The 57,671-nt window shown below is 62.3% G+C and carries 49 protein-coding genes (2 of these 49 running past the window's edge); 17 read left to right on the plus strand and 32 right to left on the minus strand.

What is annotated here, in order from left to right; all coding sequences use genetic code 11:
• Together ACK28C_RS09835 and ACK28C_RS09840 are read right to left on the minus strand one after the other, a co-directional pair.
• On the minus strand, positions 1-1,234 hold the 5' portion of the coding sequence (locus ACK28C_RS09835) for a CDC48 family AAA ATPase (RefSeq protein ID WP_208873797.1). The gene continues 863 nt to the left of window position 1, outside the view; 1,234 of the gene's 2,097 nt are visible here — the first part of the coding sequence; the start codon lies at positions 1,232-1,234; its stop codon lies off the left edge, out of view.
• Between the two features lie 38 nt (positions 1,235-1,272).
• Positions 1,273-1,938: a polysaccharide deacetylase family protein gene (locus ACK28C_RS09840; protein WP_015557050.1), complete on the minus strand. Its 666-nt coding sequence runs from the start codon at positions 1,936-1,938 to the stop codon at positions 1,273-1,275.
• 252 nt (positions 1,939-2,190) lie between these two features.
• Between ACK28C_RS09840 and ACK28C_RS09845 the strand changes: the two genes are divergently transcribed.
• The 16 genes from ACK28C_RS09845 to ACK28C_RS09920 all read left to right on the plus strand — a co-directional run bounded on the left by ACK28C_RS09845 (position 2,191) and on the right by ACK28C_RS09920 (position 18,135).
• The gene (locus tag ACK28C_RS09845) at positions 2,191-2,763 is read left to right on the plus strand and encodes an HDIG domain-containing metalloprotein (RefSeq protein WP_409152105.1); all 573 of its coding nucleotides are present in this window, start codon (positions 2,191-2,193) and stop codon (positions 2,761-2,763) included.
• Positions 2,764-2,856: 93 nt separating this feature from the next.
• The gene (locus ACK28C_RS09850; protein ID WP_409152106.1) at positions 2,857-3,504 is read left to right on the plus strand and encodes a response regulator; all 648 of its coding nucleotides are present in this window, start codon (positions 2,857-2,859) and stop codon (positions 3,502-3,504) included.
• Positions 3,505-3,522: 18 nt separating this feature from the next.
• Positions 3,523-4,983, plus strand: coding sequence for a sensor histidine kinase (locus tag ACK28C_RS09855; protein ID WP_409152107.1), 1,461 nt, complete (start codon positions 3,523-3,525; stop codon positions 4,981-4,983).
• Entirely contained in the window at positions 4,980-6,569 is a 1,590-nt protein-coding gene (locus tag ACK28C_RS09860; RefSeq protein ID WP_208873795.1) for an MBL fold metallo-hydrolase, read from the plus strand. The genes ACK28C_RS09855 and ACK28C_RS09860 overlap by 4 nt, the downstream gene beginning before the upstream one ends.
• A 191-nt stretch (positions 6,570-6,760) precedes the next feature.
• Positions 6,761-8,044, plus strand: a complete 1,284-nt coding sequence (gene tyrS, locus ACK28C_RS09865; RefSeq protein WP_015557049.1) for a tyrosine--tRNA ligase — start codon at positions 6,761-6,763, stop codon at positions 8,042-8,044.
• Between the two features lie 200 nt (positions 8,045-8,244).
• Complete coding sequence (locus tag ACK28C_RS09870) at positions 8,245-9,090, plus strand: hypothetical protein (protein WP_015557048.1); 846 nt, start codon at positions 8,245-8,247, stop codon at positions 9,088-9,090.
• The gene (locus tag ACK28C_RS09875) at positions 9,087-10,016 is read left to right on the plus strand and encodes a lysophospholipid acyltransferase family protein (RefSeq protein ID WP_015557047.1); all 930 of its coding nucleotides are present in this window, start codon (positions 9,087-9,089) and stop codon (positions 10,014-10,016) included. Before ACK28C_RS09870 ends, ACK28C_RS09875 begins: the two co-directional genes overlap by 4 nt.
• Positions 10,017-10,124: 108 nt before the next feature.
• Positions 10,125-10,517 carry a 6-carboxytetrahydropterin synthase QueD gene (gene queD / locus ACK28C_RS09880; RefSeq protein ID WP_208873794.1) on the plus strand — a complete coding sequence of 131 codons (393 nt, stop codon included), beginning with the start codon at positions 10,125-10,127 and terminating at the stop codon, positions 10,515-10,517.
• Entirely contained in the window at positions 10,514-11,323 is an 810-nt protein-coding gene (gene folE2 / locus ACK28C_RS09885; RefSeq protein ID WP_015557046.1) for a GTP cyclohydrolase FolE2, read from the plus strand. The genes queD and folE2 overlap by 4 nt, the downstream gene beginning before the upstream one ends.
• Entirely contained in the window at positions 11,320-12,243 is a 924-nt protein-coding gene (locus ACK28C_RS09890) for a hypothetical protein (protein ID WP_015557045.1), read from the plus strand. Before folE2 ends, ACK28C_RS09890 begins: the two co-directional genes overlap by 4 nt.
• A gap of 13 nt (positions 12,244-12,256) precedes the next feature.
• Positions 12,257-12,952: a YggS family pyridoxal phosphate-dependent enzyme gene (locus tag ACK28C_RS09895; protein WP_015557044.1), complete on the plus strand. Its 696-nt coding sequence runs from the start codon at positions 12,257-12,259 to the stop codon at positions 12,950-12,952.
• Between the two features lie 57 nt (positions 12,953-13,009).
• Entirely contained in the window at positions 13,010-13,453 is a 444-nt protein-coding gene (gene sepF, locus ACK28C_RS09900; RefSeq protein ID WP_208873793.1) for a cell division protein SepF, read from the plus strand.
• A complete protein-coding gene (locus ACK28C_RS09905; RefSeq protein WP_015557043.1) occupies positions 13,422-14,480 on the plus strand; it encodes a DivIVA domain-containing protein in 1,059 nt (352 codons plus the stop codon). Before sepF ends, ACK28C_RS09905 begins: the two co-directional genes overlap by 32 nt.
• Positions 14,481-14,690: 210 nt before the next feature.
• The gene (gene recG, locus ACK28C_RS09910; protein WP_243440677.1) at positions 14,691-16,766 is read left to right on the plus strand and encodes an ATP-dependent DNA helicase RecG; all 2,076 of its coding nucleotides are present in this window, start codon (positions 14,691-14,693) and stop codon (positions 16,764-16,766) included.
• Positions 16,767-16,793: 27 nt separating this feature from the next.
• Positions 16,794-17,240 carry a regulatory protein RecX gene (locus ACK28C_RS09915; protein ID WP_015557042.1) on the plus strand — a complete coding sequence of 149 codons (447 nt, stop codon included), beginning with the start codon at positions 16,794-16,796 and terminating at the stop codon, positions 17,238-17,240.
• Positions 17,241-17,286: 46 nt separating this feature from the next.
• Positions 17,287-18,135 carry an amidohydrolase family protein gene (locus ACK28C_RS09920; protein WP_208873792.1) on the plus strand — a complete coding sequence of 283 codons (849 nt, stop codon included), beginning with the start codon at positions 17,287-17,289 and terminating at the stop codon, positions 18,133-18,135.
• Between the two features lie 131 nt (positions 18,136-18,266).
• Here ACK28C_RS09920 and ACK28C_RS09925 read toward each other — a convergent pair whose 3' ends face one another.
• From ACK28C_RS09925 to rapZ, 10 genes are all read right to left on the minus strand, one after another.
• Positions 18,267-19,112 carry a methyl-accepting chemotaxis protein gene (locus ACK28C_RS09925; RefSeq protein WP_015557041.1) on the minus strand — a complete coding sequence of 282 codons (846 nt, stop codon included), beginning with the start codon at positions 19,110-19,112 and terminating at the stop codon, positions 18,267-18,269.
• 18 nt (positions 19,113-19,130) lie between these two features.
• Positions 19,131-19,904: an MBL fold metallo-hydrolase gene (locus tag ACK28C_RS09930; protein ID WP_015557040.1), complete on the minus strand. Its 774-nt coding sequence runs from the start codon at positions 19,902-19,904 to the stop codon at positions 19,131-19,133.
• 77 nt (positions 19,905-19,981) lie between these two features.
• Positions 19,982-21,064, minus strand: a complete 1,083-nt coding sequence (locus tag ACK28C_RS09935; RefSeq protein WP_208873791.1) for a nitronate monooxygenase family protein — start codon at positions 21,062-21,064, stop codon at positions 19,982-19,984.
• Between the two features lie 109 nt (positions 21,065-21,173).
• On the minus strand, positions 21,174-23,780 hold the full coding sequence (locus tag ACK28C_RS09940) for an adenosylcobalamin-dependent ribonucleoside-diphosphate reductase (protein ID WP_243440676.1): 2,607 nt from the start codon (positions 23,778-23,780) through the stop codon (positions 21,174-21,176).
• A 123-nt stretch (positions 23,781-23,903) separates the two neighbouring features.
• On the minus strand, positions 23,904-25,874 hold the full coding sequence (locus tag ACK28C_RS09945; RefSeq protein ID WP_015557038.1) for a hypothetical protein: 1,971 nt from the start codon (positions 25,872-25,874) through the stop codon (positions 23,904-23,906).
• 43 nt (positions 25,875-25,917) lie between these two features.
• Complete coding sequence (gene tpiA / locus ACK28C_RS09950) at positions 25,918-26,697, minus strand: triose-phosphate isomerase (RefSeq protein WP_015557037.1); 780 nt, start codon at positions 26,695-26,697, stop codon at positions 25,918-25,920.
• A 35-nt stretch (positions 26,698-26,732) separates the two neighbouring features.
• Complete coding sequence (locus ACK28C_RS09955; RefSeq protein ID WP_208873790.1) at positions 26,733-27,917, minus strand: phosphoglycerate kinase; 1,185 nt, start codon at positions 27,915-27,917, stop codon at positions 26,733-26,735.
• Between the two features lie 8 nt (positions 27,918-27,925).
• Positions 27,926-28,867 carry a DNA-binding protein WhiA gene (gene whiA / locus ACK28C_RS09960; protein ID WP_243440733.1) on the minus strand — a complete coding sequence of 314 codons (942 nt, stop codon included), beginning with the start codon at positions 28,865-28,867 and terminating at the stop codon, positions 27,926-27,928.
• Between the two features lie 13 nt (positions 28,868-28,880).
• Positions 28,881-29,984 (minus strand): gluconeogenesis factor YvcK family protein, encoded by a 1,104-nt coding sequence (yvcK, locus tag ACK28C_RS09965; protein ID WP_015557035.1) that lies wholly within the window; start codon positions 29,982-29,984, stop codon positions 28,881-28,883.
• Positions 29,981-30,868, minus strand: a complete 888-nt coding sequence (gene rapZ, locus ACK28C_RS09970; RefSeq protein ID WP_243440675.1) for an RNase adapter RapZ — start codon at positions 30,866-30,868, stop codon at positions 29,981-29,983. The genes yvcK and rapZ overlap by 4 nt, the downstream gene beginning before the upstream one ends.
• 276 nt (positions 30,869-31,144) lie before the next feature.
• Here rapZ and ACK28C_RS09975 point away from each other — a divergent pair, with 276 nt between their 5' ends.
• The gene (locus ACK28C_RS09975) at positions 31,145-36,484 is read left to right on the plus strand and encodes an alpha-2-macroglobulin (protein ID WP_015557034.1); all 5,340 of its coding nucleotides are present in this window, start codon (positions 31,145-31,147) and stop codon (positions 36,482-36,484) included.
• Positions 36,485-36,574: 90 nt separating this feature from the next.
• Here the strand turns inward: ACK28C_RS09975 and ACK28C_RS09980 are convergent, their stop codons facing one another.
• The 20 genes from ACK28C_RS09980 to ACK28C_RS10075 form a co-directional block, all read right to left on the minus strand.
• Positions 36,575-37,513: a GDP-L-fucose synthase gene (locus ACK28C_RS09980; protein ID WP_015557033.1), complete on the minus strand. Its 939-nt coding sequence runs from the start codon at positions 37,511-37,513 to the stop codon at positions 36,575-36,577.
• Entirely contained in the window at positions 37,513-38,604 is a 1,092-nt protein-coding gene (gene gmd, locus ACK28C_RS09985) for a GDP-mannose 4,6-dehydratase (protein ID WP_015557032.1), read from the minus strand. The genes ACK28C_RS09980 and gmd overlap by 1 nt, the downstream gene beginning before the upstream one ends.
• Complete coding sequence (locus ACK28C_RS09990) at positions 38,605-39,615, minus strand: glycosyltransferase family 2 protein (RefSeq protein WP_409152108.1); 1,011 nt, start codon at positions 39,613-39,615, stop codon at positions 38,605-38,607.
• A gap of 1 nt (position 39,616) precedes the next feature.
• Positions 39,617-40,549, minus strand: a complete 933-nt coding sequence (locus tag ACK28C_RS09995) for a glycosyltransferase family 2 protein (RefSeq protein WP_015557030.1) — start codon at positions 40,547-40,549, stop codon at positions 39,617-39,619.
• The gene (locus ACK28C_RS10000; protein ID WP_409152109.1) at positions 40,542-41,750 is read right to left on the minus strand and encodes a glycosyltransferase; all 1,209 of its coding nucleotides are present in this window, start codon (positions 41,748-41,750) and stop codon (positions 40,542-40,544) included. The genes ACK28C_RS09995 and ACK28C_RS10000 overlap by 8 nt, the downstream gene beginning before the upstream one ends.
• Positions 41,747-42,748, minus strand: a complete 1,002-nt coding sequence (locus tag ACK28C_RS10005) for a polysaccharide deacetylase family protein (protein ID WP_208873784.1) — start codon at positions 42,746-42,748, stop codon at positions 41,747-41,749. The genes ACK28C_RS10000 and ACK28C_RS10005 overlap by 4 nt, the downstream gene beginning before the upstream one ends.
• Positions 42,745-42,939: a hypothetical protein gene (locus tag ACK28C_RS10010; protein WP_208873783.1), complete on the minus strand. Its 195-nt coding sequence runs from the start codon at positions 42,937-42,939 to the stop codon at positions 42,745-42,747. The genes ACK28C_RS10005 and ACK28C_RS10010 overlap by 4 nt, the downstream gene beginning before the upstream one ends.
• Positions 42,940-42,958: 19 nt before the next feature.
• Positions 42,959-43,672, minus strand: coding sequence for an FkbM family methyltransferase (locus ACK28C_RS10015; RefSeq protein WP_409152110.1), 714 nt, complete (start codon positions 43,670-43,672; stop codon positions 42,959-42,961).
• A gap of 178 nt (positions 43,673-43,850) precedes the next feature.
• Entirely contained in the window at positions 43,851-44,483 is a 633-nt protein-coding gene (locus tag ACK28C_RS10020; RefSeq protein WP_409152111.1) for a methyltransferase domain-containing protein, read from the minus strand.
• Positions 44,484-44,542: 59 nt separating this feature from the next.
• Positions 44,543-45,487, minus strand: coding sequence for a hypothetical protein (locus tag ACK28C_RS10025; protein WP_409152112.1), 945 nt, complete (start codon positions 45,485-45,487; stop codon positions 44,543-44,545).
• Positions 45,488-45,511: 24 nt separating this feature from the next.
• A complete protein-coding gene (locus ACK28C_RS10030; RefSeq protein WP_409152113.1) occupies positions 45,512-46,198 on the minus strand; it encodes a DUF4276 family protein in 687 nt (228 codons plus the stop codon).
• Positions 46,195-47,376 (minus strand): AAA family ATPase, encoded by a 1,182-nt coding sequence (locus ACK28C_RS10035; RefSeq protein WP_409152115.1) that lies wholly within the window; start codon positions 47,374-47,376, stop codon positions 46,195-46,197. Before ACK28C_RS10035 ends, ACK28C_RS10030 begins: the two co-directional genes overlap by 4 nt.
• 175 nt (positions 47,377-47,551) lie before the next feature.
• Complete coding sequence (locus ACK28C_RS10040; protein ID WP_409152116.1) at positions 47,552-50,476, minus strand: YidC/Oxa1 family membrane protein insertase; 2,925 nt, start codon at positions 50,474-50,476, stop codon at positions 47,552-47,554.
• A gap of 4 nt (positions 50,477-50,480) precedes the next feature.
• Positions 50,481-51,857, minus strand: a complete 1,377-nt coding sequence (locus ACK28C_RS10045; RefSeq protein WP_409152117.1) for a CDP-glycerol glycerophosphotransferase family protein — start codon at positions 51,855-51,857, stop codon at positions 50,481-50,483.
• Positions 51,854-52,993 carry a phosphonoacetaldehyde reductase gene (locus ACK28C_RS10050; RefSeq protein ID WP_409152118.1) on the minus strand — a complete coding sequence of 380 codons (1,140 nt, stop codon included), beginning with the start codon at positions 52,991-52,993 and terminating at the stop codon, positions 51,854-51,856. The genes ACK28C_RS10045 and ACK28C_RS10050 overlap by 4 nt, the downstream gene beginning before the upstream one ends.
• A complete protein-coding gene (gene aepY / locus ACK28C_RS10055; protein ID WP_409152119.1) occupies positions 52,968-54,164 on the minus strand; it encodes a phosphonopyruvate decarboxylase in 1,197 nt (398 codons plus the stop codon). Before aepY ends, ACK28C_RS10050 begins: the two co-directional genes overlap by 26 nt.
• A 12-nt stretch (positions 54,165-54,176) precedes the next feature.
• On the minus strand, positions 54,177-55,484 hold the full coding sequence (gene aepX, locus ACK28C_RS10060; protein ID WP_409152120.1) for a phosphoenolpyruvate mutase: 1,308 nt from the start codon (positions 55,482-55,484) through the stop codon (positions 54,177-54,179).
• A gap of 40 nt (positions 55,485-55,524) precedes the next feature.
• Positions 55,525-56,808: an asparagine synthase-related protein gene (locus ACK28C_RS10065; protein ID WP_208873775.1), complete on the minus strand. Its 1,284-nt coding sequence runs from the start codon at positions 56,806-56,808 to the stop codon at positions 55,525-55,527.
• 237 nt (positions 56,809-57,045) lie between these two features.
• The gene (locus ACK28C_RS10070) at positions 57,046-57,558 is read right to left on the minus strand and encodes an FkbM family methyltransferase (RefSeq protein ID WP_409152654.1); all 513 of its coding nucleotides are present in this window, start codon (positions 57,556-57,558) and stop codon (positions 57,046-57,048) included.
• Positions 57,453-57,671: the end of a hypothetical protein gene (locus ACK28C_RS10075; protein WP_409152122.1), read on the minus strand. 318 nt of this gene lie beyond the right edge of the window; the window shows 219 of its 537 coding nt (coding positions 319-537); the start codon falls outside the window, past its right edge; it ends in the stop codon at positions 57,453-57,455. The genes ACK28C_RS10070 and ACK28C_RS10075 overlap by 106 nt, the downstream gene beginning before the upstream one ends.

The following is a 57,671-nucleotide window of genomic DNA, read 5'->3' on the forward strand; positions in this document are numbered from 1 at the left end:
TCGTCTGGGTCCTGAGATCGACGTAGGGCAGGACGTCGCGCACGCAGGCCATCGCGGCCTCCTTCGCCAGCGCTTCGAGGTCGGCGCCCACGAAGCCGTGGGAGAGCGCGGCCACCCTCTTCAGGTCCACGTCCTTCGCCAGGGGCATACCGCGCGTGTGTATCTGAAGGATCTCAAGTCGTCCCGCGCTGTTGGGGATCGGGACCGATATCTCCCGGTCGAAGCGCCCCGGACGCCGAAGGGCGGGGTCCAGCGCGTTCGGGATGTTGGTCGCCGCGATCACGACGACCTGCCCGCGCGACTCGAGGCCGTCCATCAGCGCGAGGAGCTGGGCCACGACCCGGCGCTCCACCTGCTTCTCGCTGCCCATGTCCTCGCGCTTCGGAGCGATGGCGTCGATCTCGTCGATGAAGATGATGGAGGGAGCCCGCTCCTGTGCCTCCTCGAAGATGTTGCGGAGCCGTTCCTCGCTCTCCCCGTAGAACTTCCCTATGATCTCGGGCCCGGAGATGTGGGTGAACCAGGCGTCCGTCTCCCCGGCCACCGCCCTGGCGATGACGGTCTTCCCCGTCCCCGGAGGGCCGTAGAGCAGGACCCCCTTGGGAGGCTGGATGCCGAGGCGCTCAAAGACCTGCGGAAAGCGCAGGGGGAGCTCGATCATCTCCCGCACCTTGCGGATCTGCGCCCCGAGGCCGCCGATGTCCTCGTAGGAGACCCTGTGCGGTCGGACCGTCTTCGCGGGCTTCAGCAGGTTCAGGCAGGTGGCCCTGTTGAGCACCACCGTCCCCGCGGGCGTCGTCGCCGTGACGCGGAAGTCGCAGACGCGGGTTCCGAAGAGGTTGACCCGCACGCGGTCTCCCGTGCGGACGGCCGTGTCCTCCAGGGACGATAACAGGTACTCCTGGTCCTGCTCCTTGTCCGACAGCTTCGTCTCCGTCAGGGGCTCCAGGGTGGCATTGCCCGCAAAGCGCCGCTCCACGGCCCCCTCGACGCTGACCGTCTCGTCCAGGGAGGTCGAGGCGTTCTCGCGGAGCAGGCCGTCGATTTGAAGGATGCCGCGCCCCGCCTCCGGGTCCCCCGCCCTGGCGCGGGCCGCCGTCGTCCTCTTTCCCGTGATTTCGATGAGCGCGCCCTCCGAGAGCCCCAGTTGCTCCATGTCCTTCGGGTGCATTCTGGCAATGCCCTTCAGGGCGTCTCCTGGGTACGACTCCTGCACCTTGAAATCCTTTCGCATCTCCTCACCGCTTCCCGGGGTCAGGCCCTCTGCCGCCCCTAGACAAGTCCTCCGTCCCACAGCTCGCTCAGGCGGACGAAACGATAGCCCCTCAGCCGAAGCGTCTCGACGATCTGCGGGAGCGCGGCCACCGTGTTGGGGACCCCCGAATGCATCAGGACGATCGCTCCGGGCTTTGCGTTCTCCGTCACCAGCCTCACGATGTCCTGGGCGGGCTTTCCCGTGTAGTCCGCAGTGTTCACGTTCCAGAGGCCAAGCCTCAGGTTCATGCGCCGCATGGCGTTGAACACCTTGAGGTTGAAGGCGCCGCCGGGCGGCCTCAGAAAGCGCGATCTCGGCAGGTTCAGGTTCTCAAAGACCTCGTCGCAGCGCTCCGCCTCCCGCATGATCTTTTCGATCCAAAGGGTGTAGAGCCGCGGATGGGTGTAGCTGTGGTTTTCCAGCTCGTGCCCCGCGCGGCTCAGGGAAAGCGTTATCCCGCTGTAGCGTTCCGCGAACTTCCCCACGAGGAAGAAGGTCGCGTGAACGTCCTGCTCCTTCAGCGCGGCCATCAGCTCCTGCATTCCGTGCTCTCTTGGGCCGTCGTCAAAGGTCAGGGCGATCTCCTTCACGAAGGGGTCCCCCGAGGCGATGCCCCACCTTCGCCGCTCCATGGACAAGGGGCCCCACTCGATGCAGAGGAACAGCGTCAGGGCACACAGCATAAACTTTCGACACAAACGGCCTCATTCCTTTATCTTCAGGATTCCTCTCGGACTTCTCTCAGGGCGCCGCGCCCGCGCCTGAACCACGACATTTTCCCAATCTCAATATCAGCCTAACATGAGAGGGAAGTCGGGAAAAGACGCTATATAATACAAGAGATTTATTTTAGATGAAAGCATACCCTTTTTCGTCCGCAATTTTGTTGAGGCGGTTACGCTTCCGGATTCGGTCGAGCTTAGGAGGAGAGACACTTGAGACCTGACAGGGACGAGGCCCTGGCGCTCCTGAAGAAGTACAACACCGAGGAGTCCCACCTGCGCCACGCGCTGGCCGTCGAGGGCGCCATGCGCCACTTCGCGAGGCTGGCGGGGGAGGACGAGGACCTTTGGGGCGTCGTGGGCATCCTGCACGACATCGACTGGGAGCGCACCATGCAGACGCCGGAAAGGCATTGTCACCTGGCACGGGATTTCCTGAGCGAGGCCGGCGTGGACGAGGAGATCATCCACGCCGTCGAGTCCCACGGCTACGGGATATGCATCGACGTGGAGCCCTCGAACGCGATGGAGCGCACGCTCTTTGCCGTCGACGAGCTGACGGGGATCGTCATCACCGCAGGCCTCGTGCGTCCGTCGCGCTCTCTGGCCGACCTGGAGCTGAAGTCGGTGAAGAAGAAGTGGAAGGACAAGGCCTTCGCCCGCGGGGTGAACCGGGAGCTCATCAAGGAGGGGGCCGAGAGGATGGGGATGCCCCTGGACCAGGTCATCGAGGAGACCATCCTCGCGCTCCGTCCCATCGAGGCCCAGATCGGGTTCCAGGCCTGAGGCCGGCGGCCCTGGACTTAATTTTCAACTCAAAACGTTTTGAACTAAAAACGCGCCCGTAATCGGGCGCAGACCGGGAGAGAAGAATCCATTATGACGATCAAAATTTTGCTGGCAGACGATCACCCCCTGACCCGCGCGGGCATCGCGGAGTTCCTTCGAAGGGAGATCTCCTTTTCGCTCGTGGCGGAGGCGGAGGACGGCGTGAAGGCGTGGGACCTGATTCAGGAGCTGAAGCCCGACGTCGCGCTCCTCGACATTCGGATGCCGGGGCTGGACGGCGTCTCCGTCGCCCAGAAGGTCAAGACCGCGGGGCTGGCCACCGCGACGATCATGCTGACCTCCTACGACGCGCAGCAGTACGTCATGGCCTCGCTTCGCGCCGGCGCCCGCGGCTTCGTGCTGAAGACGGTGAGCCCGCGGGAGCTCACCACAGCGATCAACACCGTGGCCAAGGGCGGCCTTTACCTCGACCCGGAGGTGGCCTCGGTGATGGGGGAGCGCGACTTCATTCCAGAACAGCTCTCCGCGCGCGAGAGGGAGGTCCTGCTCCTTGCGGCGAAGGGGCTCTCCAGCAAGGAGGTGGCCAAGCGCCTCTTCATCAGCGAGCGCACCGTGCAGACGCACCTGGCCTCGATCTACGACAAACTGGGGTCCAAGAACAAGACGGAGGCGCTGCTCCTGGCCCTGAAGTACGGGGTGGTCACCCTCGAGGAGCTCTTGGCGGATGACGAGGAATAGCGGCGTACGGGCCCTGCCATGCTGAGGGAGAGGCTCGCCCGATTCCGCGGGACGAAGCACCACTTCCTCGCCTTTCTCCTGTGCGCGCTGCTCCTTCCCTCCATCGCGGTGGTCCTCGTGGCCGTGCTGGGGATGGTGAGCCAGGAGAGGGCCATGGAGGCCGCGGTCCGCTCCTACGTTCAGGACCTGGCCTACCACCTGAGCTCGGACGCGCGGGTCTGGTCCTTTCCCTACAGCCTGATGGGTGACGCCTCGCGCTATCCCTTCTTCTCGTGGGGGCCCTCGATCCCTGGATGGGTGGCGCTCCTCAGCCTGGACGGGAAGGTCATCATGGCCTCCCCTGGGGCGATGAACATTGCGGCCATCTGGCGCAACGACCTGCCCATCGGGACGGCGACGCGGGTGACGGACAAGCAGGGGGCCCAGTACACCCTTGCGATCTACCCCCTCAGCAAGGGAGACGGGCTCGTCGTCGCCGCCGTCTCATGGGATCAACTCCTGGGCGGTCTGGTGAGGGTCGTGCGCATGTGGCCCGCGCTCATCGTCCTGATGACGCTGGGGAGCTTCTGTGCCATCCGCCTCCTCTGGAGCCGGCTGGTGCTGCCCCTCCAGTCCCTGGTGGCGGAGATCGACAGCCTGAGCCTGGGGAAGGGCATCTCCCCCGAGCTGGAGCGCGGCGCCGTCAGGGAGATCGAGAGCGTCCACCGCGCCCTGATGCGCTTCTCCAAGGCGGCGGTGGAGAGGGACAACCTCCGCAATCGCTACGTTCGCGACATCGTCAGAGTGCAGGAGAAGGAGCGGCTGGACATGGCCAGGGAGATCCACGACGGCCCGCTTCAGGACATCACCGCCCTCCTTCAGCAGATCCACATGCTGTTGGAGGACGACTCCCCGCAGCCCCGCATCGAGAGGACGGAATCCCTGGCAAAGACGGTCGTGCGCGAGCTGCGCGGCCTCTGCGACGAGCTGGCCCCGCCATGGATGGACCTGGGGCTGGCGAGGACCCTCACGGAGCTTGCGGAACGCCAGTCGCAGAACTACGACGTTCAGGTGGGAGTGGACGTCGAAGACGACCTGGACGTGGGGCCGGAGACGACCCTCTCCTTCATGCGCATCTTCCAGGAGGCGATCTCCAACGCCGTGCGGCACGGGGGCGCGACGGAGGTCCATGCGCAGGTCCACGCCGAAAGCGGAAAACTCTTCCTCGACATCCGGGACAACGGGGGGGGCTTCGACGCCCGCGTCGATCACGAGACGCTGCGCCTTCAGGGGCATCGCGGCCTGGCCAACATGACGGAGCGGATGTCCCTGATGGGGGGCAGCCTCCAGGTGACCTCGGAGCCGGGGAGGGGGACGCGGATCCTCGCCGCCCTGCCCCTGAGCGTAGCCCTGAACGCGGAGGGGGCGGAGGGCGAAAACGGGGAGAAGATTGGGCCGGCCCCCGCAGGGGGGCGGGCGATTAAGGGGGAATCCCATTGAACGTCAGCTTTTGGGGCGCGGCCGGCGAGGTGACGGGCTCGTGCTATTGCCTTGAGACGGCCGGCCGTCGCATCCTTGTGGATTGCGGCATCCATCAGGGGGAGGACGAGGACCTCAAGAACGCGGAGCCCCTCCCCGTCGCCCCGGGGGAAATCGAGGCGATCCTCCTGACCCACGCGCACATGGACCACTCCGGGCGCATCCCCTGGCTGGTGAAGAACGGCTTCAAGGGGCCGATCTACACCACCGGCGCCACGGCTCAACTGGTGGATATCCTGTGGCACGACTCGGCGCGCCTGATGGCGGAAGAGGCGGAGTGGAAGACCCGCAAGGCCCTGCGCCGCGGACTGCCCGCCGTCCTTCCCCTCTACGGGGACGACGAGGCGGAGGCTGCCCTGAAGTGCCTGCGGCCGCTGGAGTGGGAGGAGACGCTGGAGGTGCTTCCCGGAGTCTCCGCCACCTTCAGGGACGCGGGGCACATCCTGGGCAGTTCGTCCATTCTGCTGGACCTGAGCGAGGAGGGGAAGTCCGCGCGCGTCGTCTTCAGCGGGGACCTGGGGCAGCAGCGGGCGGCTATCGACGGCACGCCCTCCATCTTCAGGGAGGCGGATTACGTCCTGATCGAATCGACCTACGGCGACCGTCTCCACAAGGACGACCAGGCGTCGCGGGCGGAGTTCCGCGAGGCCGTCCTGACGGCGCTCAGGGACAGGGGGAAGGTGCTGATCCCCAGCTTCGTCGTCGATCGCGCACAGCGGATCCTCTTCGAGCTCTCCCTGATGCAGATCGAGGGGGTGCTGCCCGAGGTCCCCATCTTCCTGGACTCCCCCATGGGCGTGCGGGCGACGGACCTCTACCGGTCCCACGTCGGGACCCTGTCCGACGAGGTGCGGAGGTACGCGGCCTCCGGGGTGGACGTCTTCGCCCCCAGGGGCTTTCAGAGCGTCTCCACCCCGGACGAGTCCCGAAGCATCAACAACGTCCCCTTTTGCATCGTGATCGCGGGCAGCGGGATGTGTTCGGGCGGGCGCATCATCCACCACATCAAGCACAGCGCATGGAACCCCAAAAACCACATCATCTTCGTCGGGTATCAGGCCTACGGCACGCTGGGTCGCCGCATCGTGGAGGGAGAGCCCCAGGTGCGCATCGGCGGGGAGGACGTCGCCGTGCGGGCCAGGGTCCACACCATCGGAGGCTTCTCCGCGCACGCGGACCGCGACGACCTCCTGGCCTGGGCCGGCAACTTCAGGACGAACCCGCTCTTCTTCGTGACCCACGGCGAGGCGAAGTCCTCCCGGGCCCTTTCCGTCTCCCTGCAGGAGGCGGGGCGGCGCGCCATCGTCCCCGGCCTGGGGCAGGAGTTCGCCCTCGAGCCGAACGCCCTGGCGCGGAAGGTGGCGCAGCCCTCGGCCAAGCCTGCGGCCGAGAGGACGCTGCACGCCATCGACGACCTTGCGCTTCTCGTGGAGCAGCTGCGGCGCAGCTCCGGCGCCCTCGGCGACTCGGAGGAGGCGATGCACTACCTGGCCGCGTCCCGCGCCCTGCTGGAGATGGCGGCTCACAGGATGAAGGGCGCTTCCTGAAGGAGAGGTGCCCCCTGCCTCCCCGGCGATCGGTCCGGCGCGGCGCCAGGCGGCGTTCTCCCGAACGCCGCCATTTTTTTCGTTTATGTTTTATAATAAAAAGGAGCACAGGCCTGGGGGTTCCGCGCATATTTCGCCGCGGCGCGGTCCTCGCGGGCTTTTACGTCTTGAGGATTGAGAGGGCGGGTTTGATGTCATGCAACGCTTTTGACGTGTTGAAGGCGCGCGGGTACTTCGAGTGGTGCACCTCGGAGGATCGCCTGCGGGAGGTCATGCAGTCCGAGATGGTCACCGCGTACGTAGGGTTTGACCCAACGGCGGACAGCCTGCACGTGGGACACCTCATCCCCCTGATGGCGCTGGGATGGCTTCAGCGGGCGGGGCATCGGCCCATCGCCCTTGCGGGAGGCGGGACCGGCCTGATCGGCGACCCGTCGGGCAAGAGCAAGGAGCGCAACCTGATCACGCTGGAGGCCGTCCAGAGGAACGTCGAGGGGGTGCGCAAGCAGCTGGCGCACTTCCTCGACTTCGACTGCGGGAAGAACTCGGCGCTCCTGCTGAACAACTACGACTGGCTCTCCAGGATGACGTTCCTCGACGTCCTGCACGACGTGGGGAAGTACTTCTCCGTCAACAACCTCATCGCCAGAGAGTACATCAAGAGCCGGCTCGAGGACCCGGAGAAGGGGATATCCTACACGGAGTTCTCCTACGTGCTCCTGCAGGCCATCGACTTCAAGCACCTCCACGATCACTACGGCTGCAAGCTGCAGATGGGGGGAAACGACCAGCAGGGGAACCTGCTGGCGGGGACGGAGTACATCCGCAAGACGAGTGGCGGCGAGGTCTTCGGCCTGACTCAGCCCCTGTTGCTCACGGCGTCGGGCACGAAGTTCGGCAAGACGGAAGCGGGAGCGGTGTGGCTCGACGCGGAGCGCACGTCGCCCTACCAGTTCTATCAGTTCTGGGTGAACGCGGACGACCGGGACGTGGAGCGGCTGCTGAAGCTCTACACGTTCCTGCCCCTGGAGGACGTTCGTCTGCTGATGGAGGAGCACGCCGCCCACCCGGAGCGCCGCGTGGCCCAACGCCGCCTGGCGACGGAGGTCACCCAGAGAGTGCACGGCGCTGCGGCCGCGGAGAGCGTCGCGAAGGTCAGCGCCGTCCTGTTCGACCCGGATGTGGACCTGTCGGGCCTGTCCGAGGAAACCTGCCTAGCCCTGAAGCGTGAGGCTCCCTGCAGCGAGGCGAAGCTCTCCATGCCCGCGGGGGTCCTGGACGTCCTCACGGCCTGCAGCGCCTGCGCCAGCAGGGGAGAGGCCAAGCGCGCCGTGCGCCAGGGCGGCGTCTCGATCAACGGCGTGCGCGTGGCGGACGAGGGGGCCTCCATCGACGCCGACCAGCTGCGCTACGGGCGCTACCTCTTCGTGCGCGTCGGACGCAAGAAGTTCTACGTGCTCTCGGTCGTCCGCTGACGCGGCAGGCGGTCGACTGACGCAGAAGCGAAGGCTTGGTGGCGCCGACGCCCCTGGCGTGACGGGGCGTCGATCGCCTTACGAGTTCGGTCTTCAGGAAGCGCTGTCGGGCACTTTTCGTTTGGCGGTTGCCCATTCGTTCAGCGGTTTTCGCGAACGAATGGGCGTTTCCCGAATCGTTTTGTCCGGAGGAGATGCGGATGATCCCCTGTGTCTGGTACGTTTCAAAAACGGTGGATGTCTGGCGGCGAGCGCTGATCGGCCGCATGGCGGAGTCGCTGAGGTCGCGGGGGGTCCCCCTCTCCCTTTACGTCGATGGGAGCGTCGCCGGGATCGACGCGCGGGACGTCTCCGCCTGGAGCGCCCTGACCGGCCTTGAGCGCGCGAGCCGCATCCTCTTCTCCGGACGGGCGCTCTGGCACCTCTGGGGGGACGCTCCGGCATGGTGGCGGATCGTCCGGCTGCGCGCACGCGCGGTCCACACGTCCTTCGATGAGAAGACGTCCTGGTGCGGATACCCCTCCCGCCTCTTTCCGGACCGGGCCAGGGACGGTGAATCGCTGATCCTGCCCGCCTTCGACTTTCGCATCTCCGGCGTGGACGACGAGGGCCCTCTGCCCGTCGTGTGCCTGGGAGACGCCGCTGGTCAGGGCCTCGAGGACGCCCTGAGCGGCAACGAGCATCCGGTGGTCGGGACGGACGACCTCTCCCCGGATGCCCCCACGGCGCGAAGCGGCGTCTTCATCGCAGGGCCGCAGCCGTTTGACGCGCTGAGGGCGGCCTCCCTCACCATGCAGGGACTGGTCGCCGCGGCGATCGAGTCCCCGCACCTGAACGCCCTCCTGGGGAGCGAGGGGTATGTCCGCGCGGCGGAGGACACGGAAGAGGCTTGGAGGCTCGCGCTGGAAGCGGCCCTCTCGGAGCGGGGGAGGGCCGTGGCCGTCTCCGCGCGGCACTTCATCAAGGCGCGCTGTTCCCCCGAACGGAGTGCGGATTCCCTCGTCGCCCTTTACTCCAGCGCCCTGGGAGGGTCGGTCCTCCCATGAGCGCTGCGGCGTGTGCGGTCAGAGCCTTTCAGGCCGTCGCCGACGCCGGATGGCGCGGGCGCATGGTCTACGGGGTCCTCTATGGACTCCTGAAGCTCGTCCAGCCGCGCCGCGAGAGGATCGACGCCAACCTGCGCCTCGTCTGGCCCGAGAGGGACGCGGCCTGGCGCAGGGCCTTCAGAGCGCGGGTCTATCAAAATCTGGCCTGGACCGTCACCGAGGTCCTGGCCCTGCAGCGGGACCCCGGCCAGGCGTCCTCGTGGATATCCGGCGTCGAGGGGCGCTCCATCCTGGACGAGCTGGCGGAAGGAGGGCAGGGCGCCATCCTCCTGACGGGGCACTTCGGAAACTGGGAGCTCCTGGGGACGTGGTACGCCCAGGTCCTCAAGGCGAAGGGTCGGCAGCTTTACGCCGTCTTTCAGGAAATCCACGACCGCGACCTGTCCGGGGTCCTGAAGGGGTTTCGGGAGAGGGGCGGCATCTCCGTCCTGCCGAAGGAGATGTCCGTCCTCGAGATGGCGCACCGGCTGCGGGCCGGCGCCCACATTGCGATCCTGGCGGACGTCTCGTGGCTCGAGGGCGCCCTGACGCTGCCCTTTATGGGGCACGAGTGCACCAACTCTCCAGGGCCTGCGATCCTCGCCATGCTGGCGTCGGTCCCCATCGTCCCCCTGGGCATCTACCGTCGGGGGCCCTTTGAGCACGGCGTGCGCGTCTTCCCGCCCCTCTCGATCCCTGGTCAGGGGAGCCGGGCGGAGCGGATCGGGGGAGGGACCCTCGCGATCAACCGCGCCCTCGAGGCGATCATCGCCCCGAGGCCCGAACTGTGGTTTTGGCTGCACGACCGCTGGAAATCCCGCCCGCTATCGCGGCAGACGGTCGTGAAAGACGGTGCCGCCGAAAAAAGTCCTGTATGTCCTGTATAATGATGGATAAGGAGAGCAGGCCCTTCAGGCTCTCCCCGATTTTGTCCTCACGACGGCTTTGTGGCGAGAGACAGATTGAAGGGACCCGGGGCGGAGGAGAAGAGGATCATGTTGCTTCGCAAGGAGTTTAAATTTGAGGCGGCTCACAATCTTGTGCGGTATCATGGGAAGTGCGAACGGCTGCACGGCCATACGTATCGCCTTGCCGTGCTCCTCGAGGGGACACCGGACGGCGAGGGGATGATCATGGATTTCTGCGAGCTCTCCTCCATCGTCAAGGAGCGGGTGATCGCGGTCCTGGACCACAGTTACCTCAACGACACCATCCCCCAGCCGACGGCCGAGAACATCGCCCTGTGGACCTGGAAGCGGATCGAGGCGTCCCTTCAGCGCCCGAACTGCCGCCTCTTTGAGGTGCGGGTCTGGGAGACCGCGTCGAACGGCGTCGTCCTGAGGGCCTCCGACCCCGTTTTGACGGAGGAAGGGGAGAGACGCCCATGAAGGACGTTCAGATGGAAGCTGACCTGCGGGAGATCCAGATCGACCGGGTGGGGGTGAGCAACGTCAGCTACCCCATCGTCGTCATGTCCCGGCAGGATAAGACGCAGGACACGGTGGCCTCCGTCTCCATGAGCGTCCTCCTGCCCCATCAGTACCGGGGGACGCACATGAGCCGCTTTATCGAGGCCCTTGAGGACTGTTGCGGCAGGATATCCCCCGTCACGCTGGAGGCCGTCACAAAGCGCTTGTGCGACAGGCTGGACGCCCCCGAAGCCTCGATTCGTTTTGAGTTCCCCTACTTCATCCGGCGCAGGGCCCCCGTTTCGGGCATCGAGAGCTTCATGCGCTACGAGGCCAATTTGGAGGGTATTTTCAGCGTCGGAAAGTTTGACATGGTCACGGGCGTGGGCGTCCACGTGCAGACGCTCTGTCCCTGTTCCCGGGCGATCTCGAAGTACGGAGCCCACAACCAGCGCGCCTTCGTCGCGATCAAGGTCCGCTGCACGCACTTCATGTGGTTCGAGGAATTGATCGCGATGGCGGAGGAAGCGGCCTCCAGCCCGCTCTACACGCTCCTGAAGCGGGAGGACGAGAAGCACGTTACGGAGCGGGCCTATGAGAATCCCCGCTTCGTGGAGGACGTCGTGAGGGACCTCGCCGTTGCGCTGAACCGGGAGCCTCGGGTGTCGTGGTATTCCGTCTCCATCACGAGCGCCGAGAGCATCCACAACCACGACGCCTTCGCCGAGGTCACGCGGGACAAGGGGAAGCCCGCTCCGCCCGACGGGGAACGCGGTCAGCGATGACCCGGAGGGGAGACGAGTTCCTCAGCCGACTGATTTACTACGTCCTCTTTCTGCTGATCCTGCTGGCGGCGATCCGGATATACTTCTCCTGGCTCGACAGCTACAGGTTGTCCCATCCTCAGATCATCGAGGCGTTTGCCGCAGGCTACGTCGAGGAACAGCCCCTCGAGGGTATCCTGTTGTGGGACGAGCAGCCGGTCTTCGCGCCGCAGGACGGGGTGTTCACCTACCCCTCGCCGTTGCCGCGCCGGGTCGCGAAGGGCGAGATGTTGGCGGCCCTGGACGGGGTCGCGATTCGTGCGCCGTACCCCGCCTACTTCTATCCGGCCCTGGACGGACAGGAGGGGCATTGGTTCTATTCAAAGCTGTGGCCGGACTTCGCCCCCTTTCCGTTTTTCAGGCCCGCCGTCCTTCTGGAGAACGGCACTCAGCTTCGCAAGGGGGCGCCCATCGGCAAGCTGGTCCCCCAGCCGCAGACGCTGCGCTGCATCGCCTACCTGGACGGCACGCCGTCCCTCCTGCGCAGCCTGCGCATGCGGAAAGCCGCCATCCGCATCAAGACGGAGCCGGAGGGCAAGGAAAGGAAGGCGGAGGTGGTGTCCTTCAAGACGATGGGGCAGAAGGTCAAGGTTTGCTTGAGGCTGCCGTTCTTTCCTCCGGAGGCGCTGCGTTCCCGATCCTTCTCCGCCCGCGTGGTCGCGGGAGATCAACAGGGGGTCATGGTCCCCGACAGCACCGTGATCACGAAGGACGGTCGAAACGTGATCTTCCTCCTTCAGGGGAACAGGGTCCTTTCGCGTGACGTCGAGGGCTTCCCGGCGGGCATGGGGCACTTCTTCATCGTGCGGGGCGTGATGCCGGGGAACAAGCTGATTCTGGATGCCGACACCATTCAGGAGAGCATCGTGAGGATTTGGTAGGGGGGATTTGCTGATGGGGCTTAAGGAGCACGCGGCAGCCATCCGGGAGCGTGTGGCGCGCACGGCGGCCCTCGCGGGACGGAAACCCTCGGACGTCCTCCTGGTGGGAGTGACGAAGACCAGGAGCGTTCAGGAGATGCAGGAGGTCGCCTCCCTTGTCGATGCGATCGGCGAGAACAAGGTCCAAGAGGCGCAGGTGAAGCGAGAGGCGTGGGGGGATCATCCAACGCCCCCCTGGCGGCTGATCGGGCACCTGCAGAACAACAAGGCGCGCCGCGCCGTGGAACTGTTTGACGCCGTCGACTCCCTGGACTCGATCCCCCTGGCGGAGCGCCTGGACCGCATCGCGGGGGAGCTGTCCCGCCGCCTGTCGGTGCTGATCGAGGTGAACACGGCGAAGGAGGCCAGCAAGACGGGGATGGCGCCCGAGGCGTTCCCCGCCCTTCTGGATCGCGTACTGACCCTGCCCAACCTCAAGTTGGAGGGACTGATGACCATCGGTCCGTTGACGGACGACGAGGTGCGCGTCCGCCAGGCCTTCGCCGAATTAAGAGGGATGGCGGAGGACGCCAGAGGGCGATGCGGCCTTCCCTTGCCCGTGCTCTCGATGGGAATGAGCGGCGACTTTGAGTGGGGGATTCTGGAGGGGAGCACCATGGTGAGGATTGGCACGGCCCTTTTTGGCCCTCGCGAGTACAAGATGCTGTAGTCCATGGTATATTAAGGGGCAGGTTTTATCCTGTTCTTTATAAGGAGGAACGGACGGGTGCTTAGGAGGTTAATGCAGGTCCTCGGGTTTTACGGCGACGATGACTACGTCGATGAGCCCGATGACTACGAGGTCGAGGAACAGAGGACGGCAACCAAAAGACCGAAGGCGAGGCGACGGGACGAACCCCATCTCTTATCCGCTCCAAGGCTTGTCTTCTTTAAGGGTGTGCCGTCGGAGAGCATAAAGCTGAGGCTCAGGGATGCCCTCCTGAACGGGATCATGGTCCTCCTGGACCTTCACGAGCTGGACCCCAGAGAATTTGAGGAGGAGGGACGTCCGTTCATCAACTTTATGGGGGGGGTTGCGTTTGCCCATAAAGGCCGCATGGAGTACATTGAACCCGCTTTGTACCTGGTGACGCCACACGAGGGAATGTTCGAGGAATGGGTTGAGGAGGAGCCGCTAAATGATGGAACTTTTGACCGCCAAGGACGTTGAGGTCAAGGCCTTTAAGAAAGTTTCCTTCGGGGGATACGCGGTTCAGGAGGTCGAGGACTTCCTGAATCAGGTCGCGGACGACTTTGAGACCTACGCGATGCGTCTGAACGAGCGCGAAAACCGGATACGCGAGCTTGAGGAGTACGTCAAAAAGCAGGAGTCCATGACGGACATGATCAAGGACGCCCTCATTCAAGCGCGCAAGGGCGCCAAGGAGATGGAGGAGCAGGCTCGCGCTCAGACGGAGCAGATCCTGGCGGACGCGCGGGTCGAGGCGGAGAAGTATCTCTCGGAAGCCAACTCCAAGGTCGAGGAGATCACCTCTCAGGCGGATACGACGATCTCGAACGCGGAGAAGACGGCCGCTGAGATCGTCGCGGAGGCGAACGCCAAATCCAGGGAGATCACCTCTCAAGCGGATACGACGATCTCGAACGCGGAGAAGACGGCCGCCGACATCGTCGCGAAGGCGAACGCCAAATCCAGGGAGATCGACTCTCAAAGCCACATGCAGCTGGACGAGGCGGAAAAGACCGCTGCCGAGATCATCGCGAAGGCTAAGGCCTCTGCGGCCGGCATCCTGCAGGAGGCTCAGGACATGCGCCTCGAGACCGAGAAGCGTTGGGCCGACCTGGAACAGGACCTCTCCCATCGCAAGAAGGAGGCCTCGGAGCAGATCGAACAGACCCTGGCGTCAGCCCGCTCCGAGGCAAAACGCCTCGTGGAGGACGCCTCGAAAGAGGTGGAGAACTACAACAACCGTCTGTGTTTCCTAAACCTCAGGAAACAGCAGTTTCTCAAGGATACCGTGGCCCTCCTCCTCGATTTCGGTAAGACGATCGACAAGGCCCAGCAGGAGTTCGAGGTGGAGATGATGAACGAGGAGGAGAAGACCTCGGTTAAAACCGAAGCGGAGCCGCCCGTCGAGTCGGGGCGTCAGGACGCTTCCTCGTCCCGATTACTCGACCACTTCCGCAGAAACTTCCTGGAGGGGAAGTCCGATGCCCCTGAGAGTGGGGAGCCTTAGTTTCAATCTATCGTACATTTCGTTGTTTTCGCGCGGCGTGTTGTCGGGTACGCCCTCGCTGCCGTTTACGATTTGGAAATGGTGAGGCCCTTTTTCTGACGAATGGCCCCTGTGGTCGGACACCAGCGATCCCGGCTTCAGGGGCCGATCTTTTGATGAGCGTACCGTTCCACAGGCACACAAGCACAGAGGGGGGGCAGGTGACGGCTCGTGAGCGCAGTGCGAGGTTCCCCAGAGGGGCTGACGTCCCCCATACGCTACCTCAAGGGGGTGGGGGCAAGGGTTGCGGAGCTGCTTGCCCGGCTTGGCGTTCACACCGTCGAGGACATCCTCTATTTCTTTCCACGGCGCTACGAGGACCGAAGGGGCCTCGTGCCGTTCCGCGAACTTCGCATCGGCACGACGGCTTCCGCGGTGGCGGAGGTCCGCGCCGTGTCGTCCTCCGCCAGCCGTTTCGGGGGCCCCGCCTCCGCAGTCCTGGACGACGGCTCCGCCTCGATTCGGGCCGTTTGGTTCAACCCTCATGCTGCACGATCTCTCAAGCCTGGAATGCAATTGGCCCTCTACGGGAGGGTGGAGTACTACAACGGCGTGCAGCTCACCAATCCGGAGTTTGAGGTTCTCGAGGCCGGTCAGCCCCCTGAGCTGGTGGGGCACATCGTCCCCGTCTATCCCACCGCCGCCTTTTTAACGCAGAAGCGCCTGCGCCGCCTGGTGGATACGGCCCTTGAGGAGTACGGCGGCAGCCTTGACGACTTCCTGCCCCGGAGGATTCGCGAGCGCCACGGGATGAAGGGCCTCACAGCCGCCCTCCAGGAGCTGCACCATCCATCGGATCCGGAGAGCTGGCTGAGGGCGCGCAACCGTCTGGCCTTTGACGAGCTCTTCCTCCTGCAGACGGGCCTCGCGATGCGGCACGCGGCGGACGCAGCGCTTCCGGAGCGCTCTCTGAGCCTCGCCCCCGGCCAGAAGTTTCACACGTTCGAACGCTCCCTTCCCTTTTCATTGACCCCCGCCCAGCAGCGGGTGATCGGCGAGATCTTCCGCGACCTGGGAAGCTCGATCCCCATGAATCGCCTCCTTCAGGGGGACGTGGGCTCTGGAAAAACTCTGGTCGCGGTGGCTGCGATCCTGGCGGCCGTGGACTCGGGCGCGCAGGCCGTCCTGATGGCTCCAACCGAGGTGCTGGCGCAGCAGCACGACATCCGGATCGGGAAGATGCTGGAATCCCTCGGCGTCAAAACAGCCCTCCTGACGGGAACCCTTCATGCCCCGGAGCGCCGTGCCCTGCTTCAGGCGCTTGGAGCGGGGGAGGTTCATCTCCTGATTGGGACCCACGCCGTCTTTACGGACGAGGTGAACTTCCTGAAGCTGGGTTTGACCGTGGTTGACGAACAGCACCGCTTTGGTGTACGGCAGAAGAACGCCCTGATCGCCAAGGGAGTTTCGCCGCACGTCCTGGTGATGACCGCCACGCCCATTCCACGGACCCTGGTCCTCTCCGTCTACGGTGACCTTGCCGTCTCCACCCTGGACGAGCTGCCTCCGGGGCGTCAACCCGTCGAGACCCTGCACATGAGGACGACGGATGAAGTGGACCTCTTTCGGCTCATCGAAGGTCGAATTCAGGCAGGACAGCAGGTCTACTGGGTGTGCCCGCTGATCGACGACGAGGAGGGGCAGGGCCTTGACAGCGTGACGTCCCGCTGCCAACGCCTCACGAGCGCCCTCCCCGGTGCGCGCATCGGCGTGCTGCACGGACGGCTGCCCATTGAGGAGAAGACGTCGGTCATGCAGGACTTCGTCCAACGAAGGCTCGACCTCCTGGTGGCGACCGTCATCATTGAGGTGGGGCTGGACATCCCCGAAGCCTCAATGATGGTGATCTCGGACGCCGGACAGTTCGGGCTGGCCCAGCTTCACCAGCTGCGGGGCCGCATCGGGCGGGGAACGGCGAAGGGCCTGTGCGTCCTCCTCGAAGGGGAAACGACGACGCCGGAGGGCCGTGAACGCATTGAAACCATGCTCTCCACGTCGGACGGCTTTGCCATCGCGGAGGCGGACCTGCAGCAGCGGGGGCCGGGCGAGGTGTGTGGCGTACACCAGCACGGCGTCACGGACTTTCGGGTGGCGAACCTCTTAAAGGACCAGAAGCTCCTGGAGTTGGCCAGGCTGGAATCCCGCCAGCTGCTGGCCGCGGACCCGGAACTGACGGGGGAGCCCCTGCTTCGCAGCGAATTGAAAAGGCGGCTGGGCGCGAGCCTGGATCTGGCCGGAACGGCGTAGGGCACCTTGAAGGGAGAGGTCGCAAGGATGAAGATGACAGAGAGCCTGTCCATGGACCAGCAACGGGAACGGTTTTTCAGTTTCCTGCTGAATCACCCCAACACCGTCGCCGGCGCGCGGGATCGGCTGAGGCGAAAGGGGCTGGACGAGGATGCGGCGGAGGCGCTCGTGAAGGAGGCCCTGGAGATGGCGCTTCTGGACGACGCCCTGTACGCACAGCTCTTTGCGGAGGGCCACGACTCGTGGGGGAAGAAGCGCATCGCCCTTGAGCTTCGCCGTCGCGGCGTCTCCGCAGAGGACGCTGAAACGGCGCTCGCAGACGTCGACGAGGGGCCCCGCGCCAAGGCACTTGCCGACTCGTGGGCACGAAGCGGACTGGAGGAGCGAAAGGTCCTGGCGCGCTTGTACCGCAGGGGGTTCAGCTCCGCCACGGTCGGCGCCCTTTCGCGAGGCGAAAGGGACGTCTCCTGGTGATCGTTAAAATATTATAGGACATTTATGGACAAGGAGAAGAAGTGAAGTGCGCACCGTAGACTTTCACGTACACGTCTATCCGCCCGAGGTCATCCGCGACGCTGAACTGATCTCGAAGCACGAGCCCTACTTCGACCGGCTGATTCACAGCAAGGTCCACCGTTGGGGGACCATCGACGACCTGCTTGCCCGCATGGAGGAGGAGGGGGTCGACCGCGCTGTGATCGGAGGGTTTGCCTTCAAGGACCTGGAGCTCTGCAAGCTCTGCAACAACTACGTCCTGAGCGGCATCCGGCGGCACCCGGACAAGCTGAGCGGCCTCTGCCTCGTACCGCCTCTGACCCGCGGTGCCTCGGAGGAGATTTTGCGTTGCGCGGAGGCCGGTGCGATCGGGGTAGGGGAGCTCTTTCCCGAGGGACAGAACGTCGATATCTCTGACCAGGAACAGACATGGCGCCTGGCTGGGGTCCTGCACGAAGCGAACCTGTGCGTGCTGTGGCATACGGCCGAGCCCGTGGGACACGGGTATGCGGGCAAGGGAAGCGTCGGCCCGAAGGAGGCCGCGGCGTTCTGCATTCACCATCCAGAGGTGAAGACGATCTTCGCTCACCTTGGGGGCGGGCTGTGGCTCTACGAGCTGATGCCCGAGATGCGGCTCTACCTGTCCAATGCGTGGTACGACCTGGCCGCCCTGCCATGGCTCTACGAGGGCGCGGTTCTGAAGGCGATCCAAAGCGCAGGCGTCCTCGACAAGTTCCTGTTCGGCACGGACTTTCCCATCCTGCGCTCTCAACGCTACGAGAAGAGCTTCGCCGCGTCTGGCCTGACCGAGGCGGAGCGGGAGCACCTTCTCCGGTCCAACGCTCTGAGGCTGCTTCAGTCCCTGAAGAAGTAGCCAAAAAAGGCCTCCCGATCTTCGAGAGGCCGCGGGATGAGGTCCTTGAGGGTTGAGGTCCTTTGTTTTTGTTTTTTTAATAATGTCCTATAATGTATCTTATGTTACAAAAAATTGAGGAGACCCAGAACTCACAGCCGTATCTTTTTCAGGTTCTGCTGTGCCTGGACGATGGCGGAGATCGTGGAGGCCATGGCGCCGACCTTGTTCGACGCTTCGTGCATGGTTTCAATCGCTCCTTCCATCTCGGCGGATGTCCGGTTCAGTTTCTCTCCGGCGTCCTCGATCATCGTCTCCATGGACTCCATCGTCGTCTTGTTGTTGGAGAGGCAGTCCGAGAACGAGGACAACGTCCGCTGAATGGTCTCGAACAGCTCATTGATGCTGCGCATGTTTTCCATCGTTCCCTGGACAGCCCCGGATATCTCGCTGACCTTGGCGTCGATGGACTCGGACGCCGTCCTGGTCTCTGCGGCCAGCTCCTGAACGTTATGGGCCACGACCGCAAATCCCCGGCCGTGCTCCCCTGCCCGGGCCGCTTCGATGGAGGCGTTGAGAGCCAGAAGGTGCGTCTGCCTCGCGATGCGCTGAATGTTGTGGGAGATCTTGCCGATCTCGAGGAACAGTTCCAGGGTCTTGATGGTCGCGTTCAGCGTGTTGGAAACGGTCTCGCTCATGCCCTCCAGGCTGGTGCCCGACTTCGCCATCTCCTCCATCAGGTTCGCATTGATCGTGTTGATGGCCTCGACGCCCTGTTTCGCATCCCGGCTCCCGGACGCGAAGTCCTCTCTCAAAGCCTGCAAAACGCCATAGAGGCTGGTAAACTGGTTCGAGGTGTCCTGAACCCGTTCCTCCACCTTGCGGACCCGTGAAACGAGCACCTCGTCCAGCTGGGACATGAAGGAGTCCATCTGGACGCCCGCGAAATACGCCCCCGAGAGAACGTGGATCAGTTCCAGGCTCTTTTGTTCCGTCATGGAAGGCCTCCTTTCACCTCAGCGTCCGTAAATCTGGTCGATGATGTCCGTCCCGCACCGAAGTCCTTCGAACCAGGAGAGGAATTTTTTGACGTTCTCCCGGCCCTGGATTACGGCTCCGTGCTGGGGAGCGATCGTTTCGACGTCCAGGGTGGACACGCGACGCACCCAGCTGCGGCACGCCGCGTTGGAGGCCATGTAGCGCTTGTGGAAGCCCTCCATGAGCGGCAGGTGGGCCTCGAAGTCCGTCACGATGGGATAGCGTTTCCCCTCGGGGAAGAGCGCCGCGCCGATATCCCCCGTAAAGAGTATCTTTGAAAGCGAGTCGTAAAGCGAAAAACACCCCGTGGAATGGAGAAAATGCGAGGGGACCATCACCAGCCGCGCCCCTCCCGACAGGGTCAGGGACTTTCCTCCATCGGGAATGGAGACGATGCGCCGCCCGTCGTATATCCCGAAGTGCGGAAGGAAGCGCACCCACAGCTCCGAGATGTGCACCATGGCCCTCTCCGCCATGGAGAGCCACAAGGTGATGCCCGATGAGACGTCGGGGTCCTGATGGGAATAAAAGATGTGGCTGATGGCCTTGAGGTCCACGAGTTCGGCGACGTTCGCCAGAACCCGGGGAAACACATGAGCTCCGCCCGGATCGAGAAGCACGATTTCCCTTCCGGAGGTTATGACGTACTGGTTGGTCTGGACGGCCATGCCGTCCTCCTTCTCCTCCCAACCCAGCATGATGAAGCGGTGATCCTTTTGCTCGAAAAGAGGGAACGACTCCAGCTGCTGCATTTTAATCTGCCTCCATCCTCGGCACAGCCATTACTTGATGCGGCCTTCCCCTGCCCCTGCCTCCGATCGGGTATCGGTCAGTCCAGGAAGAGCTCGGAGATAATGTCGCGAACCTTCTCCAGTTTATGGACTTTCGTCACGTTGCTGCCGCAGAAGAAGAGCCCGTTTTCCCAATCGCCGTTGAAGGCGTCCACCAAAGCCGCCGCGATGCAGAAGGTCTCCCGCGTCTTGCGGTAGCGGCAGTGTGTCAGACAGTTGGCCATGCAGGGCTTGCTCTCCACGTGTCCTTCAAGGTAGCCGGCCACGAACGGGTTTTTGATGGCGCGCCCCGGAAGCCCCGCGGGGCTGTGGATCAGGACGACGTCGTCGGCCGTCGCGTCAATGTAGGCCTGTTTGAACCTTGGCGAGGCGTCCCCCTCCTCGGTGCAGGCGAAGCGCGTCCCCATCTGGACGCCCTTCGCCCCCAGCGCGAAGACCCGCTCCAGGTCAGAGCGGTCCCAGATGCCGCCGGCAGCGATGACGGGAACGTCGGAGCGCATCTCCTCCGCGACGTACTTGACCACCTCCGGCACGGCGACCCCAAGGGAAAGCACTGGGTCGTAGACCTGCTCCATGGTCGTGGCGCCGAGGTGCCCCCCCGCCGTGGCGGGCTCTTCCACGACGAAGGCGTCTGGGGTCCTGCCGTACTTCTTCTCCCAGTGCCGCACGATCAGGCTTGCGGCCTTGGCGGAACTGACGATGGGGACGAGGGCAACGTCCGGAAAATCCTTCGTGTAATCCGGCAGGCGGAGGGGCAGGCCTGCGCCGGAGATGATGATGTTCGCCCCTCCTTCGGCCGCTGCGCGCACCTGCGTGTCGTAGTCGGTCAGAGCGACCATGCAGTTTACCGCCAGCACGCCGTCCGCGCCCGCCAGCTCTCTAGCCCTGGCCAGCGTCTCCTTGATGACGATCGCGTTCGCCTCAAAGTAATTGTGTTTTGCGACGCTGAAAAGGGGGGAGTTGTGGCACAGCCCGACGCTTGCGATCGTGCCCACGGCACCACACTTTGCAACGCTGCCCGCAAGGCCCGCGCCGGAGATGCCAACGCCCATCCCGCCCTGAATGAGCGGGTAGCGCGGTCGATACTTTCCTATTTTCAAAACGGGCACATCGGTATGCACCTGAAAAAACACTCCTCTGCGAATAAAGTACGAGATACCTGGCCGCCAAGGCGCCCGATCAGTATAGCACAAAGCCCTCGCCGATCCGGTCGCCGTACGGACGATTCCGTCATTTGCATGGGCTGTAGCCGCAGCTGAAGCAATAGGCGCAGCCGGAGATCATCTCCATGGGTGCTCCGCACTCGGGGCAGACCGCCCCCCCCTCGCGGGACGCCCGGCCACCCGTTGCGGGCTCGCTCCGCTCGATCAGCTTCTCCAGAAGCAGCGCGATGGCGTCCGGGATGGACCGGGCCACGTGTTCCTCGTCGAAGCCGAACATCCAATACTCCTTTCCAGACAGCCCCCTCAAGGTGTCGATGAAGTCCTCAAGGCGGCATCCGGATCGCAGGCCGATCGAGATGACGCGTGAAAGCGCTTCCGTCATGGCCTTCAGCTCGGACCCACTCTTGCCCACGTTGATGAAGATCTCAAAGGGCGCGCTGCCGTCGAAGTTCAACGTGATGTAAATGCTGCCCCACGGCGTGCTCTCCTTGATCGTCTTGCCGAAGACAACCAGGCCCGGACGCTCCTTCACCTTTTGGGGAGGCGCGCCGTCCTCCGCCGTCTTGATCTCGATGGGCTGATAGGAGCGGGAGCCGTCGCGGTAGATGGTGATCCCCTTGCAGCCCATGGCGTAGCAGTCCCGATAGACGCGCCTCACGTCCTCCACCTGGGCCGCGTTGGGCAGGTTCACCGTCTTGCTGATGCCGCTGTCGACGACGTGAGCAAAGATGCCCGTGACGTTCACGTGCTGCTGTGTGGAGATGTCGTAGGCCGTGACAAAGGCCGGGTTGGACAGCTTCCCCGTCGATCGATACTCCTCGCGCTGCTCGGCCGTCAGGAGTTTGTGCCAGAAGTCGCGGTCCTCGGTGCCCGATCCATCGACCTTTGCGATGCGGCGATTCCACGACCAGGCGAAGTTGGGCTCGATCCCGGAGCTCGCGTCCAGGATCATGGAGATCGACCCCGTCGGCGCGATGGAGAGGCGGCGGCTATTGCGCATCTCGCCACGGACCAGCCCCTTCAGGACGGCCTTGACGTCGTCGAAGGAGAGGGGCTCGATGGGGTTCAGCAGTTCCTCAAGCGTGTTGATCAACGTCAGGGGGACGAGGTCTGAGCCGCGCATGTGTGAGAGGAGCTCGCGGTACTCGTCCCTGGAGAGGCGCTCGAACCACGCATCGCTGAAGAGCGTGCCGTCGCCGAAGAGCCGCCCCTCCCCTTCGATCTCCTCACGAAAGGCGTCGAACAGGTCCTTCACCAGGCCCCGTTCCGGGAAGGGGTCCTTGCCGACGTCGGAGACCATCTGGACGGTGGCGGTCAGGGCGGAGCGCGCCAGAACGCCGCTCAGGTTCCGACAGTAGTCGTCGAACTCCCTTCCGCCGTAGACGATCCCCTGCAGGATCGAGGCGTCGGCCAGCCCCATGATGCCCAGGCCCACCGGGCGGATCTTTCGGGTCCTCTCCCCTATCCTCGGCAGCGGATAGCTGCAGGCGTCGATGACGAGGTCCAGGTAGTACATGGACCGGAACACCTGATCCGCGAAGGCGCGCCAGTCGAATTCGCCGTCCTGGACGAAGGGCTCCACGTTGATGGACCCCAGGTTGCAGCTGGTGTAGTTCGGCAGCGGCTGCTCCCCGCAGGGGTTCGTGGACTCGATCTCCCAGTCCGGGTCCATCTTCAGCAGGTTGTCCTGACGCGCCCGGTCGATGAAGAAGACGCCGGGATCCCCCCGCTTCCAGGCGCTCTCGGAGATGTGGTCCATCAGCTCGCGCGCACGAACGGTCCTGACGACGCTGCCGTCCGTGCGGGAGTGCAGGTCAAAGGTCCCGTCCTCCTCGGCGGCGCGCATCAGCTTGTCGGAGATCGCTACGGAGATGTTGAAGTAGGAGAGCTTGCCGTCCTCCGTCTTGCAGTCCACGAACTGATAGATGTCGGGGTGATCGTCAAAGAGCATTCCCATCAGGGCCGCGCGGCGCTTTCCGCCCTGGACGACGACGGCTCCCATGGTGTTCCAGGTCTCCATAAAGGAGACGGGTCCGGAGGCCTGTCCGCCGGTCCCGGAGCCGATAACGGCGCCATGCTCCCTGAGGTGGCCGAAGTTGCTGCCGACGCCACCGCCGAACTTGCTGATGACGCTGGCGTCCTTGACGGACTCAAAGATGCCCTCGATGCTGTCCGGGATGTTGATGACAAAACAGGCGAACAGCTGTTGGTTCCTGGTCCGGGCCTTGAACAGGCGGTCGTAGTCCTCAAAAGACATCTGATCCGCCGGTTTGTAGACGAGCTCAGCGAATTCGGGCTTTACGGTCAGGCCGGCGGCCGAGCTGAAAAGGCAGGGGGAGTTGAAGAGGAACCTGCGCGACAGGATGTCGTTTGCGATGTTCTTCTCAAGCGTCCTGAGCCATTCCAGGGATTCCGGAGCCGCGGCGTCCAGGTATTGCGTCTCCGCGCTTGCGATGGTCCGCGAGATGCGGCGCGCAAACTCCTCGAAGCTGGCCTCTTTGCGGAGCCCCTTCGCCAACGCGTCGTAGCGCTCGACGAAATAGCGTTGAGCCAAGAGCCACATGGCGTTCTCGGAGAGGCGGGGCACGGAGGGCGTCTCCAGACACTCCGCGGCGATGCGGCCGTCAAAATGCTCCTTGATGAACTGCTCCAAAACACAACTCCCCTTCTTCAACCAAAGGACATGGCCCCGGCTTTTAGAGACCTTCGGGCCTTCGTCAAAACGGCATCCCCCGATCAGGGGGACCGGAGGATGCCGTCGTGCGTATCCGAGTCTGTTTCGTCAATCGGGGCCGATTTATTTTTTGGTGCTTCCCTGCGGGATATCAAGCGCGATCCAGACGGCCTCCTGCCCCGCATAGGGTTTGTCATCGGGGAGGATCTCCAGGCTGGGCGATCCCAGGAGCCCCTGCCCTTCGGCGGCCTGCTGCAGCTCCTCTCGCGAGTCGCCGGCCAGCGTACCGACGTAGATTTTGTTCCCCTGCTGCACGACGGCGGCGTCCTCAAGCCTCTGCTTCAGGGCCTCCGCGGCGTTCGTGTCGGCGTTGGGCTCCTGAAACGCCTGATCCGCGACCTGACGCGCCATCGACAGCTGCTCCAGCGGGGAGAGCCCTTGGCTCGAGCGATAGAGCTCCACCGCCTTGGCCCACAGGCCCTTCGCCGGATCGACGTCCGCGAGCCTGAACTCCAAAAAGCTCGTGTCAACGGTTGGTGCCCACAGCGAGATGGAGGGGATGGAGAGCTGTACGTCCAGTGCGTCCCTGAAACGCTTTGCCAGGTTCGGGTCGTACAGGGAGAGCGCCGCGGCGATGCCGTTCTTCTCGTCCGCCAGGAAGGCGCGAATCCCCTCGAAGTCGATGAAGAACGTGCTCATCGAATCCTTCTTCAGGAGCTCCGAAAGAGCCGCCCCGGGGGCGGACGCCCTGGCGAAGGATGCGGGGTCGCAAAGCCCCAGCGTCAACGCCTCGCCCTTGAGGCCCATGAAGAACGGGAGCGGGCTGCTGGTGGCGTCGGCCTGAAGCATCTGGTCCCAGCCATCCGCCTTCACCGGGTTCACGGGCGCCACTTCGCTGGCCTCCAGCTTTTTGAGGAAGGCCGCAGCCGCCCCGTTGCTCCGGGTCAGGGTCATGAAGATGCCCGGAAGCTTCGTCTCCATTCCAATGAGACCCTTCAGTGAGATGTTTCCTCCCACCGACAGGGAGAAATCCCCGTTCATGAGGCCCCTCGCCTCAGGCTCGGTGACGCCTATCCTTTTGAACGCCTCGACGGCGCTGCCCCACAGCGCCTTCAGGCGGGGGTTTGAATCCAGCGCTTGAGACGACAGATAGCCGCCGCCGGCGATCAGCGGGCTGCCCTCACCCAGCGGGAGGATGCGCCCGCCCGACACGGGGCCGACGCCCTCCCAATTCGCAAGGTAATCCTTCGCCATGGCCTCCTCGACGTTGGCTCCCATGGAGACGAGGAAGCGGTCCTTAAAGCCCTCAAAGGCCACCTCGAGGTCCAGTGGCGCGCGGAAGGTCTCCCGCAGCGCCTTCGAGTCCTCCTCCGTCCAGGTCACGTCGCCCTCTTCGGAGGCCCTGGCCTTGCCGATGGCGTCCGCCAGGTCGGGGTCCAGGTGGAGGAAGGCGAAGTTCCCTGCCTCAAAGCGGCGCTTCATCGATAGCCTCTTGCCGCTGTCGCCGAGAGCCGCCAGGGCGTCCTTCAGGTCCTCCGGGGTGAAGGCGGCCAGGAGCAGGTTGTCCTTCGCGCCGAGGAACACCGCGTCGTTGACCTTGACCATGCCATCCATCGCCTCGATCTGTGAAAAGACCCCGCCCAGGGGGGACCCTTCAGACTTGCTCCCCAGGAGGAGCAGCGACAGGTCGTCGGGCGACGCCTTGCCGCTTGCGACGAGGTCCAGCTGAGGCTGAAGCTCCGGAGGAAAGGCCACCGCAACCTGAATGGAACCGGCTTTGGCCTTCGGATCGTCCGTCCCCACGAGGACGGCGAGCCCCTTCGCCGGGACCTTCTTCAGGACATCGGCAAAGACGTTGATGGAAGCCTCGTCCACTTCCCCTCCGAGGGGAGCCAGGACCTTCAGGTTCTCCGGGGAGAGCGCCCAGCGCACGAGCCAGCCCACGTCCTGCAGGTTCAGCACCGCGTAGGCGGACTTCTCCGGCCTCGCACTCAGCGCCTCGAAGGGCTGAGCGGCCCAGGACGATGAGGCGAGCCCCAACGACAGGCAGAGGACGAGCGCAGCCTTGAAAAGCGTCTTCTTCAGGTTTGACATAAAAACTTTCCTCCTCACTGAAATTCTTTCTGAAACCCTGATATTACCCCTTTGCGTACGCGCCGTAGATATCCAGAAACGTCTCCGGCTTCAGGGAGGCACCGCCGACCAGCGCGCCGTCGATGTCCTCCATGGAGAGGAGCTCTTTGGCGTTGGCGCCCTTGACGCTCCCTCCGTAGAGCACGACGCAGCCGAGCTCTCCCTTTTGGGCGATCTCCCGAACGAGCTTGCGGCTCCACGCGCAGACCTCCTGGGCCTGGGCCGAGGTTGCGGACCTTCCGGTGCCGATGGCCCAGACGGGCTCGTAGGCGAAGACGATCCTCCCGCACTCCTCCGCGGAGAGCCCGGTCAGGGCGGACCGAAGCTGGCGCTCCATGACGGAGAACGCCTCCCCGCCCTCGCGCTCCTCCAGGGTCTCGCCGTAGCAGAGCACCGGGGTCAAGCCCGCGTCCAGACAGGCCTTCACCTTTTTGGCGATCAGGTCGTCACCCTCCCCCAGGATGTGGCGCCGCTCGCTGTGGCCGAGGATGACGTGGGTCGCCCCTGCCTCCTCCAGCATGGGGACGGAGACCTCGCCCGTAAAGGCCCCCTGCGGTTCAAAGTAGACGTTCTGAGCGCCGATGATGGGCGGGGTCTTCAAGTGCGCCGCCGCCTCGCGGGCCGCCCAGATGGAGGTGAACGGCGGAAAGACGGCAACCTCGAGCTCCCTTCCCAGCCTTGAAGCCCAGGGCGCGGAGGCGTCCGTAAAGGCCTTGAAGAAGGCCTCCGTCTCCGCCCTCGTCATGTTCATCTTCCAGTTGCCGTAGAGGTAAATTTTCTTCATCGTTCGTCCTCCCCTGCAAAAGTGTAAAGAATATCCTAAAGCTCGAAGGGGGCCATGCCCGGAAGTTTTTTGCCCTCGCAGTACTCGAGGCTTGCGCCGCCCCCCGTCGAGACGTGGGAAACCCTCTCGGCAAAGCCGAACTGGCGGACGGCCGAAGCGGTGTCCCCGCCCCCGATGACCGTGACCGCGCCAGAGGCCGTGCAGTCTGCGACGGCCTGGCAGATCGCCCTGGTCCCCTCGGCGAAGAGCGCGTTCTCAAAGACCCCCATGGGGCCGTTCCACAGGACGGACCGCGCGCCCCTAAGGGCAGCGGAAAACTCCGCGATCGTCCTGGGCCCGATGTCGAGCCCCATCATGTCGGCGGGCATGGCGTCGCTGGCGACCGTCCTCGTCTCCGTCGCGTCCAGCCCGGAGGCGACGACGCTGTCCACCGGCAGAAGCACCTTCACGCCCATGGCCCTCGCTTTCTTCAGCGTCTCGCGCGCGAAGTCCAGCCGGTCCTCCTCGCAGAGGGACCTTCCGATCTCCTTCCCTTCCGCCTTGAGGAACGTGTAGGCCATGCCGCCGCCGATCAGGATGACCGTGGCCTTGTCCAACAGGTTGCCGACCACGGCGATCTTGTCGGAGACCTTGGCACCGCCCAGGATGAGCGCGTAGGGCTTCGCCGGGTTTTCGCTGACGGCGCCCAGCATCTCGCCCTCGCGCACCAGGAGGTCCCCCGCGAAGGACTTGAGGTGCGGGATGACGCCGGCCGTCGAGGCGTTCGCGCGGTGGGCGGCGCTGAACGCATCCATCACGAACACGTCGAAGGGCTTCGCCATCAGCTCCGCGAAGGCGGGGTCGTCCTTCTCCTCCTCCGGGTGGAAGCGGGAGTTCTCCAGCAGGACCACCTCGCCCTCACCGAGGTCCCTCATGGCGGCCTCGACCCTGGGCCCCACACAGTCGTCCACGAACCGCACCTTCAGCCCATAGGCCTTCTCCACGTCGGGGACGATCTGCGCGAGAGAGAACGCGGGGTTCACCTGTCCTTTGGGGCGTCCGAAGTGGGACACGAGGGCAACCTTCGCACCGGCGTCCATGAGCTTCTTCAGGGTGCCGGCATGGGCGCGGATCCTCGCGTCGTCCGTCACCTTCCCGTCCTTGAAGGGGACGTTGAAGTCCACCCGCATCAAAACCTTCTTGCCCCGGACGTCCCCCTGGTCAAACGTCTTCAGTCTCATCGCGAACATCAGCTCCCTATCGATGAAGTCTTTGTGCCGCCATCCCCCGGAGAACCCCACGTCCGGGACGGCAGAGAGGTCACGTAATCGTGCAGACGGTTCCAGTGATATTTTACAGTACTTTTTGTAACTGGGGGGGATAATTTTTCCCCCAGCTCCGAGAGCGATGCCTCCGGGTTGGCGAGGCGCACCTCGACGATCCGGCGCATGAGGGGCGGCAGGCCGGGCAGCAGTCCGGCGTCGGACACCGCAAGCGCCAGCTGCATCTGTTCCGCCGCCACGCGCAGGTGTCTTTCGATGTTCACCGTGTCGCAGTTGCGCTCCCGGTTGGCCTGATTCCGCATGGAGCGTATGATCGCCTTGTTCTCCAGCTGCAGCGAGACGGCGGACAGCCCCAGGTTGCACAGGAACGTGACGATGCCCTCCTGGTTACGCAGGAGCATCTCCCGCGCGCCGCGAAAGGGCCTTTCCCGCCAGGGCAGGTCCGTCCTTCGGAGCAGCGTCCGCAGTGCCTCCGCGACGGGGTCCGGGGCAACGCGCAGGACGAGGTAGTACCCCGCCCGCGGGAGGTAGAGCCCGCCGCAGCTCCCCCACAGGCCCCGCAGCCAGGCCCAGTGCAGGGGCGAGAGGGGAAGCCCGTCGTCGGCGAGCCCGGCGGCCAGGGCCAGGAGCTCCCCGCGAAACTCGACCGGGATCCGTATCCGGACCCGCCCTCCGCTCTCCGCGGGCAGGGTCACGGAGTCCGCGATGTTCCACCCCGCGTCGAACCAGGACGTCCGCCGCCACAGCTTCAGGAGGCGGCGGGCCAGCCACAGCCGGGCGGTCCCCAGGACGAGCCGGTCGCCCCGCGCCGTGAGGAGCCCCGACAAGAGCCCCCCGCACTCCGCCTCCACGAGGGGCGCCTCATCGCCGGGGCAGGCGCTCCACTCGTCCCACAGCTCCTCGATCATGGAGTGCACGGCGCTACTCCTCCATGTGGCGGCAGATGCGGAAGACGATGGCAGCCAGCTTCTGCGGGTCGTGCCGCACCAGCTGCGCGTCCATGATGAGGGCGGTGGGTGCCTCGATGCAGATGCAGCCCATCCTGCGTATCCTCTCGCGTTGGTGGTGGTCCAGGTAGAGCGGGTCCGCTCCCCTCTCGTGATACGCGGAGAGGACGTCGTCGGGAAAGGGGTCACTGTTGACGATGACGCACTCCGGGACCGTGCCCAGGGCCGCAGCCACCCATTCGAGGTGCTGCAGGACGCTCATCCCCTCCGTCTCCTCGGGCTGCGTCATCAGGTTGCAGATGTAGACCTTGGGGGCGGGGGCCTCCCGGAGCTTCCGTGCGAACTCCGGTAGCAGCAGGTTGGGGATCACGCTGGTGAAGAGGCTGCCCGGTCCCAGGAGGATGACGTCCGCGCCGTCGACGGCGCTCATGACGTCGGGCAGCGGGCTCGCGTTCTGGGGCTCCAGCCATATCTCCTGCAGGTCCCGCCCGCGCTCCGAGACCTCAAGCTCTCCCCTCACCCGCGTTCCGTCCCTTGTGCGGCCCACCAGGGTGATGTCCTCCGTCGTCACGGGAAGCACCTTCCCCCGTATGGCCAGAAGGTGGTTCATCTGCTCCACCGCCACGCGAAAATCCCCGCACATCTCGGTGACCGCCAGCAGGAGCAGGTTGCCGAGGCTGTGCCCGGCCAGGTCGCCGCGGTCGAAGCGGAAGTCCAGGATGCGCTTCAGCGCGTTGTCGTTCTCCGCCAGGGCCACCATGCAGTTGCGGACGTCGCCCGGCGGGAGCACGCCCCACTCGGTGCGGAGCCGTCCGGAGCTCCCCCCCTCATCCGTCACCGCCACCACCGCCGTGATGTTCCTCGTGAAGGCCTTGAGGCCCTTCAGGAGGGTGGAGAGTCCCGTCCCCCCGCCGACGGCGACCACGGAGGGGCCCGTCGCCAGCCTGCGGGCGATGGCGCCTCGAAACGGGTCCTCGTCCCGCGCCCTCCAACTGAAGAGCCGCACGTCGAAGGCCACGATGAGGAAGAGGGTCGTGAAGATGCCCAGGGCAAACCCCAGGGCCCAGTCGAGCATCATATCGTCCCCTGCCCCCGGTCCCGGTGGAGGAGGCTGACGCCTCTCGAGGTCTGCGCATAGCGTTCGTAAAGCCACTCCGTCACGGCGACGGAGCGGTGGCGCCCTCCCGTGCAGCCCACGGCGATGTGCAGCTGCCCCCGCACCGCGTTCAGGTACTGCGGGATGACGAAGTCCAGGAAGCTCCCGGTGCGCTCCAGAAACTCGTTCGTCTCGGGAAAGGAGCGCAGGTAGTCCCGGACCGCGCGGTCGGACCCCGTGAGGGGCCTGAGCTCCGGGACGTAGTAGGGGTTGGGGAGGCAGCGCGCGTCCAGGACAAAGTCCGCGTCCTGGGGGATGCCGTGCTTGAAGCCGAAGGAGCTGAAGAGCAGGGACACCTCCTCCTCCGCCTCGTTCAAGAACTCCAGGAGCAGCCGTTCCCTGTGTTGGGGGAGGTCCATCCGTGACGTGTCGATCACGATGTCCGCCCGTTCGAGGACGGGGGCCAGAAATTCGTGCTCCCGCGCTATGCCGTCGCTGGTGGACAGGTGCTTGCCCAGGGGATGGATGCGCCGGGTCCTCTCGTAGCGCCTCAGGAGCTCCTCGTCGGAGGCCGTCAGGAAGAGGATGCGCACCCTCGTCCCGACCGCGTTGAGGTCGTCTACGACCCTGGTGAAGTCCGCCGCGTTCTCCACGTTGCGGACGTCGAGGGTCACGGCGACCCCCCGTTCGACGGCGGAGGGCCGATGGGCGAAGAGCTGAAAGAGCTGGGGTAAAAGCTCGGTCGGGAGGCCGTCTATCGTGATGAACCCAAAGTCCTCCAGGACCTTCATCGTCATGGTCTTCCCCGCTCCGGACATGCCCGTCACGATAATGAACTGCCTGATGCCCTTGCGCTGTGCGTCCACGTCGTCCTCACCTCCGTTGCAGCGGTTGCAGGTCGAGGGGCGGCAGCCGCCGCTTTCCCCCGCGGCGGGTGACGCCCTGCCCGTTCCTGTCTCCCCGTTTATTCTACACTAGAACCCCCTGAGCGGGAGGGGCGTTCGGCCCCTTTCGAGCGAGGCCTGCAGGGGCTGGAAAAACCACCCATGGCGTAACCCCCTCGAACGCTATAATAGAGGCGTTGCAGCGCCCTTTTTGTTTTCAGTTGTCGCATCTAAAAAATCTTTTCAAGGAGGACTGTCATGCGATTCCAAAAGTGGTTGTTTCCAACGATCCTTGCGGCGCTCTGCCTCTGCCTTGGGGCGGCGCCGGGCCGGGCTGCCCTTCCGGCCGGGGTGCAGAGCTTTGCCCCGACGGGGAGGGTTTCGGACAACGTCTCCTTCCGTCTGGTCTTCAAGAACGCCGTCGCCGCGAAGAAGGACGTGGGCAGGGCGATGGGGGTCGAGGAGTTCCCCTTCGAGGTGACGCCGGCGATACAGGCCGAGGGAAAGTGGCAGAACGAGACCACCTTCACCGCGCGCCTCCTGGCGCCGCTCCGCATGGGGACGTCCTACACGGCGCGCCTTCGGGAGGGCCTGACGGACCGAAAGGGCAGGCATATCCCCGCCGGGTCCTTCTCCTTCCAGACGGACGCTCTGACGCCGACCGCGGTCAAGGCCATAATGGGGCGCGACGACGCGCGCCTCGTCATCGCGTTCAACATGCCCGTGGCGCCGGCGGTCCTTCAGGGCTTTCTCCAGATCGTGAACGAGCAGGGGCAGAAGGTCCCCTTCACCCTCCAGGGAACTGCTCCCAACCGATCGGTTCAGGTCCGCGTGCCGTTGGGGCAAAGCCTCTCCCGTCAGACGCTGACCGTCCGCATCGCGGCAGGCCTGACCTCCGGCGAGGGGGACCTGGGCCTTGCGCAGAACTTCACGTCCCGGGTGGTCCTCGAACCCAAATTGACCGTCGAGGGGGTCCGTGGGGATGAGGGCGCGATTCAGGCGTCCTTCAACTTCCCCATCGACCCGGAAAGCGTCCGGGACTTCGTCGCCGTCGAGCCACCCGTGGACTTTCGTCTGGACTCCAACTGGAGCGGGAACGCCCTTCAGATTCGCGGGGACTTCAAGCCGCGCAGCCGCTTCGTCGTGACGCTGCGCCGGGGGCTGCCCTCCAAGGAGGGCGGGCTTGCCCTGAAGGAGGACTTCAAGCAGGCCGTCATCATGCCGGACCTGGAGCCCAGCATCTCCATCCCCACGTCGGGGACCTACCTCACCGCCATGGGCGGAGGCCTCATCCCCCTGGAGCTGGTGAACGTCAAAAAGCTTCAGGTGAACCTGTGGCGCCTCTATGAGAACAACATCCCCTACGTTATCCGCGGGGACTACAACAGCTTCTCGAAGGACCTGGCGCGGCGGACGTACAGCCGCGAGTTCAAGCTCGACCTGCCCCTGAACGAGCGCGTGCGGCGCAGCCTGGCCGTGGACGAGCTTGCCAGCGGCGACCGCGGGCTGTTCCTGCTCTCCGTGCGCGATCCGGATGCGGAGTACTGGGACGAGGAGGACCAGATGCTCAGCCTCAGCGACCTCGGAGCCGTCGCCCGCGTTTGGGAGGACGGGCTGATGCTCTGGGTCAACACCCTTTCGGGCACGCAGCCCGTGGCCGACGCGGAGGTCCGCATCTACTCCGGAGCCAACCAGGTGATCGCCCAGGGCAAGACGGACGCGGAGGGCATCTTCTCCTTCGACCGTCAGGAGCCCTGGGGCACGGACGCGGGGGAGCAACCGCGCCTTGCCGTCATCTCAAGCGGCAGGGACCTGACCTACGTGCAGCTCACGCGGAGCCTGCTCTCGCAGGAGACGTTCGACACGGCGGGGCGCCCATGGCTCCGTGAGGGGTATGACGCCATTCTCTTCGCGCCGCGTGACATCTACCGCACGGGGGAGGAGGTCCCCTTCAAGGCCGTCGTCCGCGGCGCGGACCTCTCCACGCCCGCCCCGTTCCCGGTCCTCTTCACGGTGCGCGACCCCCTTGGGCGCCGCACGGAACAGCAGACGGTGACGCTGAGCGACATGGGCAGCGCGCTCTTTACGCTGAAACTTCCCTCAAACGCGCTGACGGGGCTCTGGTCGGCTGCGATATCCGTCCCCGGACGCGAGGAGAGCCCCATGGCGTCCATGAACTTCCACGTGGAGGACTTCGCGCCGCCGCGCATCGAAGTGAAGATGAGCACGGACTCGAAAACGCTCACCCACGGGGACGACTTCCAGGCCGCCATCACCGCGCGCTGGCTCTTCGGCGCCGACGGGGCGGGACTGCGCTACAAGACGTTCTGGAGCGCCAAGGACTCCCCCTTCACGCCGACGCAGGATCGATGGAAGGGCTACACCTTCGGCGACAGCTCAAGGAAGTTTGAGGGCGCACGAAACGACATGGACGAGGGGCAGCTCGACGCCTCGGGGCGGGCCAGCTCGACGCTGACCCTCGACGCCAACTGGGAGGCAGCCTCCACCATCGCCGTGACCCTGCGGACGGAGGTTATGGAGGATGGCGGAAGGTGGGTCAGCGACTCCATCACCCTCCCCTACTTCCCCGCCCCCTGGCTTTTGGGCATTGCGGCAACGGAGGAGCAGATGGCGGTGAACCGCGACCTCACCTTCCGGATCGCCGCCATCGATCCCCAGGAAGAACCCACGGACCCCGGCTCCCTCACCGCCTCGCTCTACCGCGTCAGGTGGAACTACAACATGGTGGAGGTGGATGGCTACCGCCGCTGGCAGAGCTCTGAGGAGCTGTCCCTCGTCGATGAAAAGTCGGTGACGCTGAAGGACGGCCTTGGTTCCGTTTCCTTCCGTCCCGGGGAGTGGGGGACCTATCTGGTGCGCGTGACCGACGCCAACGACAACGCGCGGGCTGCGATGCGCTTCTACGCCAGCGACGCGAGGTACGCCGATCGCGGTGGCTCCCCCATCCTGGACCGAGTGGGCGTCTCCATGGACCGGGAGTTCTACAGGGTCGGCGACACGGCAAAGGTGACGCTCACCGCCCCCTTCGAGGGCCTTTTGCTGTTCAGCGTCGAAGGGGCTCGCCCGATCTCCCGCCAGGTCCGCAGGGTGGACGGTCCCGATGTCACGGTCGAGGTCCCCGTCACGCAGGACATGGTCCCCAACGGCTGGATCACGGCATGGCTCGTCCGGCCCGTCAGCGAGGAGGACGCCTCCGCCTGGGGGACGCACCGCGCCGTCGGCGTCGCGCGCCTCAAGGCGGACCTGACGCCGTACAAACTGGACGTGACCATGGAAGCGGCGGACAGGGTGGAGCCAGCCTCGACCCTGCCGGTCAGCCTGACGCTCAAGGACGCGGAGGGCAAGCCGGTTCAGGGCGATGTGGCGCTGGCGCTGGTGGACGACGCCGTCCTCGGCCTGACCCGGTACAAGACGCCGGACCTGTTGGAGCACTTCTGGGGGCTTAAGAAGCTCAATTCCGAGGGATACGACCTCTACGACCTCCTGATCCCGGTGGAGTCCCGCGCGACGGAGACGCTGCACCCCGCCGGCGGCGCGGCGATGGCGGCCCTTGCGGGAGCGGGGGCGAACGTGCAGCGCTTCAATATCCTCTCGCTCTTCCAGGGTCTGCTCTCCGCCGACGCGGAGGGACGGGTGAAGGCGGACCTCGACGTGCCCGAGTTCAGCGGACGCGGCCGTCTCTTCGCCGTCGTCGCCTCACAGAATCGCTTCGGGATGGCCGAACAGCCGGTGCAGATCGCCCGCAGCGTCGTCACCGAGGTGAACCTTCCGCGCTTTGCCGCGCCGGGAGACGTCTTCGTCGCGCCCCTGTCGGTCTTCAACGCCTCCACCGAGGTGCGGGACGTCACGCTCTCCATCTCCGCGGAGGGCGGCCTGAAGGTCGCGGAGAGCCAGAAGACCCTTCGCGTCGAGCCCGGCGCCCAGGCCCGGTGGGAGACTGAGGTCAGCGCACTGGAGCCTGGGGTCGCAAGCTGGGACGTCGTGACCTCATGGACCGAGGGAGGCGGACAAAAGGAGTACCGGCAGACGATCACCCTGCCCATCCGTTCCCCCTGGCCCGTCGTGTCCCGATCGGGCTCCGGAGTCTTTGAGTCCGGGACGACCCCCATCGACATCCCGACGGAGGACTTCGCCGGAAAGGTCACGGGAACGCTGTCCCTCGCGGACACGCCCATGGTGGACCTGACGCGGGCGGTGCCCTACCTGCTGAACTACCCCTACGGCTGTCTGGAACAGACGCTTTCCGCGTCCTGGCCCTTCCTGGTGCTGCCGGACGCCGTGTCGGCGCTGGACCCGCTGCTGGTCAACGATCAGCTGGTACGCGATCGGGTGGAGACCGCCATGGCGAAGCTGCAGTCGATGCAGCTCTACGACGGTTCCTTTGAGACGTGGCCCGGAACGGGACACCCCTACGCATGGGGAAGCGTCTACGCGGCGCACTTCCTGGTGGAGGCGCAGCAGGCGGGGGTGGACTGCCCGAAGGACATGCTGGCGGGGGCCATGAACTGGCTGCACCAGTTCCTCGCCTCCATGCCTGCCGAGGACTATCCCACGGCGGAGACAGACGACTTCACGGCGAAGGCGTATGCGGCCTACGTGCTTGCGCGAAACGGAGAGAAGCCGCTGGGCTGGATCGAGTACCTGCGCGAGAACCGGGAGAACATGTGGCCGTCGGGCCGAATCTGGCTGGCTGGCGCTCAGGCCGTGATCGACGGACGGGGCGACGCACTTCGGGAGCTGGCTCCCGTCGACTCGAAGCTCCCCCAGGCGGCGCGCTGGCGGACGCTCGAATCCGACGTCCGAAACACGGCGCAGCTCCTCTCGCTCTGGATGGAGGTCGAGCCACAGGCCACCGAGGCCGTGGCGCTGGCGGCGTCCCTTGTGAAGTGGGGACAGGAAAATCGCTGGTACAGCACCCAGGACAACGCAGCGGCCCTGATGGCGCTTGCGCGCTACAACCTGAAGGTCGGCACCGAGAAGGCGAACCTTCAGGGGACCCTGACCGACGGGACGAAGGACCTGCTGACCTACAGGAGCGGCAGCGCTTCCTCCATCGCGACGTCCGAACTTCCCGCCCGCGTCACCTTGAACGTGCAGGGCACGGGCAGGGGGTACTACACCTGGAACCTCATGGGGACGCCCAGGTCCCAGCCCAAGGCCGAGAAGCGCGGGATAGACGTCGAGTGCGCGTGGTACGACGAGAAGGGCGGGGCTCTGGACCTCGCGCAGCCCATCCCTCAGGGCACGCGAATGCAGGCGGTCCTCACCCTGAAGCCCTCTTTGCCCGTCAGCGGCCTGGCGGTTTCCTGCCTGCTCCCAGCAGGCCTTGAGCTGGAGAATCCGCGGCTGGATCCGGGCCTGGACGATGTCGCCGGGTCCTACGGCGTCGTCGGAGACGTCCGGGACGATCGCCTCCTGCTCTTCTTCGATCGCCTCGAGCGGGAGCGAACCTACAGCTTCAAGGTACGGGCCGTCACCCGCGGGACTTTCGTCATTCCGCCGATCTCAGCGACCGGCATGTACGATCCGGCCGTGCACTTCACGGGGCGGGGGCAGTCCGACCTGACCGTCAAATAAGCGCGGACGAGGTCAATCGGAGGTAAAACGGGGGCGGACACCTTCAAGATGTCCGCCCCTCTTTGCTCCGGATACGGGCCACTCGACCTGTCAAACGTCCCGCACGCCGCCCTTGAGGAAGGCCTGGTACGTCCGGCGTATGCCCTCGTCCAGGTCGATGGTGTGGCGCCATCCCATCCCTCTGAGGAAGGTGATGTCCAGCAGTTTACGAGGGGTTCCGTCCGGCCTGCTCTCGTCCCACAAGACCCGCCCTGCATACCCGACGACGGCGCACACCTTCTCCGCCAGCTCGCAGATCGTCAAGTCCTCCCCCGTCCCGACGTTCACGATGCGCGAACCGTCGTGGCGCTCCATGAGAAAGAGGCAGGCGTCGGCCAGGTCATCGACGTGGAGAAATTCCCGCCGCGGCGTTCCCGTCCCCCACAGGGTCACCGATTCCGCACCCTTCGCCTTCGCCTCGTGGACCTTGCGGATCATGGCCGGCAGGACGTGAGAGTTCTCCAGGCCGAAGTTGTCCCCCGGCCCGTAGAGGTTCGTGGGCATGACGGAGATGAAGTTCGTCCCGTACTGCTGGTTGTACGCCTGACACATCCGGATGCCCGCGATCTTGGCCAGGGCGTAGCAGTCGTTGGTCGGCTCGAGGGGCCCGCTCAGGAGGGCGTCCTCCGGGATAGGCTGCGGCGCGAATTTGGGGTAGATGCAGGAGCTTCCCAGAAAGAGGAGCTTTTTCACCCCCGTGCGCCAGCTCTCGCGGATGACGTTCGTCTCCATCATGAGGTTCTCGGAGATGAAGTCCGCCGGGTAGACGGCGTTCGCATGGATTCCGCCGACCCTTGCCGCGGCCATGAAGACGTACTCCGGCCTCTCGCCTTCAAAGAAGTCCTGCACCGTTTGCTGCGACAGCAGGTCCAGCTCTCCGTGCGAGCGGAGCAGGAGGTTGCGAAATCCCGCAGACGTCAGGCGCCGGACAAGGGCGGAGCCCACCAGTCCCCCGTGGCCTGCGACGTAGATGCGGGCGTTCCGGTCCATCACAGCTCCTCCAGGGCGCTGCGCACCTCGTAGCCCGCATCCCGGATCAGGATGTCCTTCTTGAAGAGGTCCAGGTCATAGCGGACCATGCGCCGCACCAGGTCCGAAAACGACACCTTGCGCTTCCAGCCCAACTCCCGCTCCGCCTTGGAGGGGTCCCCCAGAAGCAGGTCCACCTCCGTGGGGCGGAAGTAGCGCGGGTCCACCTCGACGAGGACGCGGCCAGTTCCGGCATCGACGCCCACCTCGTCAAGTCCGCTTCCCCGCCACTCGATCTCCATCCCCGCCTCCTTGAAGGCCAGCGTGGCGAACTCCCTCACCGAATGGGTCTCCCCCGTCGCGATGACGAAGTTGTCCGGCCGGTCGTGCTGCAGGATGCGCCACATGGCCTCGACGTAGTCCTCGGCGTGCCCCCAGTCCCGCTTCGCGTCCAGGTTTCCCAGCCACGTTTTGTCCTGGAGCCCCAGGGCGATGCGGGCGGCCGCGCGCGTGATCTTGCGCGTCACGAACGTCTCGCCGCGCAGTTCCGACTCGTGGTTGAACAGGATGCCGTTTGAGGCGAACAGGCCGTAGGACTCGCGGTAGTTCACCGTGATCCAGTAGGCATAAAGTTTTGCGGCCGCGTAGGGACTGCGCGGGTAGAAGGGCGTCGTCTCCCTCTGGGGCGTCTCCTGCACCTTGCCGAAGAGCTCGCTGGTGGAGGCCTGATAAAACCGCGTGCGCTTTTCCATGCCCAGGATGCGTATGGCCTCCAACAGGCGAAGCGTTCCGATGCCGTCCGAGTCCGCCGTGTACTCCGGCGTCTCAAACGAGACCTTCACGTGGCTCTGAGCGGCCAGGTTGTAGATCTCGTCCGGCTGGACCTGCTGGATGATGCGGATCAGGTTTGAGGCGTCCGTCAGATCCCCGTAGTGCAGGAAGAAGTGAGGGTCCTCCTCGTGCAGGTCCCTGTACAGCCCGTCGATGCGGGCGGTGTTGAAGATCGAGCTGCGCCGTTTGATGCCGTGGACGCTATAGCCCTTCTTCAGAAGAAACGAAGCCAGATAGGCGCCGTCCTGCCCGGTGATGCCCGTGATCAGAGCTGTTTTCATCTAATCTTCCTCCGCGCCGTCGATACGGCGAATCAGGGTTTTGATGCTTCGTGTTGCGTGGAACTCGCGCAACGCCGCACGGGCGGAGCCGATTCCGCGCAACAACGAGAAGAGATCGAGACTCCGCGCCCGGAACAGGAGCTTCAGAGCCGCCGCGAGCATGAACAGCTTGAATTTCACCTTCAGCCACAGCAGTTTTGGACTGTGTACGTCGTCGTAGATGCACTCAAACAACAGGTGAAAGTTGTACCACTTGGAGGCCGCCATATTGGCGAGGTTTAGACGGGCCCCCCCAGCCGGATAATGAAAAAAATGTCCTTCCAGACTATTGACGATTCGCATCCCCATTTTTTTATGTAGAAAAAAGGAAAACGCAAAATCCTCCCCCAACGCATAGCCGCCAAAACGCTGAAAATCTTCGGGGAAAAAACATTTATATTTGCGAAAAACATCCACATCCAAGGCCATTCCCCCTCCGCTGGCCCAGTCCGCACCTCCTCCCCGTTTTTCCTCCCAGGCTCCGTAGTTGTAGAGAAACTCGGTAGCTCCATGATGATCCCACCCCAATCTCTTCTTCACCCAAGAGGATAATCCGTAGGGCCCATGCTCCAAGTGAGAGTGCATAGGCAAATTCACCACAGATGCGCCCGTTTTTTCAAACGTAGTTAAAATCCCCTTCAAAGCGTCCTGCGACAACTCACAGTCGTCGTCGATAAACAGGACGTAACGTATGGAACGCTCGTGCATCAGGACCTGCTTCACTGCGTCATTGCGTTGGGATGCCGAGCCGGCCCGCGGCGCCCTGAAGTACTTCAAGGGAAACGTCCAAGCCCCATCCTCCACCACCCTTCGGGTCTCCTCGTCCTGGCTGGCGTCCCAGACCACGCAGAGGAAATCACGGCAGGTCGATCGCTCCAGGCTTGTCAGCGCATGTCTTTTGATCTCGCTGCTTCGGTCCTTGGTAGCGATGATCACAGCCAGAGAAACGTTCATCAAAATAACCTCACTCACGTTAAAGAACCTCATTTCCACGTCTGCGTCCATCCTTCGGCTCTTTTTTCGAGGCACTCGCGGTCGATGGCATCGAAGGCCTGCGATGGGACAGGGCCTCCCATAGTCTGCCAAAGGAGCCGTCAAACGCGCCTGACACCTCGGCGCACAAAAGCCTGCTGTCGCGATAACGGGCATAGCACTCGGACAGTCCAAGGTCATCAATCCAGCGCCTGCCCCAACGCTTCAGGTACATCTTGAGTGTAGCCTTAAAGGCGGCAAGAGGGGGAAGCGCATCCTTATAGATCCTTCGATTTTCCATGAAGAGCCTCTCCGAATAGGCCGATGAAACCCCGGAGTTCCGAAAGGCCGTCAACACCTTGTCTATAGGACAGAAAGGCACTCCCCATCGAAAGAAGCGCAGCATCAGGTCCCAGTCTCCCGATACCCGGAACGAGGGATCAAATAAGCCGTGCCGATCGTACACCGAGCGGGCAACGAAGGTCGCGGGGTGAGCGATGCTCATACGACCGGTAAGGCGGCGGTGGTCGCCCACCGGATAGACCGTCCAGCGGCAACGCGCCTCGTCCACCACGGCCAGCTTGCCGAAAAACACGCCGGGGTCCGGGCTTTGTCTATAGGCCTCGGCCACCGTCTCCAGGGCCCAGGGCGCGTAGAGGTCGTCCGCGTTGAGGATACCGACGACATCTCCGGTGGCTCGGGCCACACCCTTGTTGAAGGCGTCGTAGATGCCCTCGTCCGGCTCGAGGACGACGTGGGTCAGCCGCGGCCGATAGCGTTCGATGATCTCCCGCGTCCCATCCGTCGAGCCGCCATCGATGACGATGTACTCGAACGGAGGACAGGTCTGAGAGAGAACGCTGTCCATGGCCTGTTCGACCGTCCCGGCAGCGTTGAGACAGACGGTGACGATGCTCATTTTAATATCACGCATCTCTCGTTACTCCTATCATCCCAAAAAGCTCCAGATAGGCGTCAACGGCCCGTTTCTCGGAGAAAGCTCCAGCGCGCTCCCGCAGCATCCTCCTCGGCATCGGCTGCTGCAAGGCCTCCAGCATTCCCTCGGAGAGGGCAGGGGCATCCCGCACGGGGACAATGTAGCCATACCTGCCGTCCTCCAAAATCTCACGAATTCCCCCCGGGGCATCCGTCGCCACCGGGGTCGTCCCGACGTACAGCGCCTCGATCAGGACCGTCGGAAGCCCCTCATAAAAGGTCGACAACACCAGGGCGTCGGCATCCCTCACCAATGGAAGTGGGTTGGCGATCATCCCCATCCAATCGACGTCCGTCTCGACCTTCAGCTCCGCAGCCCTGCGTTCGAGGCGGACTCGGTCCGGGCCGTCCCCCAGGACGAGCAATCGAACCGGCGTCGTCCGCCGCAACAGGGAAAAGGCCTCCAGCAGCGTGTCAAAATCCTTCTCGGGGCTGAGGCGCGCGACTGAAATCAAGGTGGGGATCGTTTTGTCCGTCAGCCACGGATGACGGCAAGCCTCCTCCGCCTTCCTTTCCAGAGCGCTTCCGACCACGGGGTTATAGATGTACAAAACCCGCGAAGCGGGGAGGCGAAAATGGGCGGCCAAATCAGCGGCGACGGCGGAGGAAACGCCGACGACGCGATCGGCTTTAGGGTAAAAAAGACGGCACATCGTGGAAAAGCAAACGCGAACGGGAGCGACTTGGCGTCTCAGATGCTCCGAGAGCAGCGTGTGCTCCGTCACAACAACCCGGGATGGCCTGCCGGCAAGGAAATTTGCCGTCAGCGTCATGGCGTTGTAATGGGCCGTCAGCAGGAGGTCCGGCCTGCGGCGCCCGATATAACGCGTCAGGCTCCTCGTCGAGACGAAGAGTTTCCAGAAAAAGACCACAAACGCCCACGGGAGCAAAAAGATATTTTTCGTCTTGAAAATCCTGTGGAAAAGACGGAGCGACTCGAAATAATGTCCTCCATCGAGTTCTACAAGGGCCACCTCCTTTGGGACCCCGGCCTTCATGGCATCCGACTGAGGCGCCGGAACGACGACATCGACAGCAAATCCCCGCTGTGCCAGAAGCCCGGCGAGACGAACCATGATCCGTTCGGCCCCCCCCGGCCCCAAAGAGGCAAGGACAACGGCTATCCGTCCTCCTTTCATCCCCTGAGGCTCCTCCTCAGGGAAACGTAGGCCGACTGAGCCAGCAAATCGTCAACCGACATCCCCTCGTACAGCATGAAGCGCGGCAGGGCCCAAAGTTTTTCCCTATCGCCCCTCGACACGCGCCCCGGAGCCGTCGTCATACAGGTAAGGGCACCCATCTCACGAACGACGGAAAGCGCCTCATCGCCGAAGAGACCATAGGCATAGGCGTAATGTGCGGGAACGCACCCAGTCTGCCGGGCCATCTCCTCCCTGGCCAAAGAGAACTCCCTGTAGACAGCCTCCCTGGAAACCGTCTGCAGGTTCAGGTGGCGGTGCCCGTGATTCCCCAGCTCGGCCAGGGGGTGAGCCTGCAATGCCCGAACCTCGTCCCACGTCAGGAAAAGGCCATCGGCGCTTCCGCAATCATAATCGTTATCCCGGCACAGGTCCAGGACATAAGCCTCGGCCCCCTGTTCCGCCAGCAGAGCCTGTCCGCGAATTTGCATGAAGAGACGGCTCTTCTCCGGGACGCTCCTTACATCCCAGGTCCTCCCCTCCCAGAGGAGTGCAGGCCGCGAGGTAAGCAGCCCCTCCAGGCCATACCACCAGGGCACGCAGGAACTGCCGATAAAGGCGGTGCTCAGGTAGATCGTAAAGGGAACGCCGTGCCTCTCGAAGAGGGAGAGGCCCTCGGTCAGATTGTCCCGATACCCGTCATCCAAAGCGAGGACAAGGGAACGGGAGGGCCAGGGCCCCTCTCCCGTCAGGGCGGCATGCAGCTGTGAGACGGAAAGGAAAGTGAAGCCCTTGCACTTGGCGTCGACGATGAAGCGCTCCAGGAAGGCGGGGGAGACCTTCATGTCCTCGTTCGGAGGCAGACGCATCGGGTCCTTCTCCCCTATCCGGTGCAGCATGACGCAAAAGACGCCGTCCCCCAGAAGACGGCACAGGACACGGGCTGCCGCAGGACATGAGAGCCCCGTTAGAATCCATCGCCGAATCGTATCCTTCATTTTCTCGCAAAGACCCCTATCGTAATCGTATAGTCCTCGTCGTAAAAATCCAGCAGGCCCGTATCGTTCACGTCCTCCACGGAGAGCCCATCCAAAAACGCCTTGGCAGCAAAGACATTTCCATAGCCCTTGACAGCCACCTCATGGAAGTGCCCCGAAAACAGTCTTTCAGCCGACAAAACCGTACTCAATACCACTACAAACAAAACTCTAAAGGCTCTCGTTGACCGCGAAAATATTGACCTGCCAAGGGAAGCCGTGATGCTCGAAGGGCGCTGCTGCAGAGCCCCCCACGGGAAGGAGCCGATAACGAAAACCGGCCTCGTCCAAAATTGCCAGGATACTTCCCAACGTTCCGTTCCGTTCCGTTCCGTTCCGTTCCGTTCCGTTCCGTTCCGTTCCCCAAGAATGATATTCACAAAACAGATTGCACACGCGTTTTAATACGCATTTCAATGTAGGCATAACTACTGCCTCAGCACCTTCGATATCCATCTTCAAAAGATCCACACGTTCTTCACCCAGCAACATCTCCCTCAGATCTACGCTGGGCACGGCGCCCTCTCCCGAACATTCCTCCACGTGTCCTCCATCGGCGCCATCTGAAGCGAAAGCTACTCCCTTCGAGTGCGTCCAAACCGCAGCGTTGTGCAGGACAACGTCTTCTAGAAGATTGTTTCGAGATAAATTCCGACTCAGATAACCGTATATTTCCTCGTCCGGCTCGAAGGCCACGATCCTGGCGCCGGGATAAAGGCTTTTGAAGTAAGCAACGCTTACCCCCACGTTCGCCCCACAGTCATAAATGACGGGGGAGGGGGTATCGGCACGGAAAAGATAAGACCGATTTTTGAAGATATCAACGTATTGCCAGAAAAAACTGGGCGCATCGGGGACGTCGAAGGAAAGTCCCCTGAAGGACACGTTTTTCAGGGGACGGTAACGTCCCCGTCGTGCGCAGGAGCAGTAGAGCCGCAGAAAATCCCGCCCCTCGGACGTAAAAAGGTAACTCAGCCTTCTTTTAAGTTTTGGAAACACCACTCACCACCGCCTCGATACGCCGCTTTCGTGCGCAATTTGTCCTCTTCCCATTTACCCTTCCCTATTTCTCCGCTACGACACGCACCTGTGCCCAAGTTGTCTCCCATCTCGCATACAACCAGCAACACAAGTCAAAAAAACGGCGCCCGCCCCGGGCCAAAAGACGATAATACGGAGGCCACTTGTGGCGATACGGCTTCGACTCCAAAACATGAAAGCCGGCACGAGTAAAGAGATTGCCGATGTCCATGGGACTCCAGCTGTAGAGATGCTGGTTGATATCATTTGCCTTGTAGGCATAAGTATAATTCGAACAGGGCACCACGAAAATAATTTTTCCGCCGGGCCTCAGCACACGGTGAAGCTCCTCGAGTTCTTTCAGAGGATAATCCGTATGCTCCAACGCGTTGTTCGATATGATGACGTCGGCCCAAGCGTCGGCGACCTCGGCCGATTTCGCGTAGCCCTCGATCCCCATGGCTTTTGCCTGCTCTCGGGCCGAAGCGTTTATCTCGACGATCCTCTTTTCGGCACAGTTGATTTGGGCCATAAGATACCCCCCCCCCCCACCAAAATCCAATACGCGGTCCCCAGGGGAGATATAAGATTCAAATTTCGTACGATTGGCCCACCCTCCAAAAGAGCCGATATCCCTCTGCCAATCAAAATATTTTTCATCGTAATAGTTCTTCATCACATCTCATCCCTTTTCCATCTTTTCAGCCCACGCTCTCGAGAGGAGCTATCTCGGGGTTATTTTCTGCCCCTCACAGCAGCCTCCAGAAAACGCCGGATTTTCCGCAGGCCGCGGACCCATAACGGCGGAGGCAGCATCCTGTTCAACGCACGCCCGGCAGCCTTCAGGATGTCCTCATCAACCCGGATAGGAATCCTGCTCAACGGTTCATGGTCCCCTGCCAGCTCCCCGTTGAAGAGGCTTCCCCCCGACTCCGGACTGCCGCAATGAATTCCCGATCCGTCGAAACCGATGTTTTCCAGCAAGGACTTCGAAGGGTATAGCCCCATGCGCCCCAGAAGGAAATTTGTGGCGTACCAGCGTATCGCCCAGGAATCGACCTGGCCCGTGGACTGACGCTCCAGAAGACGTGTGTAGGGGTAGCTGCCGTCCAGATCAAAGCGGCGCGAGAGTTTTGCCGAACGGATGCGTTGCAACAGCAGCGAACCGTCCGGCTCGAAATCCTTCCATGCACGAAGCCACGTCCCCCAGCCCCAGCACCCCAGGGACGGCAGAAAATAACTCTGAGGCAAAGAGCGAAGGTCCAACGGATAGATATGTCCCTGAATCGTGGCGACGTCCTCATCATCCTGGTAGAGGTCCAGCCCCTCGTTCATGTAGTCGAGGAAATGCGGAACCGTCACCATGTCGTCCTCCAGCACGATGGCCCGTTCGAACTCCTCCACGATCCGGGTGACCCCCGCGATCACCGAGGCGGCAAGCCCATGATTCCCGTCGCTTGCCGTCACCTCGACGGAGGCAAAGCCGTCTATGGAAGCGACGTACCGCCGCACTTCATCCACCGCGGACTGCGCGCCGTCGTCCTTCGGTCCATCGGAGAACACGAACAAGCGGCTTTGCGGCGCCAGGCGATTGGCGCGCAGGGCCTCCACCGTCCTGCGCGTGTGCTCGGGTCGGTTATAGACAAACAAAACTATGGGGGCGAGAGCAGCAGCGTTCATATCAATCTTCTCCAAATATCGCATTTATTCGACGGATGAGGAATCCAATGACTCGAGCCTGGATATCCACTCGTTGAAATGCCCGCACCTGCTTCTAAGCGTCTGCAACCCAATCCGTTTCGTCACCTCAACGCCTGCCATAACCTTATCATATTCCGGGATCTCCTTCAGGAGCCTCTTTGACGGTGCCGTCTCAGGATTGCCATCAATCAGTTCTGGATTCTGGTCTTCTGCCATTTTTGCGAGGTTCTGGATTGCGGTTTTATGCTCCAGATATTCCTGACCCAGCTGCCAGGGATCGCAAAAAATCAGCGCCTCAAACTCATGCATCTGGATATAGGGAATAAAGCGCCGGCTGCCGAGGTCCTGAGCCAGCGCATCCTCCAGTACTTTAACCCGCTTGTAAGGATCGTCGATGGCCAGCGCCTGTCCAAATCCTGGAAAATCTGTGGGTAAGGCGTAAAGATCAAACATCGTCGTAAAAAAACACCTGGAGTCCTTGTCCTCCTCCATCCATGTCTCGATATCTTTTTTGGCCCGCTGATACGTCGTCATGCCACCTCGAAAACTCTTGGAACTTCGTTTGTCACGACCCGTCAGAACACATCTCGCGAACGCGAAAACACCCTGAGACGCCAAGTGTTCGGAGAGAACCTGTTGGACAAATCTTTGCTCCGTTTGCCCCTCGGCAATAACGTTCAAGCGCGTCATGGCTGAGCTCCCAAGACGTTCTTCTCCCATAAATCCGAAAGACTGTAGCGTTCCAGCCACTCCCGCAGAGCTTCCGCATCCAGTCGGCTGAACACGGAACATCGCTCCTTCTTGTCAAACTCGACGATGAGCAGCTGCTCAGGAGAAAATTCGTCCACCAGACATGGCGACTGCGTGGCCAAAAGAACCTGCGTATTTTGCGCAGCAATGCGGACCATCCCAGCCAGTTCCACGATCGCGGCGGGATGCAGTCCCAGTTCCGGTTCATCCACGACAAGGACCCCCGGCATCAACTGAGGGGGTTGAAGGAACAGTGCCGCAAGCGCCATGAAGCGCAGGGAGCCGTCCGACAGTTGATCGGGTCCGAACAGATAGTCATTGCCCCAGGCGTTCCTCCAATTCAGGCGAACATAGCGTTCGTTATCCGAAAGGGGCTCCAGCATAAAATCTCCGAACTGCGGCATCACCCGGCGGACATGCCGGACAATCCGCTCATAATATGGCCGAAACTCATCGCCCTCTTTAAGCCGCTTGAGAAAAGCCGCCAGATTCCCGCCGTCGCTGAGCAGATGTTTTGAATCGTCTACATAAGAACGGCCCCGGATGCGAGCGGTTTCCGACGTGTCGTGAAACTGATACGCGCGAACCCCGGAGAGGAATCTTGCAATGACCCGGCTGGTCTTACACGTATCCTCGCGCGTATCCTCTTTGATGGACACCTCGTCCCTCCCGACGGGCAGAAAATATTCCTGCGGCTGACGATGTCCCTCTCTAAGATGCGTCACGCTCTCGCCGCTGACGAAAAGGCGATCGGGCAGGCCGAAAGAAAGCTTCACACCGTAGGTATTCCGCACCGTCTTGGATGAAAAATGCAGGGTAAATTCAAGGGATTCCGTTGTTTTGGGACCATGAAACAAAAGCTGCGAAACCCCCAGTTTGCCCACAAAATTTTGCAGGGAACTCGTCATCATGAAACCCAACATTTTGAAAAAGAGAACCAGGTTGCTTTTGCCCGCTCCGTTTGCCCCCAACAGAACGGTCACGTCCCCAACGTCAATTTTTGCGGGGCTCCGAGGACTGACGGACCTGAAGCCCTTCAGCTCTATTCTTTCCAGCCGCATTCTTTCAGGGGACCGCTCCTTCCCCTGAAAAAATTCGTCAAAAGGCTTCTCTTCCATTTCTATCGGCTCTCCTTACAAGTTCTCTCCGCAAAAGCTCCCGTCAAAGATTGGGCTCAAGGAACATGCAACAACTGAACGCCCCTGCCGCAAAGTCTCCACCGTCCTGTGGGTGTGTTCAAAACGATTATAACAAACAGGATGATTGGGGCAAAGTTCTCCGTCGCAGACACGTCTACTCTCCCTCCGACCAGTTTTCCTTCCGGTATATCGTTCCCCTCACGGTGTACACCGTTGCGTCGAACAGGTTCTGATCCGGAGTCCTCGTCCCCACACAATGGACGCGTACCCTGTCCGGCCCGCTGATGCGCCGCAGCGCTTCCATGTCAGGAATGCCGTCGACCCGCTCGATCCCCTCCAACAAAAGGGTCGGAATGTCCTCGCAAGACATCAGAGCGTCGGAGAAGCGCAGCGGCCCATGAGAGCCAAAATCCTTGAACATCAGCAACGCATTGGGGTCTCCCTGATAAGCGTCCCTGCCCAACTCTTTGTTCAAACCCCAGCTGTCCCCGGAGTCATGGTCCGAAAAGATGACGATACGCGTGTTGTCGTAGACCCCCAATCGCTTCAGGGAAGCCACGAAATCCGCCACGAACCGCACCATATGCGTCTCCGTATAATAGTGCTCGGGAATTATCCCGTCCACAAGGACAAACTGGCCGGGTGTAGCGGGATAGGGATCGAGCACCGGCTGCATCCCCTCCAGGGGCAGGTGCCATGTGTAATGCGACAGCATGGAGCGGACGATTTTGAACGTCGGGGCTCCCTCATCGGCCGAGGCAAAATCGCCCATAAACTGCATCGGAGGTAGATTGGACATGAAATGCGTCCTCAGCCGGGCCTCCAGGACCTGGTCCGCAACATCGCCTCTCCAGTTTCCCCCGTTGTAGAGGTTGACCCTCAAACTGAAGGGAGCCGCCCGGAACAGGGAGAGGTTCAACAGGAACCGCGATATATCCACATCCTTATCCTGAAGGCTCAGTCCCGTCGCCTCCGCCCAACGCTGCCAATAGGGAATATAGTCCCTTGCCCAGTTATCACCATACAGGAGGAGAACGGACTCCGGGCTCTCCAAGCCTCTACGAAAAAAAACATCCCCGGATTCCAGGTAGGGCGTCCCCGCCATGACGACATCATATCCTTTGCGGACGAAGATATTGGGCAGGACCGTGAGGGAGCGTGCAAATTTTTCCCGGAGGGGCGAGTTGGGCTCCGTGCGGTTGAGCACGTTGGCCTTGTAGGAAGGCCCGGCATAAATGGATGGAGTGGACAGAAAGGTCATGCATCCCGTCGCCAGGGTGTCGGGATAGCTGGTAAAACCATCCAGTCCCTCGGCCAGCTCCGGAGCGGCAGCCACGATTCTCTGCAGATGATCTCCCGTAAAGCCATCGAAGAAAAAGGCGACGACGTTCTTCTCCGTCCTGCTGAACCGCCACAGACGGTTGTGGTAAGGAGGAAATTTATCGGCGCTTCCCAGGGTCTCGCTTTGAACGTGCGCGCTCGAGAGGTAACAATAGCCGCTCACACCGATCAAAGCGAAGGAGACAATCCACAGGGCATTGATGAAGTGTCTCATCTTCCTTTTCCACGAGCAGAAGGAGAGGATGGAGAACGCGATGAGAAGGCTCCCGATGTCCTTCAAGAAGACTCTGGGACCGGGATACAGCAGGAACCACGGCTGTCCGAACATAAGGGCATCCAGGTCGCCGTACTTCTCCGTCAAAAGGAAGGCGTTCGACAAAACGACGCAGACCAGCAGCGCAGCGAGGAATGCAAGCAGGCTGCGTAGCAACGACGGCAATAAAAGCCACAGCATGAGAGACAGCAACAAAAAGCCGATCCCATAAGAACCTAGCTTCAGAAGGGTGACGGGCAGGGAATCCGGGAAAAAGCTTGGATCCGTCAAAAAAAGTAACGATGGGTAAAAGACGCAGAGAAAGACTGCCAGCAACAAAGAAGAAGCACAATAAAGGGCATTTTCCCTGCCTCCAGCCGCTCGTCGGGCAAAGGCGGCAAGCTCCGTCCCCGGAACCGGGAGAAGCAGGGCAAAGAACAGATAGGAGGCAAGCATAATAAAAAATATTTTAAAATAAGCGCCTTCCGAGAACTCGAGGGGAAAGAGGGTGAAGCAAATATAGGCAAGGAGGACCAACGCTCCCGTCAACACGTAGGCCGACTTCGCCATAAGTTCGGCAAGGGACCAGCCCCGGCTCAGGAAACGCCAGAAAAGCATCCACACAAGGGCAAAAACGAACAGGAAAGCACAGATATAGGCGTTGTGGAACGTGGCGAGCCTGGAGAGCTCGTCGTAGCGCAGGCCGATGAAGCCCCTTCTGAAGAAAAAGACGTAGCATCCCAAGATCGCGAACATCGAAAGGGCGGCCAGAATATTGGTCAGTACCCTCCACCTTCCGACGGGGAGGAACCTCCGACCCGATACTTCGTAAACACTTACATGCGCGCCCAGAAAACGCCTGACCGGAAGGGCGATATTCTTCAAGAGCAGGATGACGTTGTTGCTGGTCCAATAGATCAGCAGCGCCGACGGAGCGCCATAGAGCAGGAGGAGAAAGAGGAGCCCTATGACGGAGGCCTGTAGCTTTTCTCGCGTGCCAAAGTTCTCCGTCGTCCATGCCGCCAGAAGATTGACCGCCGTCATGAGGAGCGGCAGCAGGTTGATCCCGTTCCAAAGCGAATCCGGCAGGGACAGATCCCTGATGAAAAGATAAGGCTGCCCCTCCAAAAGCTCGAGGGATGAGAGCATCGCATAAGCCGCTATCAGAAACGGAAGTTGAATGAAGAGCCCGGCATTGGAGCGAACCGCATAGATAGGATGATAGGCATACCGCCTGTAAAGCTCCGTCAGCTCGGCATGCTGCTCCGCACCGTGCAGTTCCCGCTTGATCTCACGAATCTGTGGAGCCAGAATATCCTGCAGCTTTCGTTCCCTTTGCTGCAGCCGTGCGGCCCACGCCATGAGGGGCCGCAGCAGGACGTTCATCACGACCGCAAGCAGAACGAGGGATGCACCCCAATCGCCCGTGCAGGAAAAAATGGCGAGATAAAGATACTTCAACAGGACGACAACGGGCCTGAACAAGAGATCATACAACATCGTGAGCTTCCTCTTTCCCCTCCGCCTTGTCCCTCCGGGAGACGGACAACTGTATGGATTTTTCGACCAGATATTCCGCAACCTGCCTCCCGGCACATCCGAAGCAGGAGATATAGCGCCGTCTGACATCCTCCATCCCCTGCATCTTCCCCTCACGCAGGGCCTCCTCGACGACCTCGACGATATCATCTATCCTGTCCCTGCCAACCGGGACGCAGATCTTATCTGCCAGGGAATCCATGCATTCCGGGGGAAGATCGGCGATCTCAAAAGAATCCCTTTCCCCGATCTCCGTCTCGAGGGAGATGACGGGCTTCCTGTAAATCATCGCATAGTCCATGCGGATAGCCGACGTGTCGGAGATCAGGATATCGGAAACCAGAAGGGAATGGGATGGATCGCTGTCCTCGTCCCACGTCACGTTGTCGAACGCCGATAAATATCTCTTGAGCCGGCGCAGCAAGGCGGGCTCCGTCCTCCACGACTGAGGGTGAGGACGGAGGATGATATCGAAATCCGCCCTTGCAAGCGTCCCGATAAAATCCGGATCGTAGCAGGACAGAAATCCCTTTTGTCCCCACGACGGAGCCAGCAGTATCGTCCGCCTTTTCGCCACGGTTTCCGTTCCGTCTTCCCCACGGCCGTGCATCTCATCCCTGTCACTCAATCGTTTGAGCAGCACGTCCCAGTAAGGCAGTCCCGTACAGACCAGTTCCTTCTCCGGCAGGCCGCGAAGCCGTTCGAGGTGTCGAATCGCCGGCCGGGAGTACTCCCCCACCATGCAAACCCCGTCGTAGGCGTCCAGGGACCCTTTTTTATAATAGGCAACCCCCGCTGGAGCGTGAAAAACATGGACAAGAAACTCCACGCCAGCCGGCCTCGGAAGCGGGAATCCCGGCGTGCCGATATTCGGAGTGGTGGCAAGCATCACCCTGCACCGTATTCTGTTCAATCGCGCATAGGCAGCGCTACCCTCTCCCAGGTACCGTCCTCTCATCAGGGGACTGCGTATCGTCAATCCAGGGTCCTCGATATCCGAGGTAAAATAACTGAAGGGTTGCCCTCGCGAAATCAGCGCAGCAACGATCGGCTCAAAGGTCGTCCAATAATTCTTCCCCTCGCTGAAGATGGCGATATCTTGACAGGACCGTCCCGGTTCATCCGAACGGCGCCTGCCCGTCCAGATTTCAACCACCCGATAGAATATCCCCTTCAGCACATATCCCACAACGCCGACCGCCGTCACGGCGATATACACCAAAGCATTGCCCGCACTGGGGTCGAGGTACGCCGCCGCAGGTCCGGGATACAGGAGGATCAACAGACAAGCCAAGCCGCCATAACGAACAAACCACCTAATTTTCAATCCTTCCCCTCTTCTTCCGTGCAGCTCCGCGCGAGCCTCACGGGATTGTTGCTCAGACGCAAAACGTTGGCCTCCGCAAAGGCGTGGGCGTAAACGACGTCGAACGACAGCCCCTTTGCCTCCATCCAGGAATCCGTCAAACCTGTGGCCTCTCGCAGGGCATAGAGGCTTCGCACCCCCTCATCCACCGTTTCGCAGCCCAGTACGTTCAAAATCTCCCCCACAGCCTGCCGCAAGAACCCTTCGCCCCGCGGGTCCGTCACGCGATCGGCGGAAGCCGTTCCGTTCTGCCTGAGGACCTCCGGAAGGAACGTCGCCACAGCATGACCATGAGGCAATCCATAGCGCGCCGTAAGGCAATAGGAAAACGCGTGGGCCGCCGTGGTCTTGGCGACGTCGATGGCCCGCCCCGCCAGGTAGGCGGCCCGAAGCATTGCCGATCGGCTTTCCGCCTCCGGAGCCAGGACGACGGAGCGCAGAACCCGTGAACCGATCCTCAGGGACTCCCGACTATCCTTCCGGGAGCTCCCCGTCGAGCCAACCGCCCAAAGGGACTCCATGGCCTGCGCCAGAGCGTCGAACCCCGTGCAGGCCGCAACATAAGGGGAAAGGGAAAAGGTGAAGGCGGGATTCAGGAACACATAACCCGGCCGTATCCGCGAGTCCCCCACGGAGTGCTTGACCAGCCCATCGTACAGGACGGCAAAATGAGTGGCCTCGCTTCCTGTCCCTGCCGTCGTCGGGACGGCCAGGAACGGGAGAAAACCGCCGCATTCCGTTTCAGAGCGTATCCCCTTCAGGTACTCCCCAGGGCTCTGCCGCGTCGAGGAAAAAAAGTTGACCAGCTTCGCCATGTCGAGGGGGGTCCCCCCTCCGACGGCCATGATCAGGCTGCAGGGGGCCTCCTCAAAAAAACTCAGCGCCGCCTGCAAAGCCTCGATATCGGGATTCGCCGCCACCACCCTGAGGTGCCGTACGACCATCCCATTCAACAGGGGGGAAAAGAAATCGGCAGCGCCGCTTGCCTCCCATGAGGCTCCTCCCGTCACCAGAAACAGCCTTTCGGACGTTCCGGCCCCAAGAAAATCCCTCCATAAGGCACCGAAACCCTCAGTTCCCCAGCAGACCCTTTGCATCTCTTTTCATCGAAGCCCCTTTCTCCGGAGCCCTTTCCCCCATAGCCCCCATCAGCGCCCTCTTATTCCGTTGAGGAGAACTGCGGGGCCGCCCAAGATCGTCCCGATGCCCCCTGTTGACCCGAATCTCCAAAAAGGAAGGCCCTTCCTTTCTCGAAAAGGAACCAAGGGCTTCCTCAATTTCCTCGAAAATGCGTGCCGCAGCGACGCGACGATAGCCGCAGGCTTCCGCGATTTTGACGAGGTCGATCTGCAGCGCGACCGTCCTCTGCCCTCCGACGGAATCGTGAGCGCCATTGTTCAGGACGACATGATACAGGTTGCGGCAACTCGACTGCCCTATGATGGCCAGGGCCCCCATATGCATCAGAACCGAACCATCCCCATCGAGACAAAGGACCGGACGATCCGGACGGGATAACGCAAGCCCCATGGCAATCTGCGATGCGTGTCCCATGGAGCCCACCGTCAGGAAATCCCGGTCGTGAGACATTCCCTTCCTCTCCCGACACTCGTAGAGCTCTCTAGAGATATGTCCTGTCGTCGAAACGAAGACGGCCCCCTCCGGAGCACACGCCAGGACCCTCTCGATGGCCGCCTCACGGCCGAGCGGAAAACGCCGATCCCGACAATCCAACTCTCCGTCCGCCGAGGCAGCGCCCCTTTGGAACGTTCCGCCGCACACCAGGAGAGCAGCGGGGGCCTCCCGCGCACGGATATCTCCAACGATTCGTGCCAACTGTCCTTCGGCCTCGCTCCAGCCCTCCGAGAGGATTTCACAGGGAATGTCCATCCCCTCAAAAATCCGGCGGGTAATGATCCCCTGTTTGACGTGCTGCAGTTCGTCCTTCCCTCCAGGCTCCCCCCGCCATCCCACGAGCAGGAGCATCGGAATGCCATAGACCTCGGGAGCCGCGAGCGACACCAAGGGATTGAAGGCATTGCCCTGACCGGAATTCTGCATATAGACCAGGGCAGGCGCCCCCGTCCCGAGATAATGCCCGGCGGCCAAGGCAACGGCCCCCCCCTCGTTGGCGGCCGTCACCCGCACGTGGTCGGGAAGCGCCGCCAGCTCCGCACAGAAATTCCGCAGCAGGGAATCGGGAACGCCCGTAAAAAACTCGACGCCCAGGGCACGGAGCTTGTCTAAAAAAATTCCTGGATCCAACATGGGCCTCTATCCTCAAACCAACTCAAGGATATCTCGGATGGGCATGATCATCTCATCGGCCTCCCGGGCACGCCCGTGTTTCAGGATGCTCTCCGCGACCCTCAGCATGGCGGGGTACTCGCTGCGCAGCAACTGATTCGCATAGATCACCATGCGGATCCCTCTGTCCCGGAGCTCCCTCTCCGTCACCTGGGCATAGGTGCTCGGCACCACGATCAACGGGATAAGGGAAAGCTCCCGCGACTCCCGATAGCGTTCACAGAAGGCGAACACCTCGTCCGGGGACTGCGACTTGCTGTGGATCAGGACGGCATCCGCCCCAGCCTCGACATAAGCGCCGGCTCTGCGCAGAGCTTCCTCCTGTCCGTGTCCCAGGATGAGGCTCTCACAGCGGGCGGCGATCATGAAATCCTCGGTAACCCGAGCCCTCTTTCCCACGGCTATCTTTTCGCACATGACCTCGATCTCCTCCTGCGGCTGCAAATTGTCCGCCGCATAGAGAGAGTTCCGTTTGCGTCCCTTTTTGTCCTCGATAATGACCATGGAGACCCCCAAACGTTCCAGGGTCCTGACGGTGAAGCGAAATTGATCGACGTTCCCGCCGCTGTCCCCATCATAGATGATGGGCTTGGTGGTGACCTCCAGGATGTCGTTCACCGTATGCAACCGATTGGTCAGATCCACACACTCGATGTCCGGCTTCCCCTTGGCTGTGGAATCCGTCAGGCTGCTCAGCCACATCGCGTCGAACTCCACCGTTCGACCGTCCTCCGATCGGACGGACGAGTTTTCAACGATCAAGGCGCTGAGACCGCTGTGGGCCTCCAATACCCTGACGAACCCCTTCTTGTCCAGAAGTTGTTTCAGCCTCCCGCGCCGAATGTCGGGCGTCGTGCCCACCTCTCGAATGGCCTTGTTCAACTGCGTCGATGAGATGCCAGGGGTGTATTCCGGTTCGACAAGCCTGCCGCCCCACTCCTTCAGCACCTCCACAACGCGGGAGCGCGTCTCGCTCTGCACGCCCTCCTTCCAGTCGGAACCGTGAACCACAAAGTCGGGTCGAAGCCGACGAAGGTTCTCCACGTAATCCAAAGTGGCCTGAGGCACGACCCTGGAGACCCCCTTCAGGTTTTCGACGACGGCGCTGCGCTGCCCAAAGGTCATATAAGGAAGGCGCTTGTAGCTGGCAATCGCCTCATCCGTCAGGACCCCGACGACGACCTCCCCGTACCGTGCCGCCGTATGAATGATGTTGAGATGTCCCGGATGGATGATATCGGCGCTCATGGCGACGTAAACCAAAGGCTTTCGTTCTGGCATGACATGACACGTCCTTCGTTTTGGATTGCTTCTCGGAAGCTCAGACCCGAGACCTCAGCAGGCGCTCGATCGGATAAAGAACGAGATAGGCGAGATAGGCACTCAACCGATCGGGCCTGGGGATTCTATGGGTAAACACATGCCACAGGCGCCCCATGCCCCGGATGGACATTACCGCCTCCTGAAGGGAGTTCCATGGAGTTCTGTGAATGTATTTGTTGATCCAATCCACATAGTCCGGCACTACGACCTCGGACAGAATTTCACGATCCAGGGGGGGCGGCGGCACCCTCTCGAGGGCCTGCATGTTCAGCGTGTTCGGCAGGCGTTTCGGCCTGCAAAGGCCCTCCACCATGATGCCGTTTTTCCTGAAAAAGTCCTGTTGCCACCCCCTGTTCTTCCGCCTGTTTGGTGGCAGGTTGAGCATGGCGGCAGCAAGACGGAGATCAAGAAATGGACACCACGGAGCATAGCCCAATTTCTCGGGAACGCGGAACAGGTAGGAAAGCAGGACCTGCTTATGGCGCAGGACCTCGATAACCCGCAGCCTCGGGTCCTCCAGTCGTTCCCGGTGTTCCTGCCAATATTTCATTCGGGCCACGGAATCCTCCCGGACTCGGCATTGCGAAGAATCCGCGTTCATTCCATGGGTCAGCCCCAACAGGGGCAGTTCCTCCGGAGAGGAGACCAAAGGGGCGAAACGACCGGCCCAGTCGTCGCCGAAATGTCCGGAAAGCATAGGAACTTTCCGCGTTTCGGGGGGCAGCAGCGCCTTTATGGCATTGAAAAACTCAAAATGATACATCCCGTGGGCGTGAGTGGAGATCCCGTAAAGGGCGTACCATTCGTCGAGGTAATTGTGGTAGGCCCCCAATTCGACCTGCTGCCAGGAAGTTCCAAGGCGTCGGGAGAGCTCCTGCGCGTATACGACCTCCGACGAGGCGCTCTGAGGCGAGGTGATCCCGTAGGTAAAGGAACGAATGCGTTCCTTGTCGCCCACCATCCAGTTCAGGATACGAGAGTCATATCCGCCGCTGGTAGGGATGACGATTTCCCCGTCTACGGAGGCCTCCCACCTCCTCACGGAGTCCCTGATCCACTCCCATATTTCGTCCTCGGAGAGCGCCATCTCGTCCAGAGCCTTGACCGCGGCGTCCTCCATCCGCTCCACCCGCAGCGTTCCGTCGTCGAGACGGATCAGCCGTGAGGAATGGGGCAAGACATGTACGTCTCTGACAGGGGTGTGCCCGAAGACGCAATAACCGAAGTCCATATAATCTCTCAAGCCCTGGTGGTCGATCTCCAGATTCGCGCAATCGACCACGTCGTTGATGAATGGCCCCGCCTTCCCCGTACGATTATTGTAAAAATATGGAGAGGAAGCCACCCAATCGGATTCGAACAACACCGTCATGCCGTTTCTGACACCCCTTTCACACCGAATTGGATTATCCCAAAAAAGAGCCTCAAAAGGAGCTTTTTTTGCATGAACGTTGAAACGAGGTTGAAAAAATTACCCCAGGAAATTTCCATATTAACTTTCGTGATTTCTATATACTGTTCATAAGTCAGGAACCGCAGCAAACAATTTTTTCCCTCTGAACATAACACGATACTTGGGATTGAACTTTTTGATCAGCTTTCTAACATCCTCCATGGAGTAAGGAACAGAATGAGCATTACAGTACAACATAGACAACTTCGGTGCAAAGCGCTGGAGGGTCTTCCTCGCCCCCCTCAAGAGGTGCATATCGTATCCCTGGACGCTTATCTTGATGAAATCGACACGAGAAAGCCCATGCTCCGCGACAAAGGCATCGATCGTCGTCACAGGAACCCGGATGGCATCCCGACACACGCCGTCCCCATCGAGGAAGGAATTGCACTGCGCATTCGCAGGGTCCACAAACAACTCGATCTCCGAGACTGCGTCGCCCAGCCCCTCCTGAAACGGATAAATGTTGGGATTCAGCTTGGTGGTTTGCACCAGGTAATTGAAGGCGGGAGGAGAGGGTTCAAAGGCATAGACCTCACCGGCTCCCTTGGCGGATGCATAGGCGGCAAAGTCCCCAATCCAGCTTCCGGCATCGATGACGACATCGCCGGGAAGGATTTCGACTCCAGCCCATCCCCCACATAAGCATAGGGCGTTTCGCGCCAGAACAGGGTTGCCCCATGGCTTCGTTC

It is taken from the genome of Fretibacterium fastidiosum (assembly GCF_964642095.1).
GTDB classification, from domain to species: Bacteria; Synergistota; Synergistia; order Synergistales; family Aminobacteriaceae; genus Fretibacterium; species Fretibacterium fastidiosum.

Coding starts and splice junctions, on each gene's coding strand:
- ACK28C_RS09840 (WP_015557050.1), bottom strand. CDS start 1,938: ATGCTGTGTGCCCTGACGCTGTTCCTCTGCATCGAGTGGGGCCCCTTG.
- ACK28C_RS09850 (WP_409152106.1), top strand. CDS start 2,857: ATGACGATCAAAATTTTGCTGGCAGACGATCACCCCCTGACCCGCGCG.
- ACK28C_RS09855 (WP_409152107.1), top strand. CDS start 3,523: ATGCTGAGGGAGAGGCTCGCCCGATTCCGCGGGACGAAGCACCACTTC.
- tyrS (WP_015557049.1), top strand. CDS start 6,761: ATGTCATGCAACGCTTTTGACGTGTTGAAGGCGCGCGGGTACTTCGAG.
- ACK28C_RS09870 (WP_015557048.1), top strand. CDS start 8,245: ATGATCCCCTGTGTCTGGTACGTTTCAAAAACGGTGGATGTCTGGCGG.
- ACK28C_RS09875 (WP_015557047.1), top strand. CDS start 9,087: ATGAGCGCTGCGGCGTGTGCGGTCAGAGCCTTTCAGGCCGTCGCCGAC.
- queD (WP_208873794.1), top strand. CDS start 10,125: ATGTTGCTTCGCAAGGAGTTTAAATTTGAGGCGGCTCACAATCTTGTG.
- folE2 (WP_015557046.1), top strand. CDS start 10,514: ATGAAGGACGTTCAGATGGAAGCTGACCTGCGGGAGATCCAGATCGAC.
- ACK28C_RS09890 (WP_015557045.1), top strand. CDS start 11,320: ATGACCCGGAGGGGAGACGAGTTCCTCAGCCGACTGATTTACTACGTC.
- ACK28C_RS09895 (WP_015557044.1), top strand. CDS start 12,257: ATGGGGCTTAAGGAGCACGCGGCAGCCATCCGGGAGCGTGTGGCGCGC.
- ACK28C_RS09905 (WP_015557043.1), top strand. CDS start 13,422: ATGATGGAACTTTTGACCGCCAAGGACGTTGAGGTCAAGGCCTTTAAG.
- ACK28C_RS09915 (WP_015557042.1), top strand. CDS start 16,794: ATGAAGATGACAGAGAGCCTGTCCATGGACCAGCAACGGGAACGGTTT.
- ACK28C_RS09925 (WP_015557041.1), bottom strand. CDS start 19,112: ATGACGGAACAAAAGAGCCTGGAACTGATCCACGTTCTCTCGGGGGCG.
- ACK28C_RS09930 (WP_015557040.1), bottom strand. CDS start 19,904: ATGCAGCAGCTGGAGTCGTTCCCTCTTTTCGAGCAAAAGGATCACCGC.
- ACK28C_RS09945 (WP_015557038.1), bottom strand. CDS start 25,874: ATGTCAAACCTGAAGAAGACGCTTTTCAAGGCTGCGCTCGTCCTCTGC.
- tpiA (WP_015557037.1), bottom strand. CDS start 26,697: ATGAAGAAAATTTACCTCTACGGCAACTGGAAGATGAACATGACGAGG.
- ACK28C_RS09955 (WP_208873790.1), bottom strand. CDS start 27,917: ATGAGACTGAAGACGTTTGACCAGGGGGACGTCCGGGGCAAGAAGGTT.
- whiA (WP_243440733.1), bottom strand. CDS start 28,867: ATGATCGAGGAGCTGTGGGACGAGTGGAGCGCCTGCCCCGGCGATGAG.
- yvcK (WP_015557035.1), bottom strand. CDS start 29,984: ATGATGCTCGACTGGGCCCTGGGGTTTGCCCTGGGCATCTTCACGACC.
- ACK28C_RS09975 (WP_015557034.1), top strand. CDS start 31,145: ATGCGATTCCAAAAGTGGTTGTTTCCAACGATCCTTGCGGCGCTCTGC.
- ACK28C_RS09980 (WP_015557033.1), bottom strand. CDS start 37,513: ATGGACCGGAACGCCCGCATCTACGTCGCAGGCCACGGGGGACTGGTG.
- gmd (WP_015557032.1), bottom strand. CDS start 38,604: ATGAAAACAGCTCTGATCACGGGCATCACCGGGCAGGACGGCGCCTAT.
- ACK28C_RS09995 (WP_015557030.1), bottom strand. CDS start 40,549: ATGCGTGATATTAAAATGAGCATCGTCACCGTCTGTCTCAACGCTGCC.
- ACK28C_RS10000 (WP_409152109.1), bottom strand. CDS start 41,750: ATGAAAGGAGGACGGATAGCCGTTGTCCTTGCCTCTTTGGGGCCGGGG.
- ACK28C_RS10005 (WP_208873784.1), bottom strand. CDS start 42,748: ATGAAGGATACGATTCGGCGATGGATTCTAACGGGGCTCTCATGTCCT.
- ACK28C_RS10020 (WP_409152111.1), bottom strand. CDS start 44,483: ATGAAGAACTATTACGATGAAAAATATTTTGATTGGCAGAGGGATATC.
- ACK28C_RS10025 (WP_409152112.1), bottom strand. CDS start 45,487: ATGAACGCTGCTGCTCTCGCCCCCATAGTTTTGTTTGTCTATAACCGA.
- ACK28C_RS10030 (WP_409152113.1), bottom strand. CDS start 46,198: ATGACGCGCTTGAACGTTATTGCCGAGGGGCAAACGGAGCAAAGATTT.
- ACK28C_RS10035 (WP_409152115.1), bottom strand. CDS start 47,376: ATGGAAGAGAAGCCTTTTGACGAATTTTTTCAGGGGAAGGAGCGGTCC.
- ACK28C_RS10050 (WP_409152118.1), bottom strand. CDS start 52,993: ATGCAAAGGGTCTGCTGGGGAACTGAGGGTTTCGGTGCCTTATGGAGG.
- aepY (WP_409152119.1), bottom strand. CDS start 54,164: ATGTTGGATCCAGGAATTTTTTTAGACAAGCTCCGTGCCCTGGGCGTC.
- aepX (WP_409152120.1), bottom strand. CDS start 55,484: ATGCCAGAACGAAAGCCTTTGGTTTACGTCGCCATGAGCGCCGATATC.